This is a genomic window from Caldanaerobacter subterraneus (genome assembly GCF_004345675.1).
Taxonomy (GTDB): Bacteria; Bacillota; Thermoanaerobacteria; order Thermoanaerobacterales; family Thermoanaerobacteraceae; genus Thermoanaerobacter; species Thermoanaerobacter subterraneus.
Map to the genome: position 1 here is coordinate 57,532 of NZ_SLWU01000006.1, position 57,671 is coordinate 115,202.

53 protein-coding genes, 10 tRNA genes, 2 pseudogenes and 1 riboswitch (2 of these 66 only partly in view) are annotated in these 57,671 nt (G+C 38.5%); of the genes and pseudogenes, 53 read left to right on the forward strand and 12 right to left on the reverse strand.

What is annotated here, in order from left to right:
• The 14 genes from EV203_RS03925 to EV203_RS03990 all read left to right on the forward strand — a co-directional run.
• A protein-coding gene (locus tag EV203_RS03925; RefSeq protein WP_132039235.1) for an electron transfer flavoprotein subunit alpha/FixB family protein crosses the window boundary here: on the forward strand, positions 1–682 show its 3' portion. The gene continues 326 nt to the left of window position 1, outside the view; only the last 682 of its 1,008 coding nucleotides appear in the window; the start codon falls outside the window, past its left edge; its stop codon occupies positions 680–682.
• 109 nt (positions 683–791) lie between these two features.
• Entirely contained in the window at positions 792–1,637 is an 846-nt protein-coding gene (locus tag EV203_RS03930) for a 3-hydroxybutyryl-CoA dehydrogenase (protein WP_132039237.1), read from the forward strand.
• A 21-nt stretch (positions 1,638–1,658) separates the two neighbouring features.
• Positions 1,659–2,843 carry an acetyl-CoA C-acetyltransferase gene (locus EV203_RS03935; RefSeq protein WP_132039239.1) on the forward strand — a complete coding sequence of 395 codons (1,185 nt, stop codon included), beginning with the start codon at positions 1,659–1,661 and terminating at the stop codon, positions 2,841–2,843.
• A gap of 104 nt (positions 2,844–2,947) precedes the next feature.
• Positions 2,948–3,406, forward strand: a complete 459-nt coding sequence (locus EV203_RS03940; RefSeq protein ID WP_132039241.1) for a hypothetical protein — start codon at positions 2,948–2,950, stop codon at positions 3,404–3,406.
• Positions 3,407–3,426: 20 nt separating this feature from the next.
• Complete coding sequence (locus EV203_RS03945) at positions 3,427–4,137, forward strand: LytR/AlgR family response regulator transcription factor (protein WP_022588137.1); 711 nt, start codon at positions 3,427–3,429, stop codon at positions 4,135–4,137.
• 16 nt (positions 4,138–4,153) lie between these two features.
• Positions 4,154–5,023 carry a sensor histidine kinase gene (locus tag EV203_RS03950; RefSeq protein WP_132039243.1) on the forward strand — a complete coding sequence of 290 codons (870 nt, stop codon included), beginning with the start codon at positions 4,154–4,156 and terminating at the stop codon, positions 5,021–5,023.
• A 25-nt stretch (positions 5,024–5,048) separates the two neighbouring features.
• Positions 5,049–5,582: an accessory gene regulator AgrB gene (locus EV203_RS03955; protein WP_243700574.1), complete on the forward strand. Its 534-nt coding sequence runs from the start codon at positions 5,049–5,051 to the stop codon at positions 5,580–5,582.
• Between the two features lie 254 nt (positions 5,583–5,836).
• Positions 5,837–5,968, forward strand: a complete 132-nt coding sequence (locus EV203_RS03960) for a cyclic lactone autoinducer peptide (RefSeq protein ID WP_022588134.1) — start codon at positions 5,837–5,839, stop codon at positions 5,966–5,968.
• Positions 5,969–6,256: 288 nt separating this feature from the next.
• The gene (locus EV203_RS03965; RefSeq protein WP_022588133.1) at positions 6,257–7,069 is read left to right on the forward strand and encodes an Asp23/Gls24 family envelope stress response protein; all 813 of its coding nucleotides are present in this window, start codon (positions 6,257–6,259) and stop codon (positions 7,067–7,069) included.
• A 17-nt stretch (positions 7,070–7,086) separates the two neighbouring features.
• The gene (locus tag EV203_RS03970) at positions 7,087–7,938 is read left to right on the forward strand and encodes a sulfide/dihydroorotate dehydrogenase-like FAD/NAD-binding protein (RefSeq protein ID WP_132039245.1); all 852 of its coding nucleotides are present in this window, start codon (positions 7,087–7,089) and stop codon (positions 7,936–7,938) included.
• The gene (gene gltA, locus EV203_RS03975) at positions 7,928–9,319 is read left to right on the forward strand and encodes an NADPH-dependent glutamate synthase (protein ID WP_132039247.1); all 1,392 of its coding nucleotides are present in this window, start codon (positions 7,928–7,930) and stop codon (positions 9,317–9,319) included. The genes EV203_RS03970 and gltA overlap by 11 nt, the downstream gene beginning before the upstream one ends.
• 246 nt (positions 9,320–9,565) lie before the next feature.
• Positions 9,566–10,816 (forward strand): Glu/Leu/Phe/Val family dehydrogenase, encoded by a 1,251-nt coding sequence (locus tag EV203_RS03980; RefSeq protein ID WP_132039249.1) that lies wholly within the window; start codon positions 9,566–9,568, stop codon positions 10,814–10,816.
• A 119-nt stretch (positions 10,817–10,935) separates the two neighbouring features.
• Positions 10,936–11,829, forward strand: coding sequence for a DNA-3-methyladenine glycosylase family protein (locus EV203_RS03985; RefSeq protein WP_132039251.1), 894 nt, complete (start codon positions 10,936–10,938; stop codon positions 11,827–11,829).
• A complete protein-coding gene (locus tag EV203_RS03990) occupies positions 11,830–12,519 on the forward strand; it encodes a DUF554 domain-containing protein (protein ID WP_132039253.1) in 690 nt (229 codons plus the stop codon).
• Between the two features lie 17 nt (positions 12,520–12,536).
• On the opposite strand, the gene EV203_RS03995 is transcribed toward EV203_RS03990, so the two are convergent.
• Positions 12,537–13,775, reverse strand: a complete 1,239-nt coding sequence (locus EV203_RS03995; RefSeq protein WP_022587397.1) for a S8 family peptidase — start codon at positions 13,773–13,775, stop codon at positions 12,537–12,539.
• 322 nt (positions 13,776–14,097) lie between these two features.
• Here EV203_RS03995 and EV203_RS04000 point away from each other — a divergent pair, with 322 nt between their 5' ends.
• The 5 genes from EV203_RS04000 to EV203_RS04025 all read left to right on the forward strand — a co-directional run bounded on the left by EV203_RS04000 (position 14,098) and on the right by EV203_RS04025 (position 17,904).
• Complete coding sequence (locus tag EV203_RS04000) at positions 14,098–14,283, forward strand: hypothetical protein (protein WP_022587395.1); 186 nt, start codon at positions 14,098–14,100, stop codon at positions 14,281–14,283.
• Positions 14,284–14,635: 352 nt separating this feature from the next.
• Entirely contained in the window at positions 14,636–15,586 is a 951-nt protein-coding gene (locus EV203_RS04010) for a hypothetical protein (RefSeq protein WP_132039255.1), read from the forward strand.
• Between the two features lie 236 nt (positions 15,587–15,822).
• Entirely contained in the window at positions 15,823–16,107 is a 285-nt protein-coding gene (gene groES, locus EV203_RS04015) for a co-chaperone GroES (RefSeq protein WP_132039256.1), read from the forward strand.
• 13 nt (positions 16,108–16,120) lie between these two features.
• Positions 16,121–17,743 carry a chaperonin GroEL gene (groL, locus tag EV203_RS04020; protein ID WP_022587392.1) on the forward strand — a complete coding sequence of 541 codons (1,623 nt, stop codon included), beginning with the start codon at positions 16,121–16,123 and terminating at the stop codon, positions 17,741–17,743.
• 84 nt (positions 17,744–17,827) lie between these two features.
• Positions 17,828–17,904 (forward strand) — tRNA-Arg (locus EV203_RS04025).
• A 156-nt stretch (positions 17,905–18,060) separates the two neighbouring features.
• Here EV203_RS04025 and EV203_RS04030 read toward each other — a convergent pair.
• Complete coding sequence (locus EV203_RS04030) at positions 18,061–18,663, reverse strand: GNAT family N-acetyltransferase (RefSeq protein WP_132039258.1); 603 nt, start codon at positions 18,661–18,663, stop codon at positions 18,061–18,063.
• 228 nt (positions 18,664–18,891) lie between these two features.
• Here EV203_RS04030 and EV203_RS04035 point away from each other — a divergent pair.
• From EV203_RS04035 to EV203_RS04135, 22 genes and pseudogenes are all read left to right on the forward strand, one after another.
• Positions 18,892–20,205 (forward strand): annotated as a pseudogene (locus tag EV203_RS04035) (ISLre2 family transposase).
• Between the two features lie 411 nt (positions 20,206–20,616).
• The gene (gene guaB, locus EV203_RS04040; RefSeq protein ID WP_011024998.1) at positions 20,617–22,071 is read left to right on the forward strand and encodes an IMP dehydrogenase; all 1,455 of its coding nucleotides are present in this window, start codon (positions 20,617–20,619) and stop codon (positions 22,069–22,071) included.
• Positions 22,072–22,084: 13 nt separating this feature from the next.
• Positions 22,085–23,623, forward strand: a complete 1,539-nt coding sequence (gene guaA / locus EV203_RS04045) for a glutamine-hydrolyzing GMP synthase (protein ID WP_022587388.1) — start codon at positions 22,085–22,087, stop codon at positions 23,621–23,623.
• A gap of 82 nt (positions 23,624–23,705) precedes the next feature.
• Positions 23,706–23,807, forward strand: a riboswitch (purine riboswitch).
• Between the two features lie 152 nt (positions 23,808–23,959).
• Complete coding sequence (locus tag EV203_RS14410) at positions 23,960–24,088, forward strand: hypothetical protein (RefSeq protein ID WP_278429424.1); 129 nt, start codon at positions 23,960–23,962, stop codon at positions 24,086–24,088.
• Positions 24,089–24,235: 147 nt separating this feature from the next.
• Positions 24,236–24,682, forward strand: a complete 447-nt coding sequence (locus tag EV203_RS14415; protein WP_243700575.1) for a solute carrier family 23 protein — start codon at positions 24,236–24,238, stop codon at positions 24,680–24,682.
• A 102-nt stretch (positions 24,683–24,784) separates the two neighbouring features.
• Complete coding sequence (gene purE / locus EV203_RS04055) at positions 24,785–25,246, forward strand: 5-(carboxyamino)imidazole ribonucleotide mutase (protein WP_031313964.1); 462 nt, start codon at positions 24,785–24,787, stop codon at positions 25,244–25,246.
• Positions 25,247–25,263: 17 nt separating this feature from the next.
• Positions 25,264–25,971, forward strand: a complete 708-nt coding sequence (purC, locus tag EV203_RS04060; RefSeq protein ID WP_132039260.1) for a phosphoribosylaminoimidazolesuccinocarboxamide synthase — start codon at positions 25,264–25,266, stop codon at positions 25,969–25,971.
• Positions 25,972–26,072: 101 nt separating this feature from the next.
• Positions 26,073–27,083, forward strand: coding sequence for a phosphoribosylformylglycinamidine cyclo-ligase (gene purM / locus EV203_RS04065; RefSeq protein ID WP_022587385.1), 1,011 nt, complete (start codon positions 26,073–26,075; stop codon positions 27,081–27,083).
• On the forward strand, positions 27,080–27,703 hold the full coding sequence (purN, locus tag EV203_RS04070) for a phosphoribosylglycinamide formyltransferase (RefSeq protein WP_009610772.1): 624 nt from the start codon (positions 27,080–27,082) through the stop codon (positions 27,701–27,703). The genes purM and purN overlap by 4 nt, the downstream gene beginning before the upstream one ends.
• Positions 27,703–29,229, forward strand: a complete 1,527-nt coding sequence (gene purH / locus EV203_RS04075) for a bifunctional phosphoribosylaminoimidazolecarboxamide formyltransferase/IMP cyclohydrolase (RefSeq protein ID WP_132039262.1) — start codon at positions 27,703–27,705, stop codon at positions 29,227–29,229. The genes purN and purH overlap by 1 nt, the downstream gene beginning before the upstream one ends.
• Before the next feature lie 13 nt (positions 29,230–29,242).
• Positions 29,243–30,496 carry a phosphoribosylamine--glycine ligase gene (gene purD / locus EV203_RS04080; protein ID WP_043884121.1) on the forward strand — a complete coding sequence of 418 codons (1,254 nt, stop codon included), beginning with the start codon at positions 29,243–29,245 and terminating at the stop codon, positions 30,494–30,496.
• 58 nt (positions 30,497–30,554) lie between these two features.
• Complete coding sequence (locus EV203_RS04085; protein ID WP_009610779.1) at positions 30,555–31,163, forward strand: class I SAM-dependent methyltransferase; 609 nt, start codon at positions 30,555–30,557, stop codon at positions 31,161–31,163.
• A gap of 11 nt (positions 31,164–31,174) precedes the next feature.
• On the forward strand, positions 31,175–31,969 hold the full coding sequence (murI, locus tag EV203_RS04090; RefSeq protein ID WP_132039264.1) for a glutamate racemase: 795 nt from the start codon (positions 31,175–31,177) through the stop codon (positions 31,967–31,969).
• 14 nt (positions 31,970–31,983) lie between these two features.
• On the forward strand, positions 31,984–33,153 hold the full coding sequence (locus EV203_RS04095) for a M20 metallopeptidase family protein (protein WP_132039265.1): 1,170 nt from the start codon (positions 31,984–31,986) through the stop codon (positions 33,151–33,153).
• A gap of 371 nt (positions 33,154–33,524) precedes the next feature.
• Positions 33,525–35,084, forward strand: coding sequence for a stage V sporulation protein B (gene spoVB / locus EV203_RS04100; RefSeq protein WP_132039267.1), 1,560 nt, complete (start codon positions 33,525–33,527; stop codon positions 35,082–35,084).
• A 236-nt stretch (positions 35,085–35,320) separates the two neighbouring features.
• Positions 35,321–35,629 (forward strand): YerC/YecD family TrpR-related protein, encoded by a 309-nt coding sequence (locus tag EV203_RS04105; protein WP_011025018.1) that lies wholly within the window; start codon positions 35,321–35,323, stop codon positions 35,627–35,629.
• A gap of 37 nt (positions 35,630–35,666) precedes the next feature.
• The gene (gene pcrA, locus EV203_RS04110; RefSeq protein WP_132039269.1) at positions 35,667–37,790 is read left to right on the forward strand and encodes a DNA helicase PcrA; all 2,124 of its coding nucleotides are present in this window, start codon (positions 35,667–35,669) and stop codon (positions 37,788–37,790) included.
• Positions 37,791–37,806: 16 nt separating this feature from the next.
• Complete coding sequence (gene ligA / locus EV203_RS04115; protein ID WP_132039271.1) at positions 37,807–39,807, forward strand: NAD-dependent DNA ligase LigA; 2,001 nt, start codon at positions 37,807–37,809, stop codon at positions 39,805–39,807.
• A 52-nt stretch (positions 39,808–39,859) separates the two neighbouring features.
• Positions 39,860–40,147: an Asp-tRNA(Asn)/Glu-tRNA(Gln) amidotransferase subunit GatC gene (gene gatC / locus EV203_RS04120; protein ID WP_132039273.1), complete on the forward strand. Its 288-nt coding sequence runs from the start codon at positions 39,860–39,862 to the stop codon at positions 40,145–40,147.
• A 13-nt stretch (positions 40,148–40,160) separates the two neighbouring features.
• Positions 40,161–41,627 (forward strand): Asp-tRNA(Asn)/Glu-tRNA(Gln) amidotransferase subunit GatA, encoded by a 1,467-nt coding sequence (gene gatA, locus EV203_RS04125; RefSeq protein WP_132039274.1) that lies wholly within the window; start codon positions 40,161–40,163, stop codon positions 41,625–41,627.
• On the forward strand, positions 41,627–43,054 hold the full coding sequence (gatB, locus tag EV203_RS04130) for an Asp-tRNA(Asn)/Glu-tRNA(Gln) amidotransferase subunit GatB (protein WP_132039276.1): 1,428 nt from the start codon (positions 41,627–41,629) through the stop codon (positions 43,052–43,054). Before gatA ends, gatB begins: the two co-directional genes overlap by 1 nt.
• A 103-nt stretch (positions 43,055–43,157) precedes the next feature.
• Positions 43,158–43,399 (forward strand): annotated as a pseudogene (locus EV203_RS04135) (IS5/IS1182 family transposase); the annotation flags it as partial.
• Positions 43,400–43,596: 197 nt separating this feature from the next.
• On the opposite strand, the gene EV203_RS13705 reads toward EV203_RS04135, so the two are convergent.
• Positions 43,597–43,860 (reverse strand): hypothetical protein, encoded by a 264-nt coding sequence (locus tag EV203_RS13705; RefSeq protein ID WP_243700576.1) that lies wholly within the window; start codon positions 43,858–43,860, stop codon positions 43,597–43,599.
• Positions 43,861–44,669: 809 nt separating this feature from the next.
• Between EV203_RS13705 and EV203_RS04145 the strand changes: the two genes are divergently transcribed.
• The 9 genes from EV203_RS04145 to EV203_RS04190 all read left to right on the forward strand — a co-directional run bounded on the left by EV203_RS04145 (position 44,670) and on the right by EV203_RS04190 (position 53,952).
• Positions 44,670–46,328 carry a peptide ABC transporter substrate-binding protein gene (locus tag EV203_RS04145; RefSeq protein WP_132039278.1) on the forward strand — a complete coding sequence of 553 codons (1,659 nt, stop codon included), beginning with the start codon at positions 44,670–44,672 and terminating at the stop codon, positions 46,326–46,328.
• 104 nt (positions 46,329–46,432) lie between these two features.
• Positions 46,433–47,353 (forward strand): ABC transporter permease, encoded by a 921-nt coding sequence (locus EV203_RS04150; RefSeq protein ID WP_132039280.1) that lies wholly within the window; start codon positions 46,433–46,435, stop codon positions 47,351–47,353.
• An 11-nt stretch (positions 47,354–47,364) separates the two neighbouring features.
• The gene (locus tag EV203_RS04155; RefSeq protein WP_132039282.1) at positions 47,365–48,297 is read left to right on the forward strand and encodes an ABC transporter permease; all 933 of its coding nucleotides are present in this window, start codon (positions 47,365–47,367) and stop codon (positions 48,295–48,297) included.
• Positions 48,298–48,309: 12 nt separating this feature from the next.
• Positions 48,310–49,329 carry an ABC transporter ATP-binding protein gene (locus tag EV203_RS04160; RefSeq protein ID WP_132039284.1) on the forward strand — a complete coding sequence of 340 codons (1,020 nt, stop codon included), beginning with the start codon at positions 48,310–48,312 and terminating at the stop codon, positions 49,327–49,329.
• Entirely contained in the window at positions 49,326–50,288 is a 963-nt protein-coding gene (locus tag EV203_RS04165; protein ID WP_132039286.1) for an ABC transporter ATP-binding protein, read from the forward strand. Before EV203_RS04160 ends, EV203_RS04165 begins: the two co-directional genes overlap by 4 nt.
• A gap of 1,136 nt (positions 50,289–51,424) precedes the next feature.
• Positions 51,425–52,210, forward strand: a complete 786-nt coding sequence (rph, locus tag EV203_RS04175; RefSeq protein WP_011025033.1) for a ribonuclease PH — start codon at positions 51,425–51,427, stop codon at positions 52,208–52,210.
• Positions 52,170–52,769: an XTP/dITP diphosphatase gene (locus tag EV203_RS04180; protein WP_132039290.1), complete on the forward strand. Its 600-nt coding sequence runs from the start codon at positions 52,170–52,172 to the stop codon at positions 52,767–52,769. The genes rph and EV203_RS04180 overlap by 41 nt, the downstream gene beginning before the upstream one ends.
• A 1-nt stretch (position 52,770) precedes the next feature.
• Positions 52,771–53,271, forward strand: a complete 501-nt coding sequence (locus EV203_RS04185; RefSeq protein WP_132039292.1) for a metallophosphoesterase — start codon at positions 52,771–52,773, stop codon at positions 53,269–53,271.
• A 105-nt stretch (positions 53,272–53,376) separates the two neighbouring features.
• Positions 53,377–53,952 (forward strand): Uma2 family endonuclease, encoded by a 576-nt coding sequence (locus tag EV203_RS04190; RefSeq protein WP_009611230.1) that lies wholly within the window; start codon positions 53,377–53,379, stop codon positions 53,950–53,952.
• A gap of 137 nt (positions 53,953–54,089) precedes the next feature.
• On the opposite strand, the gene EV203_RS04195 is transcribed toward EV203_RS04190, so the two are convergent.
• The 8 genes from EV203_RS04195 to EV203_RS04230 form a co-directional block, all read right to left on the reverse strand.
• A tRNA-Lys gene (locus tag EV203_RS04195) sits at positions 54,090–54,165 on the reverse strand.
• A gap of 25 nt (positions 54,166–54,190) precedes the next feature.
• Positions 54,191–54,266, reverse strand: a tRNA-Gly gene (locus EV203_RS04200).
• Between the two features lie 5 nt (positions 54,267–54,271).
• Positions 54,272–54,358, reverse strand: a tRNA-Leu gene (locus tag EV203_RS04205).
• 38 nt (positions 54,359–54,396) lie between these two features.
• Positions 54,397–54,472, reverse strand: a tRNA-Lys gene (locus EV203_RS04210).
• Between the two features lie 4 nt (positions 54,473–54,476).
• A tRNA-Gln gene (locus EV203_RS04215) sits at positions 54,477–54,551 on the reverse strand.
• A 3-nt stretch (positions 54,552–54,554) separates the two neighbouring features.
• A tRNA-His gene (locus tag EV203_RS04220) sits at positions 54,555–54,631 on the reverse strand.
• Between the two features lie 11 nt (positions 54,632–54,642).
• A tRNA-Arg gene (locus EV203_RS04225) sits at positions 54,643–54,719 on the reverse strand.
• A 4-nt stretch (positions 54,720–54,723) separates the two neighbouring features.
• Positions 54,724–54,797, reverse strand: a tRNA-Gly gene (locus EV203_RS04230).
• Positions 54,798–54,959: 162 nt separating this feature from the next.
• On the opposite strand from EV203_RS04230, the gene EV203_RS04235 reads away from it, so the two are divergent.
• A tRNA-Leu gene (locus tag EV203_RS04235) sits at positions 54,960–55,044 on the forward strand.
• A 90-nt stretch (positions 55,045–55,134) separates the two neighbouring features.
• On the opposite strand, the gene EV203_RS04240 is transcribed toward EV203_RS04235, so the two are convergent.
• Positions 55,135–55,620 carry an ECF transporter S component gene (locus EV203_RS04240; RefSeq protein WP_132039294.1) on the reverse strand — a complete coding sequence of 162 codons (486 nt, stop codon included), beginning with the start codon at positions 55,618–55,620 and terminating at the stop codon, positions 55,135–55,137.
• 250 nt (positions 55,621–55,870) lie between these two features.
• Between EV203_RS04240 and EV203_RS04245 the strand changes: the two genes are divergently transcribed.
• Positions 55,871–56,131 (forward strand): stage V sporulation protein S, encoded by a 261-nt coding sequence (locus EV203_RS04245; protein ID WP_031313958.1) that lies wholly within the window; start codon positions 55,871–55,873, stop codon positions 56,129–56,131.
• A gap of 224 nt (positions 56,132–56,355) precedes the next feature.
• On the forward strand, positions 56,356–57,671 hold the 5' portion of the coding sequence (gene tig / locus EV203_RS04250; protein ID WP_132039296.1) for a trigger factor. Its footprint extends 4 nt past the window's final position; the window shows 1,316 of its 1,320 coding nt (coding positions 1–1,316); the start codon lies at positions 56,356–56,358; its stop codon lies beyond the right edge, outside the window.

The window sequence follows — 57,671 nt, forward strand, 5'->3', positions numbered from 1 at the left end:
GAGAATTGCAGCGAGAATGCGCACAGGACTTACGGCAGACTGTACGGCACTTGATATAGATGAAAATGGCCTTCTTTTGCAGATAAGGCCTGCATTTGGCGGAAATTTAATCGCTACAATAATCTGTCCCGAAAGAAGGCCCCAAATGGCAACAATAAGGCCTGGCGTTATGAAGAAAGCTTTGATAGATGAAGGGCGCAGGGGAGAAGTAATTGAAATAAAACCAGTGATAGAAGAAAAAGATATAAGGACAGAGATTATCAGTATAATAAAAGAGGCAAGGCAAAAGGTAAATTTAGAAGAAGCAGATATTATTGTATCTGGAGGAAGGGGAGTAGGGGGACCGGAAGGATTTAAATTGATTGAAGAGCTGGCGGAAGTGCTGGGAGGGGTTGTAGGTGCTTCCCGCGCTGCGGTGGAGGCGGGGTGGATTTCTTCTGACCATCAAGTAGGGCAGACAGGGAAAACTGTAAGGCCCAAGCTTTACATAGCCTGTGGAATTAGTGGAGCTATACAGCATATTGCAGGAATGGGTGGTGCAAAGACCATAGTTGCTATAAATAAAAATCCCGATGCTCCCATCTTTAAGATAGCCGATTACGGCATAGTCGGAGATTTATTTAAGGTAATACCGGCCCTGATAGAAGAAATAAAAGAGGCCAAGAAAAAGGCGATGGCATAAAATTTGCATGTAATAAAGTAGTAGTGACTTATGTATGTTTATCAAGAAGGGCGGCTGACCTTTGGGCAGCTGACCCTTTTACAATAAATTTCTAGGAGGGAAATGCAAAATGCAAAAAATATTTGTAGTTGGTGCAGGAACAATGGGATCGGGAATTGCACAGGTATTTGCAGAAAATGGTTTTGAAGTTGTAGTAAGGGATATAGATATGAAATTTGTAGAAAGAGCTTTAGGAGTTATTGAAAGTAACCTTAAAAGAAATGTAGAAAAAGGGAAAATTACAGAAGAAAAGAAAAACGAGGTGTTAAGTAGAATAAGAGGCACTGTTGATATTGACGAAGCTAGGGAAGCTGATTTTGTCATTGAAGCGGCTATAGAAAATATGGAGATAAAAAAAGAAATTTTTAGAGAGCTTGATAACGTATGCAGAGAAGAGGTAATACTTGCCACAAACACTTCTTCTCTTTCAATAACAGAAATAGCAAGTAGCACTCAAAGGCCTGAAAAAGTAATAGGCATGCACTTTTTTAATCCCGTACCTGTGATGAAATTGGTGGAAGTGATAAGAGGGATGAAGACCTCTGATGAGACATTCAATACGGTAAAAGAACTGGCTCAAAAGCTTGGGAAAACCCCAGTTGAAGTCAATGAAGCCCCTGGTTTCGTGGTAAACAGGATTTTGATTCCCATGATAAACGAAGCTATAGGAGTTTTGGCTGATGGAGTAGCTTCTGCAGAGGATATTGATGAAGCCATGAAATTGGGGGCAAACCATCCAATAGGACCCCTTGCCCTTTCTGACCTCATAGGAAATGATGTAGTTCTTGCAATAATGGAAGTATTATATCAAGAATTTGGAGATCCCAAATACAGGCCTCATCCACTTTTAAAGAAAATGGTGAGAGCGGGCTTTTTAGGTAGAAAAACTGGTAAAGGATTTTTTGAATATAAATAAAAATTAAAAAGGGGGATTTATATGAGAGAAGCTGTAATCGTGAGTGCAGTGAGAACTGCAATAGGAAAGTTTGGAGGAAGCCTGGCGGGAATTCCAGTAGTGGACTTAGGAGCAATTGTTATAAAAGAGGCATTAAAAAGAGCAAAAGTAGCTCCAGAACAGGTAGATGAAGTATTCATGGGTATTATATTACAGGCAGGCTTAGGTCAAAATCCTGCGAGGCAGTCTGCTGTAAAAGCGGGAATTCCTGTGGAGGTGCCTGCTACAACGATAAACATGGTATGTGGTTCAGGACTTAGAACTGTGGCTATGGCAGCTCAAGCTGTTATGCTAGGGGATGCTGATATAGTTGTGGCGGGCGGTATGGAAAGCATGTCAAGAGCTCCGTATTTACTGAGAGATGCCCGCTGGGGTTACAGGATGAACATGCCTTCTGGAGAGCTTGTTGATGAGATGGTCTATGACGGGTTGTGGGATGTTTTCAATCAGTACCACATGGGCATAACAGCAGAAAACATTGCAGAAAGGTACAAAATTTCAAGGCAGGAACAGGATGAATTTGCGCTAAGAAGTCAAAACTTAGCTGAGGCTGCCATAAAAGCGGGAAAATTTGAAGAAGAGATTGTTCCTGTGCCCATTCCTCAGAAGAAAGGAGATCCAATTGAATTTAAGGTAGATGAGCATCCTAGATTTGGAACTACTATGGAGGACCTGGCGAAATTAAAACCTGCCTTCAAGCCGGATGGAACAGTCACAGCAGGAAATGCTTCTGGAATAAATGATGGAGCGGCTGCAGTAGTAGTTATGTCAAGAGATAAGGCAAAAGAGCTGGGCATAACTCCTCTTGCGACTATAAAATCTTATGCCTACGCTGGCGTTGACCCGGCTGTAATGGGTCTAGGTCCAATTTACTCAACAAGAAAAGCTCTTGACAAGGCAGGTTTGAAGATAGAGGACATTGACCTTATAGAAGCCAATGAAGCTTTTGCAGCTCAAGCAATAGCAGTAGCTAGAGAGCTTAACTTTGATATGGAGAAAGTGAATGTAAATGGAGGTGCGATAGCTCTAGGTCATCCGATTGGGGCAAGTGGAGCGAGAATTTTAGTGACTCTTCTTCACGAAATGAAAAGAAGAGGTTCCCGTTTAGGTCTTGCTACACTTTGCATAGGCGGTGGCATGGGTATATCAATGATTGTGGAGATGTAAAATGGGCGCTCTTTTGAGCGCTTATTTTTTATTTTCATTGACATCTTCTTTAATAAAAATTACAATTATATTTGAAATTATGTAAATTAGAAAGGCGAAAGCGCATGGATAAATTGGCACTTTGGGAAGTTTTCGTATTTTCTGTTCCAGAGGCAGCGGTTATAATAAGCATAGCGCTGGGTTTAGCTGGAGTGAAATTTGACACAGTAAAAGGCACAGCCATGAGCTTAAGTTTAGGACTTATACTGTATTTTATAAGGCCACTGGTTACCAGTTACATAGTAAATGTAATAATTTATGTAATACTGCTGGTGACCTTATTTCTTCTGTTTAAAATGATGGATTTATTCAGAAGCATTATGAGTGTTACTTTGGCAGTTTCCATATACCTTATCATTGAATATCTCAATGTGAATGCAATGCAGTTTTTATTTGATCTAGATCCTACAGTTTTGTTACAAAATTATGTGCTTCGTTTTGCCTGCTTTTTACCACAGCTGGCAGTTGCAATTTTGTTTTCTATTCTCATCCGCAAATACAGACTTTTTCTCTTTGTTGAGTAAATACAGTGGGGATGAAAGGTATGCTCAGAGTTGTTGTCGCAGAGGATGATGAGATTTTCAGGAGGCAGTTAATAGAGTTTCTTAAAAAGATAGATGGGATAAGTGTTGAGTACTTTACTGATGATGGGAAAGAGGCTTTAGAAGCTTTAAACAAGATTAAACCGGAAATAGCAATTTTGGACATCGAACTTTTCCGCATGTCAGGAATTGAGGTAGCGAAAAAAGTAAGAGAAACCATGCCTTTTTTGGAGATAATTTTTATTACTTCTTTTGAAGAGTACATAAAAGAAGCAGTAAAGCTTTACGCATCTGATTATATTGAAAAGCCATTAAAAGAAGAGAGATTAAGAGAAACTATTGAAAGGATAAAGAAAAGGTTTTTAAATATTGAAAATTACCTTCCAGTACCTGTGAAGGACAATATGAGGCTTATAAATCCCAGAGAGGTTTACTTTGTTCAGGCTAAAAAGAAAAGAAGCGTAATTTACACAGGAGAAGAAAAAATTGAATGTGATTATTCTTTAAAAGAACTGGAAGAGATATTGCCAGGGGATATATTTTTTAGGACCAATCGCTCTTATCTGGTCAATATTTTAAAAGTAGAGGCTTTGAAGGAAAAAAACAGGACTTCTTTTGAAATTACTTTTAAAGGTTGTGCTTTTAAAGCCTACCTTTCAAAGGATTTATATCAGGAATTTAGGAAAAGGGTGAAAGAGATTTATAGAAATTAAATGGCGGGGAATGTAGATGTTTAAGAATATTTATAAAAGCGCGATGCTGATTTATGTAATTCAAATGGTCTTAATAGTGATTTTGGTAAATAATAATTTCATGAGGAGTCTAGATATTTTTCAGCCTAAGAGTGAGGAACTTTTTAGGCTGACAATAGGAGTTTTGATATTCGTGCTGAACCTTTTTTCTATTTTTGTTCTCAGAGAGCTTTACAGGCGTTTTAAAGAAGAGAGACAATACTTAATAAACAGCTTAAAGTTTAGATACATAGAAGAGCAGAATAGAATATACAGAAAAAATCATCATGACATTAAAAATCACTTGATGGTGATTTCAGCGCTTTTAAAAGAAAAAAAATACGAGGAAGTGGAAGAGTATCTATCTTCCTATCTTGATGAAATTGACAAAAATGTGTTTAATATAAATACCGGTGTAAGTGAAATTGATATTCTGCTCTATTCTAAACTCAGCAATGCGAAAAGTAAAGGAGTAGATGTTAAGTTTAAATGTACAGCAGAAATCAAATGTAGTCAAAGGCATGTTTTAAATTTGGTGTCAATACTGGGGAATTTGCTGGACAATGCGATAGAGGCTTGTGAAGAGATGAAGCACGATAAGTATATTGAAGTAGAGATTAAGGAAGATCCAATAGACTATATTTTCAGGGTTAAAAATAAGTACGATTTTGAACAAAAAATACCTGCAGGGACTTTTTTTGAGGAGGGATTTTCTACAAAAGGAGAAGAGGGAAGAGGAGAGGGGCTTTACATTGTAAAAAATATTACAGATAAATACAATGGCACTATAAATCTTAATACGGATGAGGGATATTTTGATATAACTGTAGAAATCCCTAAATTTTCTCTGGAGGGTGATTGCAATTAGTATTGAAAAGCTATCCCAAAGAATAGTGCAGAAGGTTTTCAAGGGACAGAATTTGTCGGAAATCGAGCTTGCGAAGATAGAATACGGTTTAAGTTTAGTTTTAGGGGTTTTAATTGAGTTTATATTAATTTTCTTTGTGGGATTTTTGTTGGGTGTTGGATATTATGTGGCAGTTATAATGATATCTTCCCTCTTTTTGCGAATAGGGACAGGAGGAGCTCATTGTTCTACATATCGCAGGTGTGTAACTTTTACAGGCATTTATTTTTTGCCCTTTAGCTTTGTGGCAAAATTTGTTGATGCCCATAGTTTACCTTTGCTGGAGCTTGTAATAGGTATAGCATTAATATTTGTGGTTTTGGGGATAATGTTATTGATGAAAAAAATTAAGTTTTTTATGGGAATACTAGTTTTAGAGACTATTGTATTTGTTTTATTTTCTGAGCGGGCCTTTTTTGCGTCTTCTATAGGCTTATTTTTGCAATCCGTGATGACTACTGCTTTTGGAGAGAGATTGGTAAATCTAGCTGACAATTTAATGGCTAAAATTGGTATATAAATTTTTTTTAAAATTTTTATGGATTTTTGTGTAATTTGATACATATCAATCAATTAAATACAAAAAAATCAAGGCAACAAATTGAACCCATGGAAGGATATACATTCAAAAAAGTAAATATAAGTAAATATTTGGATAAAATTAGGCGAAAAATGCATTTTCGTTCCCGAAAATGACACTTTCGTTCCGAAATTAACACAAAAAAGTTTATCTATTGTATAATTAAAAGTGAAAAGCACTTGGAGGTGAAATGTATGAAAAGATTTCAACCTCTGACAGCAATAGCTACAGTGCTCGCTTTCATAGGAAGTCTGGGACTTGTTGCTCCTGCTTGCATTGGCTGGTTTTATAAACCTCAAGTTCCAGAAATTTTAAGAAGAAAATAATATTTCTTAAATTTTTCACCCTTCCCTCGTGGATTTCAACATTTCTCCTGAGTTTTTACATAAAGTTAACTTTATTTAAGTGCCATTTGCTGGCACTTTTATTTTTTGGCATGGTATTTGCATGATGAAGGGAAGGGCTGGTATTGACTTTGATTTCAAAGAGGAGATATAATAAACACTGTGGGGATATGTAAGGGGGGTATGCAAAAATATTCGTTGAAAAATTTTTGAAACTACGTATAATTGTATTATAAAAGGCATTTTAAACTTTGCGGGGGGTTTTTATCATTGAAGGTTTATTCTTTGGTAGGTGAAAGTGGGACAGGGAAAAGTCATCATGCCTCTTTCATTGCAGGAAAATACGGGATAAGATTCATAATTGATGACGGGCTTTTGATAAAGGGAAATAGCATTGTGGCAGGCATTTCTGCCAAAAAAGAGGCTACAAAGATTGGCGCCATAAAAAGGGCTCTGTTTACAGATCCAAAGCATGCGGAGGAAGTAAAAAAGGCAATTGCAGAATTAAAACCTGATAAAATTTTAATAATAGGCACATCTGACAGGATGGTAGATGCAATTGCTGAAAAACTGTCACTTCCGCCTGTCAGTGTGAGGATATACATTGAAGATGTCCTCCCCCCTAAGCAGATAGAGATTGCTCGCGAAAAAAGGCTTTTAGAGGGGAAGCATGTGATCCCTGTTCCCACTTTTGAGGTAAAAAAACAGTTTTCAGGGTATTTCCTTGACCCCCTCAGGATTTTTAGGAGAAAAAGAAGCGGCTATTACGAAAAAACAATCGTGCGTCCAAACTACAGCTACCTTGGAAAGTACACCATTTCAGAGGGGGTTATAAATTCAATTGTGTCCCATGAGCTTCTTTTATTCAAAGAAGTCTACAGAGTGAATAAGGTAGTGACGGAGAAGAGAGAGGAAGGAATAATTTTAAACGTTGAAGTTACTATGAGGTACGGTTTTAATCTTGTAGCTCCTTTGATGCAGGCTATGGAGAACATTAAAAGACAAGTGGAGCGCATGACGGCTTTAAATGTCCTTCGGATAAATATTTACGTCAAAAGCCTATACGTCACTAAAAATAAATGAGGAAAAGGGTGTTGAGGATGTACAGAATTGTGAGAAAGGAAGTATTAAATCCTGCTGTTAAGCTCATGGATATTGAGGCGCCTAGAGTTGCAAAAAGTGCAAAACCTGGGCAATTTGTAATTTTAAGAATTTACGAAAAAGGAGAAAGAATTCCCCTCACTATTGCAGATTATGACCCAGGAAAAGGTACTGTAACCATTGTATTTCAAGAAGTTGGTAAATCCACCAAGCTTTTGGGCACTTTAAATGAAGGGGATTATATAGCGGATTTTGTGGGACCTCTGGGCAATACGATGGAAGTTCCTAAAGGGGCAAAGAAAATTTTGGGGGTAGGAGGAGGCGTTGGAATACCTGCCCTTTATCCGAAACTTAAGATGCTTCATCAGGAAGGATACAAAGTAGAAGCAATTTTAGGTGGAAGAAGCGAGGAGTATGTGATTTTTAGGAAAGAAATGGAGGCGGTATGTGACAAAGTATATTATGCTACAGATGATGGAACACTTGGTAAGAAAGGGTTTGTAACAGATGTTTTGAAAGATGTCCTTGAAAATGACAAAGAAGTGGACTTTGTGATTACTGTAGGTCCTGTGATAATGATGAAAAATGTCTGCAAGATGACTAAAGAATACAATATACCTACTATTGTGAGCATGAATCCCCTGATGGTGGACGGGACAGGAATGTGCGGAGCCTGCAGAATTGAAGTGGGAGGAGAAACTAAATTTGTCTGCATGGATGGTCCAATTTTTGATGGTCATCTTGTAAATTTTGATTTAGCTATGACAAGGCTTAATATGTTCAAAAAGCAGGAAAAGATTTCATTAGAGCTATATGAGAAGGAACATGGAGGTGGTCACCATGGCCGTTAAGGATAGAGTACCTATGAGAGAACAGGACCCGAAAGTGAGGATAAAGAATTTTGATGAGGTAGCGCTAGGTTATACTGAAGAAGAAGCTATCTTAGAGGCTTCAAGGTGTTTGCAGTGCCCAAATCCTACCTGTGTGGCCGGGTGCCCCGTCCATGTGAGAATACCCGAATTTATAAAAGCTATAACTGAAAGAAAATTTGAAGAAGCGTACAAGATAATAACCAGCACTAACAGTCTTCCAGCCGTTTGTGGAAGAGTTTGTCCACAGGAAGAGCAGTGTGAGAAGAACTGCATTTTGAATAGAATAGGCAAGCCCATTGCAATTGGGAGACTAGAGAGGTTTGTAGCTGATTATGCGCTTCAAAATAACATTGAAGAGGAAGTAAAGCCGGAGAAGAAGAATAAAAAAGTCGCCATAATAGGGAGCGGTCCTGCAGGGCTTACCTGTGCTGGAGACCTTCTAAAGATGGGTTATGATGTCACCATTTTTGAGGCATTACACGCTTTAGGTGGGGTTTTGACTTATGGGATTCCTGAATTTAGATTGCCAAAAAGAATTGTGGAAGCTGAGATAGAAAGGTTAAAGAAACTGGGAGCAAAGGTAGAGACAAACGTAGTGGTAGGAAAGACAGTTACAATAGACGAGCTCATGGAGGAAGAAGGCTTTGAAGCGGTCTTCATTGGCACGGGAGCGGGCCTTCCGAGGTTTATGGGGATTCCTGGAGAGAACTTAAATAGAGTCTATTCAGCCAATGAGTTTTTGACGAGGATAAACCTCATGAAAGCCTATAAATTCCCTGAGTACGATACGCCTATCGCTGTAGGGAAAAGAGTTGCAGTTATAGGTGGAGGGAATGTAGCTATGGACGCTGCCCGTTCAGCTTTAAGGCTTGAAGGGGTAGAAGAGGTTATAGTTGTATACAGGCGTTCAAAAGAAGAAATGCCAGCAAGGGCTGAGGAAATAGAACACGCCATTGAGGAAGGAATAAAGTTTGAATTTTTGGCAAATCCAATACGAATAAACGGAACAGAAGACGGCTGGGTCAAGAGCATGGACGTAATAAGAATGAAGTTAGGAGAGCCAGACAGTTCAGGGAGAAGAAGGCCTATAGAGATACCTGGTTCAGAATTTACAATGGAAGTAGATACAGTGATCATGGCATTAGGAACTAGTCCTAACAGGCTTATACCCTCTACTACAAAGGATATTCAAGTTCAAAAATGGGGTGGAATAATAACAGACGAGGATGGCAGGACCTCAAGGCCAGGTGTATTTGCCGGAGGAGATGCCGTCACTGGAGCTGCAACCGTGATTTTAGCAATGGGAGCAGGGAAAAAAGCTGCAAAAGCGATAGATGAATATTTGAGAAATAAAAAATGAAAATCCAATTTTATGCTATTTAAGTTTAATTTATCAAAATAATGCATAAATATGCAGTAAACTTTGCACAGCATTTTACTTATTTTGAAAATAGTGTATATGAAATGTAAAAGAAAGTAAATTATGCCCTTTAATGGGCATAATTTTTTTTAAAAAAAATAGAAACATTACAATAAAAAGACTTTCGCAGTAAAAAAAATTGTGTTAAAATCCATATTAAAATTATTCAGTGGAGGGAGTATAAATATGCAAGAAAAGACGTTGAATCCGTTTGAAATTGCAAAGCAACAGCTTAAAATGGCTTGTGACAGGCTGGGAGTTGACCCTGTTGTATACGAGATTTTAAGTAAACCTCAAAAAGTTATAGAAGTTTCTATTCCTGTTAAGATGGATGATGGAAGTGTCAGAGTATTTACAGGCTTTAGAGTTCAACACAATAATGCTATTGGCCCTACAAAAGGAGGAATAAGGTTTCACCCTAATGTCAATGCTGATGAGGTTAAAGCTTTAGCTATGTGGATGACTTTTAAATGCGCTGTTGTAGGAATACCTTATGGCGGAGGGAAAGGAGGAGTTGCGGTAAATCCAAAAGAGCTTTCTAAGGAAGAATTAGAAAGGTTATCAAGAGCGTTTATTGATGCTATTTATGATGAAATAGGTCCCAATAAAGATGTCCCTGCCCCAGATGTCAATACAAACAGTCAGATTATGGGATGGATGTTGGATGAGTACAATAAAATATCTAGAAAAGATAATCCCGGCGTAATTACTGGTAAACCCTTAAGTGTAGGAGGTTCAAAAGGAAGAGTTGCAGCAACAGGTTTAGGAGTAGCTATAACTGTAAGGGAATTAGCTAAGAAAATGGGATTAGAATTAAAAGGGGCTAAAGTTGCAGTTCAGGGCTTTGGAAATGTAGGCAGTTATACTGCTTTGATTTTACAGCAATATGGAGCAAAAATTGTGGCTATTTCTAATAGCAGGACTTGTATTTATAGTGAGAAAGGGATAGATGTGGAAAAATTGATGGAATATAGAGAAAAAACAGGGAATATAGCTGGATTCGCTGACACTGAAGAACTTCCAAAAGAAGAGATATTTACTTTAGATGTCGACATATTTGTTCCTGCTGCATTAGAAAATGTCATAACAAGTCAAAATGCAGATAAAATTAAGGCTAAGATAGTAGCAGAAGGTGCAAATGGTCCTACTACTCCTGAAGCAGATGAAATATTGGATAAAAAAGGTATTATGGTAATTCCTGATATTTTGGCTAATGCTGGTGGAGTTACTGTTTCATATTTTGAATGGGTCCAAAATCTTTATGGTTTTTATTGGACAGAAGAAGAAGTTTTAAAAAGAGAGGAACAATTAATGGTTGATGCTTTTAATAGTGTATATGAAATAAGCCGCCAGTATAATGTCAATATGAGAACAGCTGCTTATATGCTCTCTATAAAGAGGGTTGCAGAGGCCATGAAAGCAAAGGGATGGTATTAAACAAAAAAAAAGCCGGTTTTCGGCTTTTTTTTGTACCGAAAAAATTATATAATAATAAATAACAGGACGGAGAAATATGATAGGTAGTAAGTGAATATAAACTCATGTGGGTGAGGAGAATGAGATATAGTGTGGAAGAAAAGGGGACAAAGGTGATTGTAAGGGGGATTGCAGATTTTAATCTCAAAGAGACTTTTGAAAGTGGCCAGTGCTTTAGATGGAATGAGGAAGACGATGGAAGTTATACGGGGGTAGCGTATGACAGAGTTGTAAATGTGAAGTTGGAAGGGGACACGCTAATCATTGACAATACCAATTTGACCGATTTTTACGATATATGGTTCGATTATTTTGACTTAGGTAGAGATTACGGACAAATAAAGGAAAGTCTGTCAAAGGACCCTGTTCTCAAAGAAGCGATTAAATTTGGGCAAGGGATTAGGATTTTAAGACAAGATACGTGGGAGACATTGGTTTCTTTCATAGTTTCCCAAAACAACAGAATCCCCCAAATAAAAAAGGTAATAGAAAATTTGGCGACTAGTTTTGGAAATCCAATAGAGTATAAAGGTAAGATTTATTACACTTTTCCAAAACCTGAAGAGCTTGTGATGTACGATGTAGAAACTATTGCAAAGACAAGATGCGGTTTTAGGGCAAAGTACATTTTTGATGCTGCTTCCAAAGTCTTTTCGGGTGAGATCAACCTTTTAAAATTGCATGAATACAGCACCAGTGAAATAAGGGATATCTTGATGACTATAAACGGTGTGGGACCTAAAGTTGCCGATTGTGTAATTCTCTACTCTATTGGGCGGTATGATACTTTCCCCACTGATGTCTGGATAAAGAGAATAGTTGAGCATCTTTACCTGAAAAGGGAGGGTACCCCTGTAGAAATTCAGCTTTTTGCTATTGACAAATTTGGAGACCTCTCTGGTTTTGCTCAACAGTATTTGTTCTACTATGGGAGAGAGATGGGGAAGAAAATATTTGGGGAAAGGAAGAAGTAAATGCTGGGAACAATCGTAAATTCAATTGCGATAATCGTCGGAGGGACGATTGGAACTCTTCTTAAGCTAGGGATTCCAGATAGGTTTAAAAATATAGTTATGCAGGGTGTGGCTTTAAGTGTGGCAATTATAGGAATTTCCAGTGGTCTTCAGTTTAATAACCTTATGTTGGTTATTATGAGTTTAGTGATAGGGGGAGTGATAGGAGAGGCTCTTGACATAGAAGGATATCTCAATAGGTTAGGCGATACTCTTCAAAGGAAATTGAGTAAAGACAACGGTTCTACTATAAGCAAGGGATTTGTTACGGCGAGTTTGGTGTACTGTGTAGGGGCAATGGCTATAGTTGGTTCCTTAAAAGAAGGGCTATCAGGAGACCACAGCATACTTTTTGCTAAATCTGTGTTAGATGGTATATCCTCTATAATTTTTGCTTCTACTTTTGGTGTTGGAGTGATTTTTTCAGCCATTTCTGTTTTTTTATACCAAGGTTCTATTACAGTTGGGGCTTCCTTTTTACAAGGGCTTTTAATAAAGCCAGTAATTGATGACATGACAGCTGTAGGAGGAGTCTTGATATTCGCTATATCTTTGAATATGCTGGAGATTAAAAGTATAAAAGTTGCAAATTTACTGCCTTCTATTTTTATACCCATTTTTTATCAGCTAATTCTTAACCTTATAAGATAAGGAGGGGGACACCCTCCTTAAACTTTTTTTAAAGCCTCTTCTATATTTATCATTCCACTTCCTTGTGTCCAAAGGCCTGCTTCGTTAATTTTTGTGGCTGTGGTCTTTAATATATTTTTTATTTCTACATTTGTCAGACGTGAATTTTTCTCTAAAAGCAATGCTACTGCTCCTGCTACCATTGGAGTTGCCATTGAAGTACCTGTGGCGCTCCTGTAAGGTTTGTTTATCATTATCTCATCTGCTCCAAAAGGCACATTTCCAGAAGCTGTAGAGACTATTTTCACTCCTGGGGCTACTACATCTGGTTTGTAAAGATAAGGTCCTCCTCTTCCTGAGAATTTGGCTACTTCGTCGTCTTCTATATCTGGAGTCCTTTTATCGTCCACTGCTCCTACCGTTATAGCATTTCTACTTGTTCCTGGAGAAGTTATGGAATTGTAATTAGGACCTGAATTTCCTGCGGCAACTACTACAACTATTCCATTTTTCCACAAAGTATCTACCCCTCTCACCAGAGGGTCCAAGAAAGTTGGAAGAGCAGGGGTTTCTCCTATTGAAAGGGAGACAATTCGTATGTTGTATTTCTCCTTATTGTCCAAAACCCATTGCATTCCTGCCAGAATGTCTGAGGAACTGCCTCTTCCGTAGGAGTCCAGCACTTTTACTGCCACTATATTTGCTTCAGGGGCAACTCCTTTGTATTTTCCATTGGAAGCATATCCGTTTCCTGCTGCATCTCCTGCCACGTGAGTTCCGTGACCGTTGTCGTCATAGGGCTGCTTTTTCCCATTTACTACGTCATAAAAAGCGATTATGCGATTTTTAGGCTTTGTAAAATCAGGGTGTGGATATATGCCTGTGTCTAAAAAAGCTATAGTTATTCCCTTTCCGGTATATCCTAAGTCATTTGCTTTTCTGGATGCGATTTCCTGAGTAGCTATGTGAAGCTGTAGTTTTACGAGAGAGTCTTCTGCTATAAAGTGGATTCCTTTAATGGAAGCAAAATGCTTTAGCTTATCGCAGGGCAAATTTACTGACCATCCTTTTATTATGGGAATCTCAAACTTAATGCTCCCGCCAAATTTTTCTATTTTAGACTTTAAGGTTTCATAAGGAAGATTTGAATATAAAATTGCAGGTACACATTCACTCCTCAAGTAAGAAGCTTTGTTTAAAAGCCTTTTATCAATTTTTTGCAAAGTATAGATTTCCTTTGCGATTTTTGAGAAGGCAAATAAAGGGATTATATTCACATCTATACCTCCTTTCTCGCTACTACCACAATATGAGAGACACAAAAATTTGCTAGTGGAATTTTTTAAAAAGTGTCACCTTAAAAAGTGTCACCTTAAAAAGTTGCTTCATATTATGTAGTAGGTCTTGAAAAGACCTGTAGATAAAAAGCCAAAACTCGAAAGGAGGAAAACTCATGCCAGTAGATAAGAGCGGAGCTGGATTTGGCTGTTGGTTTTGGATTATAATAATAATTCTCTTGATCTTCTTGTTTGTACCAGGCATCATTGTAGAAGAGCCAAAAGCTTAACCAGAATAAAATTGGGTTAAAGGAGGATTAGTATGGCAGGAACAAGTTCACTTTTTGGCCAAACCAATTTGCTGTTTTTCTTCTTAATACTTGTCTTAGGACTTAACGGAGGATGGTTTAATATAAATTGGTCCTTAGAGACATTGTTGCTTTTCTTCATACTGCTGGTAATAATAATGGATGGCGGATGGGGTTGGCTCTTTAACGAAGTGAAATAAACCAAAGGGCTCTATCCTTCCGATAGAGCCCTTTACTTAAAATGAGTGGAGTGGATTTAAATGACTTTGTCGGGAGATACTCTTTTATTCTTCTTCATAATTCTCACTATCTTGCTAGATGTAAAATTTGAGATTGAAAGCCTGCTGTTCTTTTTCCTCCTGTTAGTGCTTCTGCAACAGGAAAAACCGAGGAAAAAAGTTAAAAAATTTTTGTGGTCTCTTGCTGGGTACTCCTCTTTGTGCCAGGGATAATCGTCTTCGAAAAGAATTAGAAAAAAGGGGCAGTCTATAATAATAGACTAGCCCCCTTACATATATTTAATTAGCAGATTAAAACTAGGGGGAATCTGCCTTGCAAAGAGAGGTCTTGCTTAAAATAATTGCAATAGAACTCTTAATTTTAGCTTTTGTTAAATACCAGCTAATGGAAACAGAAGAGGAAGGACAAAAAGAAACAGATAAAGAAAAAGACAAGGGAAAGGCACAGGTTGAGACTCCAGAAGAAAAGAAAACCGACTTTTATGAAGTTATAACAAAAGGAAAAGAGCTTATGAAAAGTGTAAAACCTTACCTTAATAAAAGGGACCAGTACTATGTAGAGATGTTTACAAAAATGGCTGAAATAGTTGAAATTCAAAAAGAACTTTTTTCATTATCTGAAGAAGAAGTCAAGGCAGAAGAGGAAAAAGAGCCTGATAAGATAGGGATTTTAAAGGCTGTTAAACCCTACATATCTGAAGATAAACAGGCTATAGTGGATAAATTTCTGAAATTTCACGAAGCATTGAAAAATCTCCAGGAGAAGATAGAGAAATTTTCAAAAGAGGAGAAGAAAGCCAACGTGTTTGGCAAGCTTGTGGAAATTTATGAAGCCATAAGGCCATTGATTCCTGAAGAAAAAGTGGAAGAAACAGATAAATTGGCAAGAAATATAAAATTACTAGAAGTTATTAATAAAGCTGAAGGGCTTATGAATAACATAAAAGAAGTTAAAGGCCAGACAAGAGGAGAAGAGAAGAAAGATTTTGAAAGCGAAGTAGAAGAAGAGAAAGTAAAGGAAGAAATAGAAAACTCAGATGGAGAAGAAGAAATTAAGGGTAAACCTGATGAAGAAAAAGTAGAAGAGGAGGGAGAAACAGAAGAAGAAAAGGCATTAGAAGGGCTGTCAGAACAGCAAAAAGCTGTCATAGATAACTTAAAGTCCATGCTCACAAAGGAGCAGCAGCAGTACATGTACAACATGATAAATTACTTAAAACATCATAAATTAAAAAATTTGGAAGATAATAAAGAAGGGGAATAATTATTCCCTGTATTTTTTTTATTAAAAAATACAAAATAAAGAAACACAGTCTAAAACGATAAATAATGGCATAAAAACATAATAATCTGGGAAAAATCATAAATAATCAAACAAAACAGCCCAAAATGGGCTATAATCAGGTTTGATATGTTTTACCACTTAAATTAATATAGAGATTGGAATTAGCACTCATAGAAGTTGAGTGCTAACAAAGGAAGGAGGAGGGATAAAGTTATATGAGACTAAAGCCACTCGGAGACAGAGTAGTAGTTAAGGTTATTCAGTCTGAAGAAGTCACAAAAGGCGGAGTTATTCTACCGGGCACAGCTAAGGAGAAACCGCAACAAGGAGAAGTTGTGGCAGTAGGACCAGGTCAATACATAGATGGAAAAAGAGTAGAGCCAGAAGTCAAGGTCGGCGATAAAGTGATTTTCTCCAAGTACGCTGGGACGGAAGTTAAATTGGATGGCGAAGAATATTTACTTTTAAGAGAGAGCGATATTCTAGCAATAATCGAATAAGGAGGTAGTGAAAATGGCAAAACAGATCAAATACGGTGAGGAAGCGCGCAAGGCTTTAGAAAGAGGAGTTAATGCTGTTGCTAATACTGTGAAGGTAACACTGGGTCCAAGGGGAAGGAATGTAGTACTTGACAAGAAATATGGAACTCCTACTGTTACCAATGACGGTGTTACAATTGCAAGAGAAATTGAATTAGAAGACCCATTTGAGAATCAAGGTGCTCAGCTTTTGAAGGAAGCTGCAACGAAGACAAATGATGTAGCGGGTGATGGTACGACTACAGCAACCCTTCTAGCCCAAGTAATGGTTCTGGAAGGGCTTAAAAACCTTGCTGCGGGTGCCAATCCAATGCTCTTAAGAAGAGGTATGGCAAAGGCTGTGGAAGCCGCAGTCGAGGGTTTAAGAAGGATTTCTAAGCCTATTGATAATAAAGAGTCAATTGCACATGTAGCTGCTATTTCAGCTGCTGATGAGGAAATTGGACAGCTCATTGCAGAAGCAATGGAGAAAGTTGGTAAAGACGGCGTCATTACAGTTGAAGAGTCAAAGACTATCGGTACAACTCTTGAAGTTGTAGAAGGTATGCAGTTTGACAGAGGTTACATCTCACCTTACATGGTAACAGATGCAGAGAAGATGGAAGCAGTACTTGAAGAGCCTGTAATACTCATCACAGATAAAAAACTCTCTAGTGTGCAAGACTTATTGCCATTGCTAGAGCAAATAGTACAGCACGGAAAGAAACTTCTCATAATTGCTGATGATGTGGAAGGAGAAGCTTTGGCAACATTAGTAGTTAACAAGTTAAGAGGTACATTCTCCTGCGTGGCTGTAAAAGCTCCTGGATTTGGCGACAGAAGAAAGGAAATGCTCCAGGATATTGCTATCTTGACAGGTGGGCAAGTAATTTCTGAAGAGTTGGGTTATGACTTAAAAGATGTGACATTAGATATGTTAGGCCGTGCAAGACAGGTAAAAGTCACAAAAGAACATACAACGATTGTAGGTGGAGCAGGTAATCCAGAAGATATCAAGAAGAGAATTAACCAGATAAAGGCTCAAATTGAAGAGACTACTTCAGATTACGATAGAGAGAAATTACAGGAGAGACTTGCTAAACTAGCTGGCGGCGTAGCAGTTATCCAAGTAGGTGCTGCAACAGAGACAGAGCTCAAAGAGAAGAAACACAGGATTGAAGATGCATTAGCAGCTACAAAAGCAGCAGTAGAAGAAGGTATAGTGCCTGGTGGTGGAGTAGCACTTCTTAACGTAATAGAAGATGTGCAGAAAGTAGTTGACTCATTAGAAGGAGACTTCAAGACAGGGGCCAAGATAGTATTGAAAGCTTTAGAAGCACCTGTAAGACAGATTGCTGAAAACGCAGGAGTTGATGGTTCAATAATCGTAGAAAAGATTAAAGCTGCTAAAGATCCGAACTTCGGATACGATGCATACAGAGAAGAATTTACAGATATGATCAAGAGAGGTATTATAGACCCGACAAAAGTTACAAGGACAGCACTTCAAAACGCTGCTTCAATTGCTTCAATGATACTCACAACAGAGGCTATAGTGGTAGATGTGCCGGAGAAAGAAAAAAGCAATATTCACGGGGCAGGAATGGACATGATGTAAGGGCTGAGGCTTCCTCAGCCTTTTTTGATTTTCTGCTCTTGACAGATTTTATATTGTCTGATAAAATGAATCTGTACAAAATGTGCGCCCGTAGCTCAGAAGGATAGAGCAGCAGTTTCCTAAACTGCGTGCCGGAGGTTCGAGTCCTCTCGGGCGCACCATTTTAAAACTTGTATATTTAAAAATGACAACATAAAATGATAACATAAGGATTCTAGCAGCAAAAGTTAGAGTCCTTATTTTTATTGCAAAGCTAAAAATCAGTAATAACCTTGTGATAATAATCACCTATGATAAAGAAGAAGAAGTAAGAGAATTCACAACTCTTTTTGCATTTTAAAGAATTGAAAACTTTTATCCCTACTTTTAAAAAGAGGTGATCTCTCTATTATCTTATAACCTAATTTTTCATACAATTTAATCGCCTTTTCATTTTCTATCTCCACATCCAACACTATCCTTTTGCACTTTAGTTTTCTCGCCTCTTGCTCTATTTCCTCTAACAGTTTACTTCCTAATCCAAGACCTCTAAACTCAGAATATACTGCAATATTGCTCAGGTAATATTCTTCTTTTGTGATTTTCCCTAATATACTCTCAGCTTTAAATAAATAAGGAAGTTTTCTAAGAAAGTCCCCTTTTAAATATTTAGCAAGAAGTATACCAGTATTTAGTTCTTCTTCTATCTTTTGTTCAAAACTATATCCTAAAACCATTCCTGCTATTTTGTTATCTATTTCGACAAAGATTGAATGCTCAAAACTGAAAAAATTTTTAGGTTGTTTAAATAAATTTTCCATTAGCTCTTTTACTTTAGGTCCAAAAAGATAAGGGAAGAAAAAAGGAGCGGAAAGGAAAATAAGTTCAGAAAAATCTTTTGCATATTCAAGTTTTCCTCTTTTTATAAGGATATTATTCATTTTTTACCCTCCACATGTTCTCAAAGCTTTTTGGATTATACCATAATTCTATCATATCTTTTAGTCTACAAAAGCAATTGTCATTTTTCTATAAAACTTTGTACTCATATTACGGGATAGTGTAAAATTTCAGTAGGTAACGAAGCAGGAAAATGAGGTATGAATATAGAAAAAAAGACCTCACCGGGAAAAAATCAAAAATCAAAACAAAGGAAGGTGAGGTCTGATATGTTATTAGATATTCGACACATAGTGGGTATAATCCTGCTTTTTGCTCAAGGTTTAATGAAAATAATAAGGGAGAGTAAAGATTTTTATAAACTGGAAAGAGGGATACATGAACTTACACAAAAAGTATCAAGACAACTTCTTGAGTGGGCAGGAGAAAAAATGGATAAAAAGCTGATGGAGGACCGAGACAAAAAAGTGTGGGAAGTAGTGGGATTTAGAGCGAAGCAGGTAGTAAGCATTTTTGGGGAATTTACGTATAGGAGGAGGTTATACAGCAACAAAGAGACAGGTGAGACGAAATTTCTTTTAGACGAAGTAGTAGGGATTCCGACAGGAGCTAGAATAACACCGGGGATAAGGGAGATAGCGACAAAACTAGCTACAGAAATGACTTTTAGGAAGGTAACAGAAATATTAAACTATCTTTTTCACCACATTACCGCAATGACAATATGGAAGGCAATGCAAGAAGTGGGAGATGAAATAAAGAAGGAAAGTGAAGAAAAGAAAGAAGCTGTGTTTGAATATAAAAAGTACCAGAGAAAAAAGAGGAAACGGCGAAGCTTTATATAGACGGAGTAATAATAAGACTGCAGAGGTTGGACAAAAAGAAAGGAGAAATAAAGCACTTTGTAATCTATGAAGGGAAAGAAGGAGAATCACAGGGAAGATATAGACTAAAGAACAAACTAGTAGTAAGCGGTTTAGCAGAAGGAGAGAGCATGTTGGAAGAAGTATACGCGAAAGTAGGTAACAAATGGAAATTAGACAAAATAGAGAGAGTGTATATAAGAGGGGATGGAGCAGAATGGCCAAAAGGAGGGTTAGAATACTTTTCGGGAGCAGAATATAGACTGGATCCCTATCACTTGCAGAAGAACTTGGTAGAGGCCCTGTGGTATGACGAAGAGACATACGACAAAGTAAGAGAACTGGGAGGGGATAAAAGGCTCTAAAGAAGCAGAAAGATTGGGAGCTATTGAAGGACAAATTCAGCACAACATAGCGAGACATATGAAACGGCTTGGAGCTAGGTGGACAGAAGAAGGTTGAGATTGGATGGACAGGATATTATCGGAGAAAGCAAATGGCAGATTAGAGGACTATACAAAGCAATTAAAACAAGAAGAAATAAAAAAAATAATGCAGCCGGCAAAGCAGGAGGAAAAAAGAAAGTATATGGAAGAAGACGTAGGAGAATGGTTAAGAGTTTCATTACCGATACTAGAAGGTCCATTTGCGAGCAAGTCATGGATAAAATACGTTTTAAAAGAATTAACACGAGTGAATGGTTTAGCAGTAGGTATTTGAGTAAGTAGGAACAATTCTATTATTTAGCATTGGGAAGGGAAGAGGATAAAAGGTATGTTGCTTTCTATCAAAGCAGTAATTTAACATAAATAGGAATATATACAAATTATTAATCAAGCACTATAACTTATTAGCGGTGAGGGTGGTCACAAAAAGTTTTTAAAAAATTTTACCTACAAAATCTTGACACGGACTCAGTACCACTGTCACTATTGACGAAAAAATTCAAATTTGATATATTGAATAATAAAATTGTCGAGAGGAAGGGGAAAATAAGACAGGAGCCTGAATGAGTTTTTCTTCAGGTTTTTTCTTACGCTTTGAAGCTATAAATTTTTGAAGCCTTCTAATTATTTAACAAAGACTTTGTCTATGAGGTGTGTTATAATAAAATGCAAAGGAGATGGAAGTATGGAGGATAAGTTTGTAAAGGAAGGTCTGACCTTTGACGATGTGCTTCTAATTCCTGCCAAATCCGACGTTTTGCCTAAGGATGTGGACCTAAAGACTCGGCTGACAAAGAAGATCACTTTAAACATTCCTTTAATGAGCGCCGGCATGGACACGGTGACAGAAGCACGGCTAGCTATAGCTATAGCTAGGGAAGGCGGAATAGGAGTAATTCACAAGAACATGTCCATTGAGAGGCAGGCAATGGAGGTAGATAAGGTCAAAAGGTCGGAACACGGGGTAATTACAGACCCTTTCTCTCTTTCTCCTGACCACACCATAAGAGATGCGGCAGAGTTAATGGCACGGTATAAAATTTCTGGGGTTCCAATCACAGTAGATTCCAAACTGGTAGGAATAATCACAAATAGGGATATAAGGTTTGAAGACGATCTAGACAAGCCCATAAGAGAAGTAATGACAAAAGAAAATCTAGTAACAGCGCCTCCGGGGACGACTTTAGAAGAAGCCAAGCAGATTTTGAAAAAACACAAAATAGAGAAACTGCCTTTAGTAGATGAGAATAACGTACTAAAAGGGCTTATCACCATCAAAGACATAGAAAAAGCTGTAGAGTTTCCGAACGCAGCAAAGGATGAAAAAGGAAGGCTTCTGGTAGCCGCAGCTGTTGGTGTCGGAAAAGACATGATGGACAGGGTTAAAGCGCTGATAGAAGCAGGAGTAGATGCAATTGTGGTAGATACTGCTCATGGCCATTCTACAAGAGTTTTAGATGCTGTAGCAAAAATAAAAGAGAAGTACCCAGATGTACAGCTTATTGCAGGAAATGTTGCTACTGCGGAAGCCACTAGAGATTTAATTGAGAGAGGAGCAGACGCCGTAAAGGTTGGAATTGGACCTGGTTCAATATGCACTACGAGAGTGGTGGCTGGCGTAGGGGTTCCTCAGATAACTGCCATTTACGAATGCGCTAAAGAAGCCGATAAATACGGTATTCCCGTGATTGCGGATGGAGGAATAAAATATTCTGGAGACATTGTAAAAGCCATCGCGGCAGGAGCTTCTGTTGTGATGATAGGTAGCTTGTTTGCTGGAACAGAGGAAAGCCCTGGCGAGATAGAAATATACCAGGGCAGAAGCTATAAGGTATACCGCGGAATGGGCTCATTAGGGGCTATGAAAGAGGGAAGCTCAGATAGATATTTCCAGGAAGAAGCAGTGAAACTGGTGCCAGAAGGAGTAGAGGGAAGGGTACCCTACAGAGGGCCTTTGAGAGAGACTGTTTATCAATTAATTGGCGGTCTTAGAGCAGGAATGGGATATTGTGGAGTCAAAAACATTGAGGAGTTGAGGACTAAAACTAAATTTGTAAGAATAACGCAGGCAGGGTTAATTGAAAGTCACCCTCATGATATAATTATTACGAAAGAAGCTCCTAATTATAATTTGAGATAAGAGGAGGATTTTGATGGGGATTAAGCGCGAAACCATTTTGATTTTGGACTTTGGTGGCCAGTACACTCAGTTAATTGCCAGGAGAATAAGAGAAGCTAATGTGTATTGCGAGATTGTGCCTTACGATATTTCTCCTGAAGAAATAAAAAAGATAGATCCGAAGGGAATTGTGCTTTCGGGCGGACCTGCAAGCGTTTATGTGAAAAATGCTCCTAAGTGTGATAAAGAAATTTTTGAATTGGGATACCCTGTTTTAGGGATATGTTATGGGGCTCAGCTTATGACTGAGCTTCTAGGGGGAAGAGTTGCGCCTGCTCCCGTGAAAGAGTACGGAAAGACAGAGGTTGTGATAAACAACACAATTCCGCTTTTTAAAGGGATAGAGAGAGATACCATTGTGTGGATGAGCCATACTGACCAGATTGAACTCCCACCTCCAGATTTTAAAGTTGTGGCTTCTACTGAAAACTGTCCTATTGCAGCTATTGCCAATGTAGAAAAAAACCTCTATGGTGTTCAATTCCATCCCGAAGTTTCCCATACTCACAGGGGCACAGAGATAATAAGAAATTTCCTGTTTGAAGTGTGCGATTGCTCCGCTGATTGGACGATGGATTCTTTGATTGAACAGACTGTAAAAGAAGTGAGAGCTAAAGTAGGTAATCACAAGGCTGTATGCGCTCTATCGGGCGGTGTAGATTCAGCTGTTGCAGCAGTCCTTGTAGATAGAGCTATACACGATCAGCTGGTGTGCATATTTGTGGATACTGGGCTTTTGCGGACAAACGAAGGGGACATGGTAATTGAGACCTTCAGAAAGAATTACGATATGAATATAATAAGAGTCGACGCAAAAGAAAGATTTCTCTCGAGGCTTAAAGGAGTTACTGACCCAGAGGAGAAGAGGAAGATCATTGGGAATGTTTTCATAGAAGTTTTTAAAGAAGAAGCCATGAAGATTGGCGATGTAAAGTTTTTGGTTCAGGGGACTTTATATCCTGATGTGATTGAAAGCGGGCATGGGATTTCATCTACCATAAAAAGCCATCACAATGTGGGCGGACTTCCTGAAGATATTGGATTTGAGCTGATTGAGCCTTTGAGAATGCTTTTTAAGGATGAGGTCAGACAAGTAGGTAAGGAATTGGGGATTCCCGATGAGATATTGTATAGACAGCCTTTCCCTGGCCCCGGACTGGCTGTGAGAATTGTAGGAGAAGTTACAGAAGAAAAATTAGAAATTTTAAGGCTGGCTGACAGCATAGTTCAGAGAGAGATGAAAAGATTTGGATGGTACAATAAGGTGTGGCAGTCGTTTGCTATTTTGCCTGGAATAAAGAGTGTGGGAGTAATGGGGGACGAGAGGACATACGGTTATGCTATAATTTTGAGGGTTGTAGATAGTGTGGACGGTATGACGGCTGATTGGACAAAACTGCCTTATGAAATTTTGGAAAGCATCTCTACCAGCATTACGAATGAAGTGCCGGGAGTTAACAGGGTTTTATACGATATAACTTCAAAGCCTCCTGCCACTATAGAGTGGGAATAAAAACGAACATTAAAAGAAATTTCTTTAAAAAAATTCGTAATATCTATTGACTTTTTGTGAAATAGTTGCTAAGATATATTTAGAAAATTTAATAAGAAGCACTCATATAATCCCGAGAATATGGCTCGGGAGTCTCTACCGAACAACCGTAAATTGTTCGACTATGAGTGAAAGTGTACCTAGGGTTCCAGCCTGGCAACAGGCGTTCGGTCCGAGCGGTACAGGTATATGGGTTTCCATATACCACACCTAAGGGATAAAAGCCCGGGAGGATAGGTTTCACTCTATTCTTACCGGGCTTAATTTTTTCTAGAAATTAAAAAAGGAGGAAAACTAATGAAAGACAAAACAAATTTGCAAAACGGACTAATTGAAAGATTATTTAAATTAAGAGAGAGAAACACAGATTTTAAGACAGAAGTTTTAGCAGGTGCTACTACTTTTATCACTCTGGCTTATATATAATATTTGTAAACCCCCAGATTTTAAGCGAAGCCGGAATTCCAAAAGAGGCTGCTATTGCTGCCACTATATGGTCTTCGGCAATTGCTACGACTCTTATGGCTCTTCTAGCAAATTATCCTATTGCTGTTGCGCCGGGTATGGGATTAAATGCTTTTTTTTACCTATACAGTAGTTAAGCAGTTTGGACTGCACTGGACTGTAGCGTTAGGAGCCGTGTTTTTTTCAGGAGTAGTCTTTTTGGTTCTCACTGTCACTAAGATAAGAAGCTGGATAATAGAAGCTGTTCCTCCTTCACTGAGGTCGGCTATTCCTGTCGGAATAGGACTTTTCATAGCTTTTATAGGACTTATAAATGCAGGGATAGTTGTAAAATCTGACGCTACTTTGGTAGCTTTTGGGCACATTTTAAACCCTCAAACTCTTCTTTCTGTTTTTGGACTTATACTGGCAGCTGTTCTGATATCTAGAGGTGTCAGAGGAGCTCTCATAATATCAATTCTAACTACCACAAGTGGTATAAATTGGGCTTGGGGTTTATCTCTTACACATTGGTTAAACTATTATCAGGCAGAGCTAAAGAGATACACTGGATGATGTATGTAATTGCTGCTGCCTTTACAATAAATTTTGTTTTGAGATAAGAGGGGTTTTCCCCTCTTATTCATCAAAATTTAAAATAGGGGGTTTTTACTGAAAATGCCAAAAATTGCTGTGGTAGTGGGTAGCAAGTCTGACCTCCCTGTAATTGAAAGGTGCACAGATATTTTAGATGAATTTGAAATTTCCTATGATGTAAAAGTTCTATCTGCCCATCGAACTCCTTTTAAGACGCAGGAATTTGCAGTAGAAGCAGAGAAATATTACGACCTTATAATAGCGGCGGCAGGAAAAGCTGCTCATCTCCCAGGGGTCATTGCTTCTTACACTTTACTTCCTGTCATTGGGCTTCCCATCAAGTCTTCCACTCTAGACGGACTTGATTCTCTCCTTTCAATTGTACAGATGCCAAAAGGAATTCCAGTGGCCACTGTTGCTATAGATGGAGCTGAAAATGCAGCTCTCCTGGCCTGCCACATCTTGTCTTTGAAGTACCCCTATTTAAGAGAAAAGCTTGCCAATTACAGGGAAAAGATGGCGGAAGAAGTGTTAAATAATTAAAATTGGAGGTAAGCCGTATGGAAAAGAAAGAATTGCTTTATGAGGGTAAAGCTAAAAAAGTTTATAAGACGGATAAAGAAGATTACTACATCATAGAGTACAAAGACGATGCCACTGCTTTTAATGGATTAAAAAAGGGGGTAATTGAAGAAAAAGGAGTCGTCAATAATAAAGTTTCCTCAATTTTGTTTGAATTTTTAGAAAAAAGAGGGATTCCTACTCACTATGTGAAAATGCTGAAGGACAGAGAGATGCTTGTCAAAAAAGTTACAATTTTTCCTCTGGAAGTTATCATCAGAAATTACGCCGCAGGTAGTATTTGCAAAAGATTAGGGCTTCAGGAAGGAATAAAATTTAAGGAGCCCGTTCTAGAATTTTGTTATAAAAACGACGAACTTGGAGACCCTATGATAAACGAATACCACATCAGGGCTTTAGAACTTGCTACAAGAGATGAAATTGACCTTATAAAAGAGAGAGCTTTTAAGGTGAACGAAATTCTGTCAGAGTATTTTCTATCTAAAGATATAATCCTAGTAGATTTTAAGTTAGAATTTGGAAAAAATCAAGAAGGGATATTGTTGGCAGATGAGATTTCGCCAGATACCTGCAGGTTCTGGGATAAAAACACTATGGAAAAACTTGATAAAGACAGGTTTAGAAGGGATTTGGGTCAAGTGGAAGAGGCATATTTAGAAATTCTGAGAAGGGTCCAGCAGGTTTAAACTGAAAAGTTGAAGGGTTTAAAAAGTGGGAATTTCACTTATGTGTGCGGTGCCTTAGCGAAAATTATCTTTTGGAAAATTAAAATAGCGGGTGTATAATTATGAAATATAAAGACGCAGGGGTAAATATAGATGAGGGAAACAAGTTTGTAAAAATGATAAAGCCTTTTGCAGAAAAGACAATAAAAGAAGGTGTTTTAGAGGGAATTGGGGGTTTTGCAGCTCTTTATGAGATAAAGAATTATAAAAATCCAGTGCTTGTGTCTAGTACAGATGGAGTTGGAACGAAACTTAAAATAGCCTTTATGATGGATAAGCACGATACTGTAGGGATAGACTTGGTGGCTATGTGTGTAAATGACGTGATTGTAGTGGGAGCAAAGCCCCTCTTTTTTCTAGATTATTTTGCTACTGGAAAGTTAGAAAGCGAAAAAGCGATACAGGTCATTAAAGGAGTAGCAGAAGGGTGTGAAATTGCTGGGTGTGCTTTAATTGGAGGTGAAACTGCTGAACTTCCTGGTTTTTATAAAGAAGGGGAGTATGACCTAGCAGGGTTTTGCGTGGGGATAGTGGAAAAAGAAGAAATAATTGACACTTCTTCTATGGTGATTGGAGATGTAGTAATAGGGCTTTCTTCCTCTGGACTTCACAGCAATGGCTATTCTCTTGTAAGAAAAGTATTTTTTGAAAAAAACAATTTTTCTATAGAAGATTACGTGCCAGATATAGGCAAAACCTTAGGAGAAGTTCTTTTGACACCCACTAAAATATATGTAAAATCTGTGGAAGTTTTGAAAGGATTAAAAATAAAAGGAATGGCTCATATAACAGGAGGGGGCTTTATTGAAAATATTCCTAGAATTTTGAGAAAAGGCGTTTCTGCAAGAATATACAAAGGGAGCTGGGAAGTGCCGATTATCTTTGACATGATAAAAAGGCTTGGGGAAATAGAAGAGAAAGAGATGTACAGGACTTTCAATATGGGTATTGGAATGGTAGTCATAATTGATAAAGAAGAAGTGGAGAAAGCTCTAAAAAGGCTTAAAGAAGTGGGAGAGACAGCTTTTGTGATTGGAGAGATTGTGGAGGGAGAAGGCGGTGTGATTTTATGAGGCTTATGGTAATGGCATCGGGTAATGGCACAGATCTGCAGTCAATAATCGATGCCATTGAAGCTGGTTATATAAAAGCTCAGATAATCGGAGTGGTGAGCGATAAAAAAGAAGCCTATGCGCTTGAAAGAGCTAAAAAACACGGCATTCCTGCTTACTGCCTTCCAAAAAAGGAATTAAAAGAAAATTTCTTTAAAGAGCTTTTGTCACTTCTTGAAAGCCTAAATCCCGACGGGATAATTCTTGCAGGTTTTTTAACAATTTTAAGCGAAGAGATTGTGGAAAGGTTCCCAAATAAAATAATAAATATTCATCCCTCTCTTATCCCTGCCTTTTGTGGAAAAGGATTTTATGGAATGAGAGTTCATCAAGCGGTTTATGATTACGGTGTTAAATATACTGGATGTACAGTGCACTTTGTGGACAAGGGTACAGATACAGGGCCTATCATTCTCCAGGAAGTGGTAAAGATAGAGGAGCATGATACCCCCGAAAGTATTGCCAAAAAAGTTTTGGAAGTAGAGCACAAAGTCCTGCCTTATGCAGTCAAACTTTTTGTTGAAGGGAAATTAAAAGTAGAAGGAAGAAGAGTGAAAATACTTGACAAGGAGGATTTGTGATGTCAAGGAGAGCGTTGATAAGTGTTTCAAAAAAAGATGGAATAGTGGAATTTGCGAAAAAGCTTGAAGACCTGGGTTATGAGATAATATCTACTGGCGGCACTTACAATCTCCTTAAAGAAAGCGGTGTAAAGGTGATAAAGGTCTCTGAGGTTACGGGTTTTCCGGAGATTATGGAAGGAAGAGTAAAGACTTTACACCCCAAAATTCACGGTGGAATTCTTGCTGTGAGAGACAAGAAAGAGCATTTAAAAGACCTTAATGATCATGGCATTGTTCCTATAGACTTGGTAGCCATAAATTTATACCCCTTTAAAGAGACTATTTCCAGGGAAAAGGTTGCTCTTGAGGAGGCAATTGAAAATATTGACATTGGCGGGCCTGCCATGATAAGAGCGGCGGCAAAGAACTATAAATATGTAACTGTCCTTGTGGATCCTGTAGACTATGAAAAAGTGATTGAGGAAATAAAGCTTTATGGGGATACAAAAGAAGAAACGAGGTTTTATCTGGCAGCGAAGGCTTTTGGTCATACGGCTTTTTACGATTCGCTCATATATGAGTATTTTAGAGAGAAGACTAATATGGAATTTCCTAAAGTCATCACTTTTGCCTATGAAAAAGTGCAGGATTTGAGATATGGGGAAAATCCGCACCAAAAAGCGGCCTTTTACAAAAACCCGGTCAAATCTTACGGAATTGCAGAATGCCTGCAGTTACACGGAAAAGAGCTTTCTTTTAACAACATAAATGATGCAAATGCTGCAATAGAACTTGTGAGGGAATTTAGTGAACCTGTGGCGGTCGCTATAAAACACACCAATCCCTGTGGTGTAGCTGTTGGGAATAGCATATATGAGGCTTACTTAAAGGCCTATGAAGCTGACCCCGTTTCAATTTTTGGCGGAATTGTTGCCTTTAACAGAAAAGTTGATGTAGATACTGCGAAAGAGCTTGTGAAAATATTTCTAGAGATTGTAATAGCTCCAGATTTTGAAGAGGAAGCTTTAGAGATATTAATGTCTAAGAAGAACTTGAGAGTGCTCAAATTGAAGGAAGGCTATTACAGAGAATTTGACCTCAAAAAAGTAGAAGGTGGAGTGTTAGTTCAGCAAAAGGATGAAATAGATTTAGAGGAAAGTAGTATCAAAGTCGTAACTAAAAGGGCGCCGACAGAAAAAGAAATGAAGGATTTGAAGTTCGCCTTAAAAGTAGTAAAGCACGTCAAGTCAAATGCTATAGTTTTAGCAAAGGATGGGGTTACTGTAGGCATTGGAGTTGGGCAGGTCAACAGGATTTGGCCTACTGAGCAGGCGATAAAACAGGCAGGAGAGAGGGCGAAAGGAAGTGTCTTAGCATCAGATGCTTTCTTCCCCTTCCCTGATGTAGTTGAAGCGGCCGCAAGAGGAGGAATTACTGCAATAATTCAGCCTGGCGGTTCCCAGAATGACCAGCTTTCAATTGAGGTAGCTGACAGAGCAGGTATTGCGATGATTTTTACTGGAATAAGGCATTTTAAGCATTGAGGAGGGATTGACTTTGAAAGTATTAGTAGTTGGGGGAGGAGGAAGAGAACACGCAATTGTGCACAAGCTTTCCCAAAGCGATCGAGTAGAAAAGATTTACTGTGCACCTGGAAATGCAGGGATAAGTAAGCTGGCAGAGTGCGTAAATATAAGTGTAGAAGAAATAGAGAAGCTAAAAGAGTTTGCTTTACAAAATAAAATAGATATAACAATAGTGGGACCGGAGCTTCCATTAGTAGAGGGAATTGTGGATGAGTTTGAAAAAGCTGGACTTAAGATTTTTGGCCCGAGCAAAAAAGCAGCCATGATAGAAGGGAGCAAGTACTTTGCAAAACAGATCATGGCAAAGTATGAAATACCTACAGGAAGATTTAAAGCTTTTGACAGATATCAAGAAGCCCTGAAATTCTTAAAGGAAACATGGTATCCTGTTGTGATAAAAGCTGATGGATTAGCTCAAGGAAAAGGGGTTTTCATAGTAAGAGACTTTATTGAGGCGAAAGAGGTTCTTGACCTCATGATGAAGAAAAGAGTTTTCGGGCCATCAGGGGATATAGTAATTGTGGAGGAGATGCTTTACGGCAAAGAAGCTTCTATATTTGCCTTTGTGGATGGGGAAAATGTTTTGGCCATGATGTCTGCTATGGATTATAAAAAAGTTTATGAAAAGGATGAGGGACCAAATACGGGAGGTATGGGAAGCATTGCCCCAAATCCTCACATAGATAAAAAGACTTTAAATGAAATTGAAGAGAAAATTTTAAAACCTGTTGTGTATGCGCTTAAGAAAGAGGGAGTTGTGTATAAAGGCGTTTTGTATGCAGGATTAATGCTGACAAAAGAAGGGCCCAAAGTTTTAGAATTTAATGCGAGATTCGGGGACCCTGAGACAGAAGTAATACTTCCCCTTCTTAAAACAGACCTTTTGGAAGTAATAGAAGCTACGCTGGAAGGAAAGCTTAAAAATTTGAAGCTGGAGTGGGAAGATAAAAAGGCTGTATGTGTTATTGCAGCTTCAAAAGGATATCCTGGAGAATATAAAAAGGGTTTTGAAATACGGGGATTGGAAGAAGTGAAGGAAGCTTTTGTCTACCACGCAGGTACTTCTTTTAAAGATGGAAAGATTGTCACTTCAGGAGGAAGAGTCTTTGGAATTGTGGCTTTAGGGGATTCCTATAAAGAGGCAAGGGAAATAGCATATAGAGAAATTGAAAAAATATCTTTTGAAGGAATTTATTACAGAAAGGATATCGCGGCCGGGTACTAACCCGGCAATTTTTATGGTATAATAGCAATAAAATGGGTTTCAAAAGGCGGTGGACATAATGCCTAAAGACCATGTCAAACTCTTTGATACCATCTCTCCTGTATATGCGTGGTTTTTTAATTCGCAGGTAGCTTATTATAGAAAGGTCATGAATATTTTGAAACAACACGTTCCATTAGAAAACTATAAAAGAGTTTTAGATGTAGGATGTGGCACAGGACCTTTGTGCTATGTTTTAAAAGAGGCTGGATTCGATACTTATGGAGTTGAGGTATCAAAAGGCATGTTGGACCAGGCTTTAAAAAGACTTAAGGGAATGGATATCAAAGCTTACAAAATAGAGCCAGGCGAGAGATTTCCTTTTGATGATAATTTTTTTGACATTGCCATTGCTTCGTATGTCGCTCATGGTATTAAAAAAGAGGAAAGAGAAATATTATATAAGGAGATGTCTAGAGTTGCAAGGGACTACGTAATACTTCACGACTATCACAGAAACAGGGATTTTTTAACCTCATTTGTAGAATGGCTGGAGGGAGGAGATTATTTTAATTTTGTAGAGCAGGTAGAAGAAGAATTAAGAAAAAATTTTGAAGGTGTGAAAGTGGTAGAATTGAGCAAGAGAGTTTCTCTTTACATATTGAAACCTTACAAAGATTTAAATTAGGGTGTGGTGGAATGGATTCAAGACCTATAGGAGTTTTTGATTCAGGAGTAGGAGGTTTGACTGTATTAAAAAGACTTATTCAGGTTTTGCCCGAGGAGGATTATATTTATTTTGGCGACACAAAAAGGGTTCCCTATGGAGATAGAAGTAAAGAAGAAATAGAGCTTTTTGCAGGTCAGATCATAAACTTTATGAAAGAAAAAAATGTAAAGGCGGTTGTGATAGCCTGCAATACTACGTGTGCCACTATTGACAAAGGAAAGTATGACATTGAACTTTTTGACGTATTAAAAGCTGGGGCAGAAAGCGGAGTTTATTGTACAAAAAATAAAAAAGTTGGAGTTATTGCTACGAAGAGGACGGTAGAGAGCAGAAGCTACGAAATCAATATAAAGAGCATAAATCCGCAAATTGAAGTTTACCAGAAAGCCTGTCCTGAATTTGTGCCTTTGATTGAAAAAGGCCTTTACAATTCGCCTTTAGCTTATAAAGCTGCTAAAGATTGCCTTGAGGAGTTTAAAGGAAAAGAAATAGATACTCTCATACTTGGTTGTACCCATTATCCTTTGATGGAACCGATTATAAAGGCCATCATGGGAGATGGGGTTAAGGTGGTGGACCCAGCTGTAAGGTTGTCCCATGAAGTGAAAGAATATCTAGAAAGAAGCAGGATTTTAAATTTTGGTAAGAAAGGCAAAATAGAGTTTTTTGTAAGTGGCGATGCTGAAAATTTTAAAAAGACCGCCGAAATGGTGCTCGGTAAAAAAATTGATGAAGTATTTATTGTGGATATTGAAAGATATTAAAAAAGGTGATGAATATGGACATTTTAAAAGAAGTTGAAAAAGTGGAGGAAGAGATAATAGGGATAAGGCGAAAAATACACATGCACCCTGAATTGGGATTTGAAGAGGTGAAAACTTCTGAACTGGTTTATGAATATCTCAAAAGTCTAGGGCTTGAAGTGAAAAGGCTTGCCAAGACTGGAGTAGTAGGCCTTCTAAAAGGAGATGGAGAAAGGACAATAGCTATAAGGGCAGACATGGATGCACTTCCCATACAGGAGGAAAATGAAGTCGAGTACGCTTCAAAAATTCCCGGGAAAATGCATGCCTGCGGCCATGACGTACATACTGCTATTCTTTTGGGAACAGCTAAAGTGCTTTCAAGGATTAAAAACGTTAAGGGGAATGTGAAATTTATATTTCAGCCAGCTGAAGAAACAACAGGAGGAGCCCTCCCCATGATTGAGGAAGGGGTGCTTGAGGGTCCTAGAGTTGACGCTATAATAGGGCTTCACGTTGATCCAGATTTAGAGGTAGGGCAAATAGGAATAACATACGGAAAAGCTTATGCCTCGTCTGACATGTTCGATGTGATTATAAAGGGGAGAAGCTCCCATGGGGCAGAGCCTCATAAAGGGATTGATGCGCTTGTAATTGCAGCGAATGTGATAAGCGCTCTTCAGACCTTTGCAACCAGAAAAACCAGCCCTTTTACTCCAATAGTTGTTACTGTAGGGACAATTAAAGGGGGATATGCGAGAAATATAATAGCAGATAGGGTTGAGATGTCAGGAATTATAAGGATGATGGAAGAAGAGAGAAGAGAGGAAATAGTAGAATCTGTGGAGAAGATGTGTAAAGACATAGCAAAAGCCTATGGAGGAGATGCAGAATTCAGAAGGGTAAAAGGGTATCCTCTTCTCATTAATGACAAAGGATTTACAAACCTTGTAAAAAAGAGCGCTTCCATGATTTTAGGAGAGGAAAATGTCCTTGAAGTTTCTCCTTCCATGGGGGTAGAGGATTTTGCTTATTTTTTACAGAGAGTGCCCGGTACCTTTTACAAATTGGGCTGCGGTAATAAAGAAAAAGGAATAGACAAACCCTTACACAGCAGTAGGTTTGACGTGGATGAAAGATGTATAAAAGTAGGAATTGCTGTTCATGTGATGACAGTGCTTAATTATTTTGAGGGGAAATATTAAAAAATTTTTTGAGGAGATAAAAATTTTTTGGAAAAACTTTAACCTTTTCATTTATAAATATTCCTTGTACAATGAGAAAAAGGTTTACCGCAGTTTTATTTATTAAGGTATAGTTATAATATTACAAAAATGCAGGAAAAATTTCGTGTAAATTAAAACTTGACATTTTTCATCAAATGTTGCATAATATTTGTCGGAAAACGCCTCTGCCGTTTTGGTAAGAGGAAGCCATAAGGTGTAAGTCTTAACCCCCCCTCAAGTGTATTAAAAATTTCTCCCCCTAATCCCCCTTTACTGCCGGCATATGCCGGCTCTTTTTTGTTTTTCATATAAAAAAGGCGCCGCGAATAAACTATTGTGAGGTGTTTAGTATGCATGGAAGGTCCTTTATTCGCGGTGCCTTTATTTTAACAATTGCTCATGTGATAGACAGAAGTATAGGCTTTGTTTTCAGGATAATTTTATCCAACATATTAGGTTCTGAAGGCACAGGAATTTATCAATTAGTTCTACCTATCTACTTTGTTTCTATTACTTTTTTAACTTCTGGTACTATGTCAGTAATTTCCCGCTTTATTTCGGAAGAAAGAGCAAAAGGGAACAAAAAGAATATGTTTAAAATTTTGAAAATTTCCTTTATTCTGGTGCTTATAATGGCTTTTTCAGTCTTTGCTATTATATTCTTAAATGCCAAATTCATAGCGGAAAAGCTTCTTCACGAACCGAGGACTCATCTTTCAATTCTCATTTTTGCGCCTGTTCTTGTAATTGTCACTTCTTCTTCAGTTTTTAAAGGTTTTTTTCAGGGTGTAATAAATATGGTACCGGCCTCTATTTCAGAAATCGTAGAGCAGATTGTGAGAGTTTCTCTGACTTTATATCTTCTGAAGCTATTTAGCGGAGCAAAACTTGAGTATCTTGTGGCTATAGCTATTTTTGGGATTTCTGTTGGAGAAATTGTAAGCTTTTTAATGTACATATTTTTCTATAAGAGAGAGATAAAAATTATAGAAAGAGAGATGCCTTATGATGGAAAAGAATGGAGTAGTATTTACATTGCGAAGCTATTGGTGTTCACTTCAATACCAATAACTTTTTCAAAATTGATTGTGAATGCTCTAGATCTAGTAGAATCTTTGCTAATTCCATCCCGCCTTGTAACTTCTGGAGTTTCTCACAGGGAAGCAATGTCTGAATTTGGAAAGCTATTTGGCATGGCGATTCCCCTCGCTTATATGCCTGCTGTAATAACTTCAAGCCTTTCCACAACAGTGCTTCCCGCGGTTTCAGAAGCTGCAGCTTTAAAAAAATGGGAAGCAGTGCGTTTGAGAATTAACCAGGCTATAGGGTACACTACTTTAGTGGCATTTCCCGCTATTACCTTGTTTTTAATTATTCCAGATGAAATATCCAGACTTTTATATTCTTCTTCCCCTGGGGTAGGGGATTTTGTAAGGGTGGTTTCTTATGGCAGTATTTTCGCATTTTTAGAAACCGTAGTTGCTAGTATTTTACATGGTTTAGGGAGACAGAAAGTAGTCTTGCGAAATTCCCTGATATGGCTTGTTGTGTGCATTACTGGCATGTACTATCTGACTTCTATACCTTCCCTCAGGCTTTTTGGATATGTTTATACTTTTATCTTTGCAGATGCTCTCATTTTGGTTTTAAATTTCCTAGATTTAAGAAAGCTTACACGAGTGGAAATAGATCTTTCTAACTGGATCATAAAGCCTCTTTTTGCTTCTCTAGCTATGGGAGTAACTGTGTTAATTATCCACAGTAAATTGTTGGCAACTAATGTTAATATGTGGATAAACCTCTCTTTATCAGTTTTACCATCAACTATCATATACTTTTTAGCCGCTCAATTACTTAGAGTGCCCTACATTGAAGACTTGAAGAAGATGATTTTTCAAAGGACCAGTTGATGACTGCGCTTGCAGAAAAAATCTGATAAAAATGATGACTAAAGATTGGATTAATTTTTGGCTACTCGCTTTTGCGGGTAGCTCATTTGATTTTTGAGTATAGTACTGTCTACAAAATCGTATATATTTTTTATCTGTATACGTTATAAAAAATCGCTTTAAAGTATTGAAATTTACTTTTTAATTGATTACAATATTAGTGTAAACCATTAAATTTTTTAAGAGAGGGATTTTGTATGTATGAGTCTAAAATTAAGGACAAGCTGGTAGACCAGCTTTTTGAGGCCATTTTAAAGCTTAAGAACATAGAGGAATGTTACAGGTTTTTTGAAGATATTGCTACTATAAATGAGATAAAAGCTTTAGCTCAGAGATTGGAAGTTGCTAGAATGCTAAGACAAAAGAAGACCTATATAGAGATTGCAGAAAAAACAGGGGCTAGTACTGCCACGATAAGTAGAGTGAACAGGGCATTGAATTATGGCGCAAATGGATATAAAATTATATTGGAAAGGTTGGAAGCTGATTCTGAATCCCGGGATTAATTCCCGGCTTTTTTAAAACTTGATTGGAGTGAAAAAGATGAAAGAGATTCTAGCTAATTTGAATGAACAGCAAAAAGAAGCAGTAACTACAACAGAAGGGCCTCTTTTAATACTGGCAGGTGCTGGAAGTGGAAAAACTAGAGTTTTGACCCACAGAATTGCCTATCTCATAAAGGAAAAAAAGGTCTCTCCTTCCAATATCCTCGCAATAACCTTTACCAATAAAGCGGCAGAGGAAATGAAGACGAGAGTGGAAAATTTGCTGGGATACGTCGGAGACCTGTGGGTGTCCACTTTTCATTCCGCCTGTGTCAGAATCTTGAGAAGAGATATTGATAAACTGGGTTACGACAGAAATTTTGTAATATTTGATACAACTGACCAGAAGGCACTAGTCCAGGAATGCCTTAAAGAACTAGACTTAAGCGAAAAGCAGTACCCGATAAAAATGGTATTAAATGCCATCTCATCTGCAAAAGATAAAATGGTGTATCCAGACGATTACATTGATTTTTTTGGAGATACCTATAGGAATAGAAAAATAAAGGAAATTTACAAGTTTTATCAGCACAAACTAAAAAAGATAAATGCTCTTGACTTTGACGACATTATCATAAAAACGATAGAGTTATTTAAAGAAAATCCAGAAATTTTAGAATTTTATCAAAGAAAATTTAGATACATAATGGTGGACGAGTATCAGGACACAAATACTCCTCAGTATTACTTTGTAAATTTGTTAGCGCAAAGGCACAGAAATTTATGTGTTGTAGGGGATGATGACCAGAGCATTTACGGCTGGAGAGGGGCAGATGTGAGAAACATATTAAACTTTGAAAAAGATTATCCCGAAGCAAAAGTGATAAAATTAGAACAAAACTATAGGTCTACAAAAATCATACTGGAGGCTGCCAATCACGTCATAGACAACAATGTATATCGAAAGAAAAAATCCCTCTGGACACAAAATAAAGAGGGAGAGAAAATAGTTCTGTGTGAGCTGGAAAATGAAAGAGAAGAGGCAGAATTTGTTATACAGGAGATAATAAAACTAAAAGAAAGAGAAAACAGAAGCTTTAAAGACTTTGCGATACTCTACAGGACAAACGCCCAGTCAAGGCCTTTTGAAGAAGCTCTGATGAAAGTAAAAGTGCCTTATAAAGTGGTGGGAGCCCTAAGATTTTATGACAGGAAAGAGATAAAAGATATACTTGCTTATCTTCGCCTCATTGTAAATCCTTATGACGACATATCCTTCAAAAGGATAGTAAATGTTCCAAGAAGAGGCATTGGTCCTGCTACGATTGAGGCATTGGAGAAGGTAGCGAGGGAAAAAGATACTAGTCTTTTTTTTGCAATAGAGGATTTAAAAAACGCAAGGAACAAAGGAAGCCTTCTTCAGTTTAAACAGTTTATTTTGGATTTAATTGATAAAAAAGATGCAATGAGTGTCAGCGATTTGATAAAATATATTCTGGAGCAGACAGGTTATATAGAAGAGTTAAAAAGGGAAGAATCTGAAGAAGCAGAGGGAAGGATAGAAAACTTAAACGAATTTTTAAATGCTGCCTATGAGTTTGAAGAATCTTCTGAAGATAAGTCTTTGGAAGCATTTTTGGCGGGCATAACTTTAGTTTCTGATATAGACATGGCTGGAGATATTGGAGAAAGTGTAGTTCTGATGACACTTCATTCTGCCAAGGGATTGGAATTTCCTGTAGTTTTTATGGTAGGGATGGAAGAAGGACTGTTTCCTTCTTACAGCTCCTTTGAAGATGACCACGAGCTGGAAGAAGAAAGGCGCCTTTGTTACGTGGGAATTACCAGATCCAAAGAAAGATTGTATTTAACTTATGCTAGGCAGAGAAACCTTTACGGTAGGTCCCAGTACAATTCTTACTCCAGGTTTATAAGTGAAATACCTGAGAGGCTAATTGTGAGGTATAATATACCGACTTCCAAAAAAACGGGCTTTGTTTCCGTCCATACTTTTTCAGATGTTTATGAAAGGTCTTTTTCGCTTGGGGATAAGGTGGAGCACAAGATATGGGGAATAGGGACTGTTGTTAAAGTGGAAGGGGAAGAGATTACAGTAGCCTTTCCGAACGTTGGTATAAAAAAGCTTGATTTGAGATTTGCTCCTATTAAGGCAATTTCTTAAAACCGGAGGGGAATTTATGGATAGGGAAGAGGCAAGAAAGAGGATAGAGGAGTTAAGGGAAAAAATAAACTATCACAACTACAGGTATTATGTGTTGGACCAGCCAGAAATTTCAGACTATGAGTATGATATGCTTATGAGAGAACTCATAGAACTGGAAGAAAAATATCCTGAGTTTAAGACTCCAGACTCTCCCTCTCAGAGGGTAGGAGGAGAGCCACTTGATGAGTTTGAGCCTTTTACTCACATTGTTCCAATGTTGAGCTTGGCCAATGCTTTTACGGCAGAAGAGATTAAGGATTTTGACAGAAGGGTAAAAGAGGCGGTAGGGGAAGTAGAGTACGTAGTAGAGCCTAAAATTGACGGTTTGTCTGTGGAGCTGGTGTATGAAAATGGCATATTCACAGTGGGATCTACTAGAGGAGACGGAATTGTGGGGGAGAATGTCACTCCGAATTTGAAGACCATAAAGTCCATTCCTTTAAGGCTTAAAGATTCTGTGAACGTGGTTGTAAGAGGAGAAGTTTTTATGCCAAAAGCTTCTTTTGCCAAGCTCAACGAAGAGAGAGCCGAAAGAGGAGAATCCCTTTTTGCAAATCCCAGGAATGCTGCAGCTGGTTCTGTGAGGCAGTTAGACCCTAAAGTCACTGCAAAAAGGGACCTAGACATTTTCATTTTTAACCTTCAGAGGATTGAAGGAAGAGATTTCAAGACTCATGTGGAAGCCTTAGAATTTTTGAAAGAACAGGGATTTAAAGTAATTCCTCTTATTAAAAAATGCACTACAATCGAAGAAGTCATCAAAGCTATAGAAGAGCTAGGGGAGATGAAAGATTCTTTGCCGTACGATATAGACGGCGCAGTGATAAAAGTGAATGAACTTGATAAAAGGGAGATTTTAGGGCAGACTGCTAAAGACTACAGATGGGCTATAGCATTTAAATACCCTGCAGAGATGAAAAAGACGAAGTTAATAGACATAGTCGTGCAGGTGGGCAGGACAGGAGCCTTAACTCCTACGGCTGTGCTTGAGCCTGTTGTTATTTCTGGTTCTGTGGTGAGCAGAGCTACTCTTCACAATGAAGATTACATAAAGGAGAAGGACATACGAATAGGGGATACTGTGCTTGTGCACAAAGCAGGAGGCATAATTCCAGAGGTAGTGGAAGTGGTTAAAGAAGAGAGAACAGGCGATGAAAAGGAATTTGTCATGCCTGACAAATGCCCTGAGTGCGGCGCTTTGGCTGTAAGGCTTCCTGGAGAGGCAGTGAGAAGATGTACAGGCCTTAACTGCCCTGCTCAGATTGCGAGAAGGATAATCCACTTTGCTTCAAAGGATGCTATGGACATAGAAGGATTAGGCCCCGCTATAATAAACCAGCTGCTTTCGAAAGGGCTTATACAAAATGTAGCAGACCTTTACTACCTCAAGTACAGGGATTTAATTACTTTGGAGAGGATGGGAGATAAGTCTGCTAGAAACTTGCTGGAAGCTATTGAAAAGAGCAAGAAAAGAGACTTAGACAGGTTGCTTTTTGGACTTGGGATAAACTTGATAGGCAGTAAAGCGGCACAGGTGATTGCAGAGCATTTCAAGAACATGGACAACATAATGAAAGCAAAATACGAGGATTTTCTTGAACTTCCGGATATTGGACCCAAAATGGCAAGAAGTATAGTTACTTTCTTTTCTGAGGAGCAAAACAGAAGAGTGGTTGAAAGGTTGAAAGAAGCGGGAGTCAATATGGAGAAGCTCTCCACAGGTAAAGTGAGCAATATATTTGAAGGCAAGATTTTTGTGCTGACAGGAGCGCTTAAAAATTACACTAGAGATGAGGCTGCAAGACTTATTGTTGAGAGAGGGGGCAAAGTTACTAACTCTGTGAGCAAAAAGACCGACTATCTAATTGTGGGTGCTGACCCTGGCTCTAAGCTTAAAAAAGCACAGGAACTTGGAGTTAAGATAATTAACGAAGAGCAGTTTGAAGCCATGCTAAAAGGCGATATCCAACCGTAGATTTTTGTGATAAACTATAAGAGTGAAGAAATAAAGAGAAAGGTGTGGTAAAATGGCAATAAGCAAAAGCGAAGTAGAATACATTGCTAAGCTTGCCAGGTTAAAATTTACTGAAGAAGAGATAGAGGCGATGAGCAAAGAGCTCAGCAAGATACTGGATTATGTCAACAAATTGAACGAGCTTGACACAGAAAATGTAGAACCTACGGCTCACATAGTTCCAATACACAATGTCTTCAGAGAAGACGAGGTCAAACCTTCTATGCCGAGAGAAAAAGTCTTGATGAACGCTCCTTTTACAGAGCAAGGCTGCTTTAAAGTGCCAAAGATCATAGAGTGAGGAGGTACGCAAATTGGAATTGTATAGTCTGACAGTACATGAACTTAAAGAACTTCTCCATAAAAGAGAAGTAAGTGCACAAGAGGTGACAAAATCCTACCTCGAAAGGATAAAAGAAGTGGAGCCCAAGGTAGATGCCCTTGTAACTATAACTGAAGAATTTGCACTGGAAAGGGCTAAAGTAGCAGATGAGATGATAAAAAAAGGAGAAGCAAAGGATTTGACAGGAATTCCTGTGATAATAAAAGACAACATCTCTACAGAAGGCATAAGAACCACATGTTCTTCTAAAATGCTAGAAAATTACATACCGCCATACAACGCAACAGTTGTGGAAAGGCTTTTAAATGAGGGAGTAGTTATATTAGGGAAGTCTAATTTGGACGAGTTTGCTATGGGATCTTCAACTGAAAATTCCGCATTTAAAATTACGAAAAACCCGTGGGACTTGTCCCGTGTTCCAGGAGGGTCTTCTGGTGGTTCTGCAGTAGCTGTTGCAGCGGATGAGGCTGCTTTTGCACTTGGGTCAGATACAGGAGGCTCTATAAGGCAACCGGCTTCCTTGTGCGGGGTAGTTGGAATGAAGCCAACATATGGTTTAGTTTCTAGATACGGTTTGGTGGCTTTTGCTTCCTCTCTTGACCAGATAGGTCCTTTCACAAAGGATGTGACAGATTGCGCGATTGTGCTAAACGCCATTGCAGGTCACGATCCTTTAGACTCTACTTCTGTAAAAATAGAAAAGCCTGATTATACCTCTTACCTTAAAGAAGACATAAAAGGTTTCAGAATAGGAGTTGCGAAGGAATTCTTTGGAGCCGGAATTGAAGAGGGCGTAAAGGAAACAGTAGAAAAGGCTATAAAAGTTTTTGAGGATTTAGGAGCAGAAATAATTGACATATCTATTCCTTATGTAGAGTATGCCCTTCCTGCCTATTACATAATCGCTTCGGCGGAAGCTAGTTCTAATTTAGCTAGATACGATGGGATAAGGTATGGGCATATTGCGAAAAACTACGAAGATTTAGTTGATATGTACATGACAAGCAGAAGTGAAGGTTTTGGCAAAGAGGTAAAGAGGAGAATAATGTTGGGGACATATGCATTAAGCTCAGGTTACTACGATGCTTACTATAAGAAGGCTTTAAAGGTGAGGACATTAATTAAAAATGACTTTGAAAGGGCTTTTGAGAAATGCGATGTTATAGTAGGTCCTACAAGTCCTACAGTGGCTTTTAAGATCGGTGAAAGAACGAATGACCCGTTAGCTATGTACTTAGCAGATATATACACAGTATCTGTAAATATTGCAGGGCTTCCTGCTATATCTATTCCTTGCGGACTTTCAGAGGGATTACCTGTGGGGCTTCAGATAATTGGCAAGCACTTTGATGAAGGCAGAATACTCAATGTGGCTTATGCTTTTGAAAAAGCGTACAAATTTGATGCCAAGCCACAGGCCATAGGAGGTGAAAGATAATGAAATACGAAGCAGTAATCGGATTGGAAGTTCATGCAGAGCTCTTGACAGACAGCAAGATATTTTGTGGATGCAGCACCAAATTTGGAAGTGAACCAAATACACAGGTGTGCCCTGTATGCCTTGGACTTCCGGGCACTCTGCCTGTGCTCAATAAAAAAGTAGTTGAATATGCAGTAAGGGCAGGACTGGCTTTGAACTGCACAATTGCTAATTTCAGCAAGATGGACAGAAAAAATTATTTTTATCCAGACCTTCCAAAAGCCTACCAGATTTCCCAGTACGACCTTCCCCTTTGTAGCAATGGGTACATAGAAATCGAGGTAGAAGGCGGCACAAAGAGGATAGGCATAAAGAGGATACACATTGAAGAGGATGCTGGAAAGCTTCTGCACGAAGGAACTGATGGATCTTTGGTAGACTACAACAGAGCAGGTGTTCCTTTAATTGAGATAGTTTCTGAGCCGGATATTTCTACTCCTGAAGAAGCATATCAGTACCTTGTTAAATTAAAGAGCATTCTAGAATATACTGAAGTTTCTGACTGCAAGATGCAGGAAGGGTCTTTGAGAGTTGACACAAATGTCTCTGTAAGGCCTGTGGGTACTACTGATCTTGGCACCAAGATTGAGCTTAAAAATTTAAATTCTTTTAAAGCCGTTCAAAAAGCGCTGGAATATGAGATAAAGAGACAGATAAAAGTCTTGGAAGAGGGCGGCACTATAGTTCAGGAGACTCGCAGATGGAATGAAGCAAAAGGCATTACTGAGCCGATGAGGACAAAGGAAGAAGCTCATGACTACAGGTATTTCCCAGAGCCTGACCTCGTTCCAATAATTGTGACAGAAGAATGGAAAGAAGAGATAAGAAAGACATTGCCTGAGATGCCTGATGCTAAAAGAGAGCGTTTCATCACCCAATACGGCTTACCTGAATATGATGCTAAAGTCATAACCTCTTCAAAGAAGATGGCTGACTTCTTTGAAAAGTGTGCTTCAAATTACCACTCTCCAAAGATAGTGAGCAACTGGTTGATGGGAGAATTTGCACGCCTTTTAAATGACACAGGTAGAGAGATAGATGAAGTGCCAATCACTCCAGATATGCTAATAGAGCTTTTAAAACTTGTTGATGATAATGTTATAAGCGGTTCTATTGCGAAAACAGTGTTTGAGGAAATGTTTTTCACAGGTAAAAATCCGCAAATCATAGTGGAAGAGAAGGGTTTAAGGCAGATAGCCGACGAAGGTGAATTGAGGAGGATTGTCAGAAAAGTCATCGAAGAAAATCCAAAATCCGTAGAAGATTACAAGAAAGGAAAAGAGAAGGCATTGGGCTTTTTAGTAGGGCAAGTGATGAAGGAGACGAAGGGGAAAGCAAATCCGCAGCTTACAAATCAACTTTTAAGAGAAGAACTTTCCAAATAGCCTGCGCAAATTGCAGGCTATTTTTTTTTAAAAGACTGACAATTACAACTCAAGTTTACCTTTTAAACAATTTTCATCGAATTCCTACAATACTCTTACCAAATGGGAAGTACTAAAAGAAGTTGAAAATAGGGTAGGGAAACCGAAAGCAATAGCAACAGATGAAGGATATAAAACTCCGTACATATTGAGGACAATATTTGATAAAGAGATAATACCAGCAGTGTATACACGAGACCAATGACAAAAGATGGTTTCATGAAAAAGCATCAGTACGTATACGATGAATATTATGACTGTTACATATGCCCACAAGATGAAATATTAACATATGTTACAACCAATGGCAAGATGCTTTCCGCCGTTTTATAACAAATAAGTACGTCATTTTAGGTGTTGTAATACTAACCTTTATGTTTTTATTTGCCTTCATAGGCCCATACCTTTTGCCACATCAAGACGTGCCTGATGTAACAAAGGCGAACCAGCCTCCAAGCAAAGAGCACTGGCTCGGAACAGATAACCTAGGAAGAGATGTCCTTTTAAGACTTATGCTTGCAGGAAGGAATTTCCCTAACAATAGGCATAGCTGCTACTTTGATACTTATAACGATTGGCGTGACCTTAGGGTCTATATCTGGTTTTGTGGTAGAACATATAGGGACAAGGGTCGCAGTAGTAGCATCTTCCGCCGCACTAAGCTTTGTTACTAATATGCCTCTCTTCACTAATGCCATAGAACCAATAGCTATACTTATTGTAAACATAGCTGGCAGTACAACAGGAATTGATTTTACTTCTCCCACGTGCAATTAAGGTGAAGTTATCTCAAAAACAAAATTATCAGTCATTTTATCATCATCTTTTCCTTTCATTTTACAAAAATATTATACCAATAATTGTTTTTATAAATCAATACTTGTGCTTTTGTCACTTTTTAATGTCTAACTACACAAAACATATACTAAAATTATCTTCATTTGCATAAAGTTAAAATAACTGTTAAAAATTGATAACTTTAGTATTCCCATTTTACTAAATTTTAAAAATACATGCGCAAAACTAAGAAACTTATCAAAAGGTTTACATTTTTAATAGATGTATTGGGTCAAGTCCAAATTTTTGTGTAAAATCCCTCTGGTTAGAGGGTGGGGAATGGCTCAACCCCTTTTTACACAATTATATAGACTTAACTATGTATTATTGCCAACTTACATTAAATATGCTATAATATTAAGCAAGCAATCGTCTACATAGACATAATTATAAACAAAATACCGAGGAGAGATTTAAAAAGAGACATCAGAGCAAGTGCATGCGGACTATATCGCAAAATTTCCGAAAGCTAATAAGGTTTCTGAAGGGTAGATACTTAGGAAAATACCCACTCTAACTCTTGACAAAGAACCTTGTAAGATATATGATGTACTATATATGCTGTATATGTCACAAGCAAATTTCCCGTATCTTCTATCGGACAATAAATTTTCAAGTATTGTAAAAATGTATAGTACTAATTAATTTATTTTTTCATGGGCTGAAAGGAGGGATTGTCGGGGGATTATACGGGAAAAGTTAATAATAAACTCTTTAAAACTATTTGGGAGGGGATTAAATGTTAAGGAAAAGTTTAGCCCTTATTCTCACACTGTTGCTGGTAGCAGGGATCTTCACCGGATGTAGCCAGCAATCTACAAATCAGACTGAGAGCAAACAGCAACAAGAGCAGCTCAAAGAAAAAGAATTAGTTTTTGCGATTGGGGCAGAAGTTCCGAACCTTGACCCACAGAAAGCGACCGACACTTATGCTATTATGATTGGAAATGCTGTTTTTGAAGGGCTTGTAAGAGTATACGACGGTAAAGTTTATCCCGGAATGGCTGAAAAATGGGAAGTATCTGAAGATAAGAAGACCTATACTTTCCACTTGAGGGACGCAAAGTGGAGCGATGGTTCGCCTGTAACAGCTTATGATTTTGAATATGCGATAAAAAGGCTCCTTGACCCCAAAACTGCATCGGAATATGCTTTTCAGGGCTACTATATTGTAAACGGCGAAGAATACAATACCGGCAAAATAACTGACCCAAACCAGGTTGGCGTAAAAGCTATCGACGAGAAGACACTGGAAATCAAACTCAACGTACCGGTTAAGTATTTTGAAAGCCTCTTGAGCTTCATATCCTTCATGCCTGTTAAGAAAGAGTTTGTAGAAAAAATGGGTGAAAAGTTTGCAGCAGATGCCGACAAACTTCTTTACAACGGCCCGTTTATCTTGAAAGAGTGGAAACACGAACAGGAACTCATTTTGGAAAAAAACCCCAATTACTGGAACAAAGATGCCATAAAGCTTGATAGGGTAAGAATACCTATTGTACAAGAAGTCAATACAGCATGGCAAATGTATGAAAATGGAGAACTTGATTTTGTAGGAATTCCACCAGAATTTGTTGAACAGGTAAAGAACGAAGGCAAAGCTCTCTTCTACTATGATGGTGCAGAATTCTACCTCCAGTTCAACGTAAAAAAGGACGGCAAACCGTGGCTTGCCAACGAAAACTTCAGGAAAGCTGTCGGCTTTGCGCTCGATAGGGAAGACTATATAAAAGCTGTGCTGGGAGGCGTCTCCGATCCTGCAACAAGATATGTACTACCACTCCTTTCCGGTGTAGAAAAGAAATTCGCAGAGGAATATCCGTATGAATTCTATCCTAAAAAGGCCGACCCTGCAAAAGCGAAGGAATACCTTGACAAAGCTTTAAAAGAACTCAACCTCAGTGATCCATCAAAGATCAAATTTGAATTACTAACCGATGATAGCTCCAGGGCTAAGATGAGCGCAGAAATTATTCAGGATATGCTCAGAAAGAACCTGGGTATTGAAATGACCATAAAACAGGTTCCTTTCAAGCAAAGGCTTGAACTTATGAACAAGAGTGACTACGATGTCGTATTTGCTGGCTGGGGCCCAGATTATGACGACCCGATGACCTATTTAGACCTCTGGGTCACTGGCGGCGGGCACAACAATACTGGCTGGAGCAACAAAGAATACGATGAACTCATAAAATTTGCAAAAACAACTGGAGACTTCAAAAAGCGCGCTGATGCCATGTTTGAAGCAGAAAAACTGCTCCTTGAAAAAGGGCCAATTGTACCTGTCTACTTCAGGCAAAGGGCTTGGACAAAAAAAGATTATGTAACAGGCCTTGTCAGGAATTTCATCGGCCCGGATCCAGACTTTATCTATGCTGATGTCGAAGGGAAAAACTAATTTCTCATTCATAATGGAGGTATGTGCGAAAGCACATACCTCCATCTATGATGATTTGAAAACAATAAAGTTTTATTGGAAAACCGTAAAAGGGAGGTAAGTAAATGGCCCGCTATATACTGAATAGATTGGTGATTTCTTTAATCACTGCATGGGTCCTTGTAACTATAGTATTTTTCCTCGTAAGACTCCTTCCAGGAGATCCATTCCTGAGTGAAAAAGTTACTCCAGAAATTAAGCAGAACATGATAAAATACTATGGATTTGACAAACCTCTTCACATCCAATATATAAGGTACATTTCAAACCTTTTAAAAGGCGACTTAGGATATTCTCTGAGATATAAGAACAGAACGGTGAATGAAGTCATAAAGCAAGCATTTCCCTATTCTGCAGACCTGGGAATTCGCGCTGTCATTTTCGCCACAATTGTTGGCATTACTTTAGGAATTATTGCAGCTTTAAATCGCAATAAACCCTTGGATTATCTCAGTATGTTTATTGCTATCGTGGGCATTTCTGTTCCTGGTTTTGTGATAGGACCTCTTCTGCAATATATTTTCGCTATTAAATTGAAACTCTTACCTGTTGCTCAATGGAAGGGTTTTGCGTACACAATAATGCCAACTTTTGCCTTAAGTCTGGGTTCCATTGCACTAATAGCAAGGCTTATGAGGGCAAGTATGCTCGATGTGGTCAATCAGGACTATATTAAGACTGCAAAGTCCAAAGGCCTTTCACCGACCCAAATAGTATGGAAACATCAAATAAGAAATGCTATTTTGCCGGTAATTACAGTCCTTGGACCTGTAACAGCTACACTTCTCACCGGTACATTTGTGATAGAGCAAATTTTTGCAATCCCTGGACTTGGAAAATTCTACATTTTAGGCATTCAAAACTTGGACTATTCGATGGTGCTTGGGATGACAGTGTTTTACGGTCTATTCTTAATTGCAGCGAACTTCATAGTTGACATTATCTACGGTATTATAGACCCGAGAATCAGGATTGGAGGGAAATAGGAGGTAAAAAGATGATGCAAAACAGTATAGGAGAACTTTCTCAGGAACTTTTTACTCATGTAGGCAAAAGTATAAGTGAAATGGAGGCTATAGCAAGGCCAAGCATTACCTACTGGCAGGATGCATGGAGAAGGTTAAAGCAAAATAAAGCAGCAATGTTGGGATTAATAATAATTATACTTTATACTTTTATGGCAATAGTTGGACCTTATATGACTCCATACGACTATAGAACTACAAACCCTTCTGAGATTAACCAGCCGCCCTCAGCAAGGCACTGGTTTGGAACAGATTCCTTAGGAAGAGATTTGTGGGCGCGCACATGGATGGGCGCAAGGGTATCCTTAATGATTGGTGTTGTGGCAGCGCTTTTAAACGCGATAATAGGTGTTCTAGTAGGGGGAATTGCGGGCTATTTTGGTGGTAAAGTTGATATGATCATAATGAGGTTTGTTGATATTATGTATGCTATTCCATATATGATAATTGTGATACTGATGATGGTCGTTCTGGGACAAGGCATTATGCCGTTGATTCTGGCACTGGTTGTTGGTGGATGGCTTGGTATGGCAAGGCTTGTCCGCGGACAGATTCTCCAGTTAAAAGAGCAGGAATTTGTACTGGCGGCAAAAGTTCTGGGAGCAAGTCATGCAAGGATAATTTGGAGACACTTGATTCCAAACACGATGGGCGTAATTTTGGTAAATCTTACCATGTCTGTTCCGGGTGCTATATTTAGTGAGGCTTTCTTAAGCTTTATAGGCCTTGGTGTGGTTCCTCCGCACTCGAGCTGGGGTCAGTTGGCAGCTTACGGTGCGCAAGTTTTTAGAGTATATCCCTACCAGCTTTTCATACCAGCATTTTTTATAAGTACAACAATGCTTTCCCTTAACCTACTCGGCGATGGATTAAGGGATGCACTCGATCCAAGACTTCGCACTTAAGGAGGTAAAAAAATGGAAAAACTTTTGGAAGTTAAGGATCTTGAAGTTTCCTTTAAAACCTATGCGGGGGAAATCAAAGCGGTAAGAGGTGTTAGTTTTGATATAAACAAAGGTGAAATTGTAGCTATAGTGGGCGAATCCGGTTGCGGTAAAAGCGTAACTGCACAGTCCATAATGCGGCTGATTCCCATGCCCCCAGGAATTATAAAAAAAGGTTCGATTATATTTGAGGGCAGGGATATAACCAAACTGTCCGAGAGAGAAATGGAACACATCCGGGGTTCCGAGATGAGTATGGTGTTTCAGGACCCCATGACATCCCTGAACCCCACCATGAAGGTAGGTGCCCAAATCGCCGAAAGCCTCATAAAACACCAGAAAATGCACTCCAAAGAAGCCTGGAAAAAAGCCATAGAAATGCTGAAGATGGTGGGCATACCCAATGCGGAAAAACGTGCCAACCAGTACCCTCATGAATTCAGCGGCGGAATGAGGCAGAGAGCAATGATAGCCATAGCACTGGCCTGCAACCCCAAACTACTTATAGCCGATGAGCCGACGACGGCTTTAGACGTAACTATACAGGCACAGATCCTGGACCTGATGAGAGATTTACAGAAAAAGCTAAACACAGCTATTATAATAATCACTCATAACTTGGGCGTTGTGGCAAATCTGGCCGAACGTGTGCTGGTCATGTACGCTGGTAAAATAATCGAGCGCGGCAACCTCGACGATATATTCTACAACCCACGTCATCCTTACACCTGGGGATTACTGATGTCGGTACCTACTCCTGACCTAGATAAAAGCAAGAAGCTGGCTTCTATAGAGGGCACGCCGCCAGACCTCTTTGCTCCTCCGGTAGGATGTCCCTTTGCTCCCAGGTGCGAATATGCTATGAAGATATGCTACGAAAAGTATCCTGAAGAATTTACGGTGAGCGACGGCCACAGTGTGGCTTGCTGGCTGATGCATCCCCTGGCTCCAAAAGTGAAACCACCTGTAGGAAAAGGAGTGACTTTGTCATGATGGTTGAAGGAATGCCTCTTGTTGAAATAAAGAATCTAAAAAAATACTTTAATGTGGGCAGGGGTGCAGTCTTAAAAGCCGTCGACAACGTGAATCTTCAGATAAGAGAAGGCGAAACCGTAGGTCTCGTTGGTGAATCTGGATGCGGAAAGACCACTCTGGGAAGAACCATAGTAAGACTTTATGAACCCACTGCAGGAGAAGTACTTTTTGAAGGCAAAAACGTGCACAAGCTAGCCGGCCAACAGTTGAAGGAATTCAATCGAAAGGCTCAGATGATATTCCAGGACCCCTATGCTTCGCTGAATCCAAGGATGACAGTGAGAGACATAATAGGAGAGGGTATTGATATCCACGGCTTATATAAAAACAAAGAGCGCACCGAGAGAATATACGAACTTTTAAGCCTCGTCGGCCTTAATAAGGAGCACGCTAACCGGTTTCCCCACGAGTTCTCAGGCGGGCAAAGACAGAGAATAGGTATCGCGCGAGCTCTTGCGGTAGAACCCAAGTTTATCGTCTGCGACGAGCCCATTTCCGCCCTGGACGTTTCTATCCAAGCACAGGTTATAAACCTGCTCATGGAACTTCAGCAGAAACTGAAGCTAACTTATCTTTTCATAGCTCACGACCTGAGCATGGTAAAGTACGTGTCCGATCGGATAGCAGTCATGTACCTGGGGGTCATAGTTGAGCTGGCAACTTCTGAAGATTTGCACAAGAAGCCTCTACATCCTTATACCCAGGCACTACTTTCAGCTATACCGATTCCTGATCCGGAAACAGAAAGGAAAAAGAAAAGGATTCTTCTGGAAGGAGACGTACCAAGTCCCATCAACCCGCCAAAAGGTTGCAGGTTTGTAACAAGGTGCAGGTATGCCAAACCTATATGCACCGAACAGCAACCGGAACTCAAAGAAGTGGAAAAGAACCACTTTGTAGCATGTCACCTCTATTAGATAAAATACCGGCCGAACAGCAGTATTTTAAGGCTGACGGTCGGCTTTTTTATTTGTCCTCCAATAATATATGTAAAGTTCAATAACAAACAAGGGGATGGTTTTCTTGTCTATGTTTTCAAAATTTTATTTATCCTGGTTTTATTTACACCAGTAATAGATGCAATTTCTCCAATTGAAAGCCCTGCTTTTGCTTTAGATTTTTTATTAACTTATTCCATCCTTCCCCTTTCTTTTCCCTCTTATCTTTAATTCCCCACTCTTTTACATTTCTTTAAATAGCTTTTCTGCTTCGTCTTTATCCTTTTTCTCTACCTCTTTCTCTACGTCCATAAAAGTCTTTCTTTCTTCTTCATTCATGTACCTTAGAAATTTGCATAAGACCTCCAGTCTAAGTACAGTGCGAAAACACGTACTTTGACCTACGGCACCTATAATAGTCTTAGCTCGACTATAATACGTCCTTTTTAGCTTTACGCTTTATTCGAACGTACATTGTGCTTTGTGATTCTGAAGGAATAAAACTCTTTAATTTTTCTATGAAGCAGATTTCTTTCCTACCTTTTAACATATTTCTCAGATAGATGCAGTAGAACAAGACCATGTGTTGCATATCTCTTTTTTGACGGATGATAGAGAAGAAAACAAAGTGTACTATGTTTCTTACGACTTACAAAAAAATCAATGGTTACAACCTGTATAAATAGGTAGGTTATTCCAGGCAAGTAATTTCAAAGAGAAATTACCTTCAAGCTTTGCAGCTTTTACTTTTTTGTGGGTAATAGATAGCCTGATTACAAATGTCTTTTATTCTCCTTTTATGATAAAATAACTATGTCTTAACAGGTATATAATAAGCGCAGTTTATGTTTTCTACTTTTTTTAATTTATTTTCACTGTTATTTGCTTGATTTATGAAACTTTTATCTTTACTGACCTGTGATAGGTATGATAGAGTACATTTTCCGTCTTTTTGGTATATGCAATTTAGAGTGCAGTTTATGTTGGTCAAGGTTTTTCCCTCCCTCTATAACTTATTTTTTGCAGAGCATAAATAAAATAATCTGTTCTTGTAAAATAGTAATAAAGGTTTTAAAATATAGATGTAGATAAATAGAAGGGAAAGGGTTGAAGAAATGAACAGGATAGATGGAAGGGAATTTAATGAATTACGACCAATAAAGATTACCAGAAATTTTAATAAATTTGCTGAAGGGTCTGTATTAATTGAAATGGGTGAGACAAAAGTAATATGCACTGCTTCTATTGAGGACAAAGTTCCGCCTTTCCAAAAAGGTACTGGAAAGGGGTGGATTACAAGCGAATACGGCATGTTGCCTAGGGCAACAGAAGTAAGAAATCCCAGAGAGGTTACAAAAGGAAGGCCTTCTGGAAGGACAATGGAGATACAGCGCCTAATTGGGCGATCCCTCCGAGCTGTTGTAGATTTAGAAGCTTTGGGAGAGAGGACAATTTGGATTGACTGCGATGTAATACAAGCAGACGGAGGAACCCGAACAGCTTCTATAACTGGGTCTTTTATAGCTTTAGCTGATGCTCTCAATAAATTGGTAGAAAAAGGGGAATTACAGAAGATACCTTTGAAAAGTTTTGTTGCAGCAGTAAGCGTGGGCATTGTAGAAGGAAATAAACTTTTAGACCTTTCTTTCCAGGAAGATGCCAATGCTCTTGTGGACATGAATGTGGTTATGACAGACAAAGGAGAGATTGTAGAGATACAGGGCACAGGAGAAGGAGGACCTTTTTCAAGGCAAAATTTTGAGGAGCTTTTGGATTTAGCTGCTCATGGCATTGAACAGATTATCAAGATACAGAAAGAAGTGCTCTCAGACATTGCTGACAAAATAGGGGTGGAGAATGTTGAGGTTGATAGTGGCAACTCACAATCCCAACAAGGCTAAAGAGATAAAAGACTTTTTTAAAGGTTACCCTGTGGAAGTAGTCTCAATGAAAGAATTGGGAATAGAAGAAGATATTGAAGAATATGGCAATACAATCGAAGAAAACGCCCTTATAAAAGCGAGATTTTTAAGGGACAAAGTAAAAGAAGGAATTGTCATTGCAGACGACACAGGGCTTTTTGTGGAATATTTAGGAGGACAGCCAGGTGTGTATTCTGCTAGATTTGCAGGAGAAAATGCAACTTATGAGGAGAATAACAGGAAATTATTGAAATTGCTTGAAGGTGTGCCTTATGAGAAAAGAAAGGCTTATTTTAAAACGGTTATTGCTGTAATAGAGGGTGAAAAAGAAGTCCTCTTAGAAGGGGTTTTAGAGGGCCATATTTTGGATCATTTGCAGGGGGAAAACGGGTTTGGATATGACCCCGTCTTTTTTGTGGATGAGATAGGGAAAACCCTTGCGGAGCTTTCATTAGAGGAAAAGAATAAAATAAGTCATAGAGGAAAGGCGCTTTTAAAGCTTAGAGAATACATCTTAAAAAGGCTGGAGGAAAATTAAAATGGTTGTAGCAGTGATAAGCGATACACACGGCATATTCACACTGGTGAGGAATAAATTAAAGGAATTTAAAGGCTTAGATTATATATTTCACTTGGGAGACCATGCTGGGGATGGAATTCAGCTTGCAAAAGAGTTTAATATCCCTCTTGAGTACGTGAAAGGTAACTGTGATTTTCCTACAAAAGATGAAATAGAAAAAATTGTGGAAATAGAAGGCAAAAAAATATTGTTGACACATGGGCACAGATACTATGTGAAATACGAATATGACACAATACTTGAAAGAGGAAAGGAACTCGGAGTAGACGCTGTATTTTTTGGGCACACTCACGTCCCCATGATTTCAAGGCATGAAGATATTTTGCTTCTAAATCCAGGAAGTCCTTCTCTGCCAAGAGAGGGCTCAAAAAAGACTATAGCACTAGTTACAATCGATAAAACAGGCATTTTCCCGAGACTTTTAAATCTTGAAGAGGTTTCAGTTTTAAAAAAGGCGTAAAAAATCTAAGAGCTCCTTCTTTTAGAAGAGGGGCCTCGCTTGGAGATACTTTATATTATGGCGAATAAACTTGATGTAAGAGGATGTATTAAGGAGTGTTGAAATATGCCTTTACCGAAAAAAGAAGAAATTCATACTTATGAAGATTACTTAAACTGGCCAGATGATCGAAGAATAGAAATAATCAATGGACAGATTTATTTAATGGCTCCTCCTTCGACAATTCATCAAAGAATATTAAGAGAGATATTTACAAGCTTTGCCGTGTATCTTAGAGGTAAGCAATGTGAAGTATTTACTGCACCATTTGGAGTGAGGTTTCCTTCTGGAGATGAAAAAAGTGATAGGGAAATAAAGAATGTGGTAGAACCTGATATAGTAGTAGTGTGTGATAAATCAAAAATAGATGATGAAGGATGCAAAGGAGCTCCTGATTTGATTGTTGAAATTACTTCTCCATCGACTGGAAGAAGAGATAAAGTAGAAAAGTTTAATTTATATGAAAAACATGGAGTAAAGGAATATTGGATAGTAGAACCTGAACTAAAAATAGTTAGTGTATTTACATTGCAGGAAAACAATAGATATGGTAGACCGGAAATTTATACCGAAGAAGACAAAATTAAAGTTTCCATTTTTGAAGATTTAGTAATAGATTTAAAAGATGTTTTTGCCTACTAAAGGATAGCATTGGGAAAATCAGTGTTCTTCAAAAAATAAAAAGTGCAGCACTTTGTCATAGGCTGCACTTTTTATTTTTCACATTTATTGGATGTTTGCAAAATGTTTGCAAATCTAAATTAGAAGGCAAATAAAAATGGTGCGCCATCAGGGATTCGAACCCCGGACCCGCTGATTAAGAGTCAGCTGCTCTGCCAACTGAGCTAATGGCGCACGGAAGTGTTAAAGTGTATTCACTTGGAGCGGGCAACGAGACTCGAACTCGCGACCCTCACCTTGGCAAGGTGATGCTCTGCCAACTGAGCTATGCCCGCTCGTTTGGTGCGGGAGACGGGACTTGAACCCATAAGCCCTTTCGGGCACTAGAACCTGAATCTAGCGCGTCTGCCAATTCCGCCACTCCCGCACATTATAAACCGTACATTTTTCAATTTTAGAATCAGATGGTGACCCATCCGCGACTCGAACGCGGGACACCCTGCTTAAAAGGCAGGTGCTCTACCTCCTGAGCTAATGGGTCACTCTGGCTGGGATGGCAGGATTCGAACCTGCGCATGCCAGAGTCAAAGTCTGGTGCCTTACCGCTTGGCTACATCCCAGCATGGGGTGGATAGTGGGACTTGAACCCACGACCTCCAGAGCCACAATCTGGCGTTCTTGCCACCTGAACTATATCCACCACAGAAAAAATGGTGCGCCTGGAGAGATTCGAACTCCCGACACACGGCTTAGAAGGCCGTTGCTCTATCCAGCTGAGCTACAGGCGCATCTTGGAGCGGGTGATGGGAATCGAACCCACGCAACCAGCTTGGAAGGCTGGGGCTCTACCATTGAGCTACACCCGCACTATTTATAATTTCTTCTGACAGTTTTAGATTATATCAGATGGTTTTATCTTTGTCAACACTTATGCTTCAAAATTTTTGGTGGACAGGTATGAGGAATATTTTGGTCTTGACAATAAAAAGCTATGTTTATATAATGTAAGAAGGTAAGTTTGATAAGATGCGGGCATGGCGGAATTGGCAGACGCGCCAGACTTAGGATCTGGTGGGGTTTCCCGTGGGGGTTCAAGTCCCTTTGCCCGCACCATTAGAAAAATTTTAATTTAGCATATGAGAAAATACAGAAGAATAAAATAAAAACTCTGCCCCAACGCAGAGTTTTTATTTTTAATGTAACTCACTCTTTTGAAAATCTGAAATAATTTTCTAGCAGGCTAATGACGATGAGCCCCAAAATACCTCCTATTATAGCAGTTATAAGCTGAGGGGTTGTGAAAGCCTGGACGATTTTTAGAGGCACTTTTACATTGAATAACTGTATTATATACTTTACTGATATTGCAAGCCATATAAATTTGACTAAAGCGCCTAATATCATGCCCAGTATCTTATTTTTCTGCATTGAAAAAAGCATCACGTATAAAGAATTGCCAATCATTATAAAAGGTATCATCAGAGGAAAACCCATTATTCCAACTAAAAATGCGATTACAGGAGTAAGACAGCCTATTGTAATTCCTGACCACATTCCAACAGTTCCAGCAGCGATTAATAACATGGCATTTACCACTGACCCTGTTACAAGCTGAGGCATTTTCATAAATTGAAAAACTATTGTAATGGCAAGTAAAATGGCTGTCCTTGTTATAAACTTTGTATTCATAGGAAACATCTCCTTTTTGTTGTGCTCAGTTATATTTTAGTACTCTTCTAGAGGAATGTCAAATATTTATCAAACTGTGCGTCAATACACTCTGCTGCCTGGCCGCAAGTTATAAAAAATTTGCCTTAGATTTAAAAATTTAGTATTATAGGTACTAGACTTAATGAAATTTCATCCTTATAATTTATATATGGAGCCTACTCATCTCAACAAGTGATACTTTGCAATTAAAACAGGGGAGGGAGTAGTGATGGAAGTTTTGAGAGTATCAACTAATTCCAATCCTAAGTCTGTAGCAGGTGCGTTGGCGGCTATTGTGAGGGAAAAGTCTGCTGCGGAGATTCAGGCTATAGGAGCAGGTGCGGTCAATCAGGCAGTAAAAGCTATTGCAATTGCTAGAGGATTTGTGGCTCCTAATGGTATTGATTTGGTAATGGTTCCTGCATTTGTAGAAGTAGAGATAGATGGAGAAAAGAGAACTGCTATGAAGTTTATTGTAAAAGCCAGATAAAACAATTTGTCCACTGGACAAAATTAAACAGAGGGAGTATAATATGATTTAGAATTGACATTTTTGCGGGCATTCCTTTTGCCCGCACCAAAATATTTTAGCAGGAAAATAATGCACGTTGCATTATTTTTTTTGTACTTATTTTGCTTCACAAATTTTTTATGTTATAATATTATAAGTTCAGAAGAGTCCATACGAAAGAAAGGAATGGGAGGATTTACTTGATGAGTGCGAATCTTAAGAAAATAGAAAAGAGCGTGGCTACTCTTGAACTTACAATACCAAAAGAAAAATTTGAAGAAGGCTTAGATTATGCTTTTAAGAAAAATGCTTCAAAATTCAATGTTCCAGGTTTCAGAAAAGGGAAAGCTCCAAGATTTTTAGTTGAGAGATATTATGGAGAAGGCGTACTTTATGAAGATGCCATAGAGTATGTGTTCGACGAAGCGTACCAGGAAGCTTTAAAAACGTTTAATTTAGAGCCTGTAGATTATCCAGACATCAACATCTTGCAAATAGGCAAAGGAAAAGATTTGGTTTTGGAAGCAACTGTTGCAGTTATGCCCGAAGTTGAGCTTGGAGAATACAAGGGCATAGAAATTGAAAAAATAGAATATGATGTGTATGATGGAGATGTAGAGTACGAATTAGAGAAGTTAAGGCAGCAAAATGCAAGAATTATCCCAGTTGAGGGAAGACCCGCAGAGCAGGGGGATATTGCTGTAATTGACTTTGAAGGATATATAGACGATAAGCCTTTTGAAGGAGGAAAGGGAGAGAATTACGAACTTGAATTAGGAAGCAATACTTTTGTGCCTGGCTTTGAAGATCAAATAATAGGCCACAATGTGGGTGAGACCTTTGACGTGACTGTCACTTTCCCTGAGGATTACAGAGTGGAAGAATTAAAAGGAAAGACTGCCGTATTCAAAGTTACGCTGAAGGCATTAAATAAAAAAGAATTGCCAGAACTGGACGATGAGTTTGCAAAAGATGTAAGTGAATTTGAGACTTTGGAGGAATTAAAGCAGGATATAAGGAAGAAATTAGAAGAAAAAAATAAAAGAGAAGCAGAAAATGAAATGAAAGAAAAGGCAGTAATGAAAGTAGTAGAAAATGCAAAAGTGGATATTCCAGATGTGATGGTAGAAAGGCAGATAGACCTTTCTTTGAGGGATTTGGACTATAATTTGAGATTACAAGGTTTAGATTTAAACACCTATCTATCTATAACCGGCAAGACCATACGGGACTTAAGAAAGGAAATGTGGGAAGGCGCTTTAAATAGGGTAAAAACCCAGCTTGTGATAGATAAAATAGCGAAAGTTGAAAACATTGAAGCTACAGAAGAAGAGCTGGAGAACAAATTAAAAGAGTTGGCAGAGAGTTACAGAGTAAATCTGGAAGAATTCAAGAAAAGTTTAACAGAAAGCCAGATAAACGGCATAAAAGAGGATATAGCGTATTATAAGACGATTGACTTTATTTTCAACCAGTGTAAAATAGTAAGTAAAAAGACAAACGGTAAAATGTCAAGGGG

What these genes read in the sequence shown, in the direction of transcription:
- EV203_RS03930 (WP_132039237.1), top strand. Translation starts at nt 792, where the DNA reads ATGCAAAAAATATTTGTAGTTGGTGCAGGAACAATGGGATCGGGAATT.
- EV203_RS03935 (WP_132039239.1), top strand. Translation starts at nt 1,659, where the DNA reads ATGAGAGAAGCTGTAATCGTGAGTGCAGTGAGAACTGCAATAGGAAAG.
- EV203_RS03940 (WP_132039241.1), top strand. Translation starts at nt 2,948, where the DNA reads ATGGATAAATTGGCACTTTGGGAAGTTTTCGTATTTTCTGTTCCAGAG.
- EV203_RS03945 (WP_022588137.1), top strand. Translation starts at nt 3,427, where the DNA reads ATGCTCAGAGTTGTTGTCGCAGAGGATGATGAGATTTTCAGGAGGCAG.
- EV203_RS03950 (WP_132039243.1), top strand. Translation starts at nt 4,154, where the DNA reads ATGTTTAAGAATATTTATAAAAGCGCGATGCTGATTTATGTAATTCAA.
- EV203_RS03960 (WP_022588134.1), top strand. Translation starts at nt 5,837, where the DNA reads ATGAAAAGATTTCAACCTCTGACAGCAATAGCTACAGTGCTCGCTTTC.
- EV203_RS03970 (WP_132039245.1), top strand. Translation starts at nt 7,087, where the DNA reads ATGTACAGAATTGTGAGAAAGGAAGTATTAAATCCTGCTGTTAAGCTC.
- gltA (WP_132039247.1), top strand. Translation starts at nt 7,928, where the DNA reads ATGGCCGTTAAGGATAGAGTACCTATGAGAGAACAGGACCCGAAAGTG.
- EV203_RS03980 (WP_132039249.1), top strand. Translation starts at nt 9,566, where the DNA reads ATGCAAGAAAAGACGTTGAATCCGTTTGAAATTGCAAAGCAACAGCTT.
- EV203_RS03985 (WP_132039251.1), top strand. Translation starts at nt 10,936, where the DNA reads ATGAGATATAGTGTGGAAGAAAAGGGGACAAAGGTGATTGTAAGGGGG.
- EV203_RS03990 (WP_132039253.1), top strand. Translation starts at nt 11,830, where the DNA reads ATGCTGGGAACAATCGTAAATTCAATTGCGATAATCGTCGGAGGGACG.
- EV203_RS04000 (WP_022587395.1), top strand. Translation starts at nt 14,098, where the DNA reads ATGGCAGGAACAAGTTCACTTTTTGGCCAAACCAATTTGCTGTTTTTC.
- groES (WP_132039256.1), top strand. Translation starts at nt 15,823, where the DNA reads ATGAGACTAAAGCCACTCGGAGACAGAGTAGTAGTTAAGGTTATTCAG.
- groL (WP_022587392.1), top strand. Translation starts at nt 16,121, where the DNA reads ATGGCAAAACAGATCAAATACGGTGAGGAAGCGCGCAAGGCTTTAGAA.
- EV203_RS04030 (WP_132039258.1), bottom strand. Translation starts at nt 18,663, where the DNA reads ATGAATAATATCCTTATAAAAAGAGGAAAACTTGAATATGCAAAAGAT.
- guaB (WP_011024998.1), top strand. Translation starts at nt 20,617, where the DNA reads ATGGAGGATAAGTTTGTAAAGGAAGGTCTGACCTTTGACGATGTGCTT.
- guaA (WP_022587388.1), top strand. Translation starts at nt 22,085, where the DNA reads ATGGGGATTAAGCGCGAAACCATTTTGATTTTGGACTTTGGTGGCCAG.
- EV203_RS14410 (WP_278429424.1), top strand. Translation starts at nt 23,960, where the DNA reads ATGAAAGACAAAACAAATTTGCAAAACGGACTAATTGAAAGATTATTT.
- EV203_RS14415 (WP_243700575.1), top strand. Translation starts at nt 24,236, where the DNA reads ATGCTTTTTTTTACCTATACAGTAGTTAAGCAGTTTGGACTGCACTGG.
- purE (WP_031313964.1), top strand. Translation starts at nt 24,785, where the DNA reads ATGCCAAAAATTGCTGTGGTAGTGGGTAGCAAGTCTGACCTCCCTGTA.
- purC (WP_132039260.1), top strand. Translation starts at nt 25,264, where the DNA reads ATGGAAAAGAAAGAATTGCTTTATGAGGGTAAAGCTAAAAAAGTTTAT.
- purM (WP_022587385.1), top strand. Translation starts at nt 26,073, where the DNA reads ATGAAATATAAAGACGCAGGGGTAAATATAGATGAGGGAAACAAGTTT.
- purN (WP_009610772.1), top strand. Translation starts at nt 27,080, where the DNA reads ATGAGGCTTATGGTAATGGCATCGGGTAATGGCACAGATCTGCAGTCA.
- purH (WP_132039262.1), top strand. Translation starts at nt 27,703, where the DNA reads ATGTCAAGGAGAGCGTTGATAAGTGTTTCAAAAAAAGATGGAATAGTG.
- EV203_RS04085 (WP_009610779.1), top strand. Translation starts at nt 30,555, where the DNA reads ATGCCTAAAGACCATGTCAAACTCTTTGATACCATCTCTCCTGTATAT.
- murI (WP_132039264.1), top strand. Translation starts at nt 31,175, where the DNA reads ATGGATTCAAGACCTATAGGAGTTTTTGATTCAGGAGTAGGAGGTTTG.
- EV203_RS04095 (WP_132039265.1), top strand. Translation starts at nt 31,984, where the DNA reads ATGGACATTTTAAAAGAAGTTGAAAAAGTGGAGGAAGAGATAATAGGG.
- spoVB (WP_132039267.1), top strand. Translation starts at nt 33,525, where the DNA reads ATGCATGGAAGGTCCTTTATTCGCGGTGCCTTTATTTTAACAATTGCT.
- EV203_RS04105 (WP_011025018.1), top strand. Translation starts at nt 35,321, where the DNA reads ATGTATGAGTCTAAAATTAAGGACAAGCTGGTAGACCAGCTTTTTGAG.
- pcrA (WP_132039269.1), top strand. Translation starts at nt 35,667, where the DNA reads ATGAAAGAGATTCTAGCTAATTTGAATGAACAGCAAAAAGAAGCAGTA.
- ligA (WP_132039271.1), top strand. Translation starts at nt 37,807, where the DNA reads ATGGATAGGGAAGAGGCAAGAAAGAGGATAGAGGAGTTAAGGGAAAAA.
- gatC (WP_132039273.1), top strand. Translation starts at nt 39,860, where the DNA reads ATGGCAATAAGCAAAAGCGAAGTAGAATACATTGCTAAGCTTGCCAGG.
- gatB (WP_132039276.1), top strand. Translation starts at nt 41,627, where the DNA reads ATGAAATACGAAGCAGTAATCGGATTGGAAGTTCATGCAGAGCTCTTG.
- EV203_RS04145 (WP_132039278.1), top strand. Translation starts at nt 44,670, where the DNA reads ATGTTAAGGAAAAGTTTAGCCCTTATTCTCACACTGTTGCTGGTAGCA.
- EV203_RS04150 (WP_132039280.1), top strand. Translation starts at nt 46,433, where the DNA reads ATGGCCCGCTATATACTGAATAGATTGGTGATTTCTTTAATCACTGCA.
- EV203_RS04155 (WP_132039282.1), top strand. Translation starts at nt 47,365, where the DNA reads ATGATGCAAAACAGTATAGGAGAACTTTCTCAGGAACTTTTTACTCAT.
- EV203_RS04160 (WP_132039284.1), top strand. Translation starts at nt 48,310, where the DNA reads ATGGAAAAACTTTTGGAAGTTAAGGATCTTGAAGTTTCCTTTAAAACC.
- EV203_RS04165 (WP_132039286.1), top strand. Translation starts at nt 49,326, where the DNA reads ATGATGGTTGAAGGAATGCCTCTTGTTGAAATAAAGAATCTAAAAAAA.
- rph (WP_011025033.1), top strand. Translation starts at nt 51,425, where the DNA reads ATGAACAGGATAGATGGAAGGGAATTTAATGAATTACGACCAATAAAG.
- EV203_RS04185 (WP_132039292.1), top strand. Translation starts at nt 52,771, where the DNA reads ATGGTTGTAGCAGTGATAAGCGATACACACGGCATATTCACACTGGTG.
- EV203_RS04190 (WP_009611230.1), top strand. Translation starts at nt 53,377, where the DNA reads ATGCCTTTACCGAAAAAAGAAGAAATTCATACTTATGAAGATTACTTA.
- EV203_RS04240 (WP_132039294.1), bottom strand. Translation starts at nt 55,620, where the DNA reads ATGAATACAAAGTTTATAACAAGGACAGCCATTTTACTTGCCATTACA.
- EV203_RS04245 (WP_031313958.1), top strand. Translation starts at nt 55,871, where the DNA reads ATGGAAGTTTTGAGAGTATCAACTAATTCCAATCCTAAGTCTGTAGCA.